The sequence below is a fragment of the Chitinibacter sp. ZOR0017 genome, assembly GCF_000799095.1.
Lineage (GTDB): Bacteria > Pseudomonadota > Gammaproteobacteria > Burkholderiales > Chitinibacteraceae > Chitinibacter > Chitinibacter tainanensis.
In genome coordinates, this window is the sequence record NZ_JTLG01000019.1 from 1 (window position 1) to 57,429 (window position 57,429).

General features: G+C 57.0%; 45 protein-coding genes and 1 tRNA gene. 21 read left to right on the forward strand and 25 right to left on the reverse strand.

Annotated elements, in window-relative coordinates:
* Nucleotides 1-2 precede the first annotated feature (2 nt).
* Nucleotides 3-75: transfer RNA gene (locus L991_RS06755), tRNA-Gly, on the reverse strand.
* Between the two features lie 233 nt (nt 76-308).
* On the opposite strand from L991_RS06755, the gene nadA reads away from it, so the two are divergent.
* On the forward strand, nt 309-1,223 hold the full coding sequence (gene nadA, locus L991_RS06760; RefSeq protein ID WP_028449890.1) for a quinolinate synthase NadA: 915 nt from the start codon (nt 309-311) through the stop codon (nt 1,221-1,223).
* A gap of 109 nt (nt 1,224-1,332) precedes the next feature.
* Here nadA and mpl read toward each other — a convergent pair whose 3' ends face one another.
* Nucleotides 1,333-2,709, reverse strand: coding sequence for a UDP-N-acetylmuramate:L-alanyl-gamma-D-glutamyl-meso-diaminopimelate ligase (gene mpl, locus L991_RS06765; protein WP_047393599.1), 1,377 nt, complete (start codon nt 2,707-2,709; stop codon nt 1,333-1,335).
* A 174-nt stretch (nt 2,710-2,883) separates the two neighbouring features.
* Here mpl and L991_RS16470 point away from each other — a divergent pair, with 174 nt between their 5' ends.
* Entirely contained in the window at nt 2,884-3,855 is a 972-nt protein-coding gene (locus L991_RS16470; protein WP_028449888.1) for a GGDEF domain-containing protein, read from the forward strand.
* A 60-nt stretch (nt 3,856-3,915) separates the two neighbouring features.
* On the opposite strand, the gene L991_RS06775 is transcribed toward L991_RS16470, so the two are convergent.
* The 5 genes from L991_RS06775 to L991_RS06795 are packed head-to-tail and all read right to left on the reverse strand — an operon-like array spanning nt 3,916 to nt 7,444.
* A complete protein-coding gene (locus L991_RS06775) occupies nt 3,916-5,271 on the reverse strand; it encodes an ATP-binding protein (protein WP_052190692.1) in 1,356 nt (451 codons plus the stop codon).
* Nucleotides 5,264-5,926, reverse strand: a complete 663-nt coding sequence (locus tag L991_RS06780) for a response regulator transcription factor (protein ID WP_028449887.1) — start codon at nt 5,924-5,926, stop codon at nt 5,264-5,266. Before L991_RS06780 ends, L991_RS06775 begins: the two co-directional genes overlap by 8 nt.
* Nucleotides 5,907-6,458, reverse strand: a complete 552-nt coding sequence (locus tag L991_RS06785; RefSeq protein WP_047393601.1) for a cytochrome b/b6 domain-containing protein — start codon at nt 6,456-6,458, stop codon at nt 5,907-5,909. Before L991_RS06785 ends, L991_RS06780 begins: the two co-directional genes overlap by 20 nt.
* On the reverse strand, nt 6,428-7,174 hold the full coding sequence (locus L991_RS06790) for a phosphatase PAP2 family protein (protein WP_052190693.1): 747 nt from the start codon (nt 7,172-7,174) through the stop codon (nt 6,428-6,430). Before L991_RS06790 ends, L991_RS06785 begins: the two co-directional genes overlap by 31 nt.
* Before the next feature lie 3 nt (nt 7,175-7,177).
* Nucleotides 7,178-7,444, reverse strand: a complete 267-nt coding sequence (locus L991_RS06795; protein ID WP_028449884.1) for a PepSY domain-containing protein — start codon at nt 7,442-7,444, stop codon at nt 7,178-7,180.
* Between the two features lie 223 nt (nt 7,445-7,667).
* Between L991_RS06795 and L991_RS06800 the strand changes: the two genes are divergently transcribed.
* Nucleotides 7,668-9,296: a phosphoethanolamine transferase gene (locus tag L991_RS06800; RefSeq protein WP_047393603.1), complete on the forward strand. Its 1,629-nt coding sequence runs from the start codon at nt 7,668-7,670 to the stop codon at nt 9,294-9,296.
* Between the two features lie 254 nt (nt 9,297-9,550).
* Here the strand turns inward: L991_RS06800 and L991_RS06805 are convergent, their stop codons facing one another.
* From L991_RS06805 to def, 9 genes are all read right to left on the reverse strand, one after another.
* Nucleotides 9,551-10,183 (reverse strand): LysE family translocator, encoded by a 633-nt coding sequence (locus L991_RS06805; RefSeq protein WP_047393604.1) that lies wholly within the window; start codon nt 10,181-10,183, stop codon nt 9,551-9,553.
* 139 nt (nt 10,184-10,322) lie between these two features.
* Nucleotides 10,323-11,792 carry a TrkH family potassium uptake protein gene (locus tag L991_RS06810; protein WP_197053833.1) on the reverse strand — a complete coding sequence of 490 codons (1,470 nt, stop codon included), beginning with the start codon at nt 11,790-11,792 and terminating at the stop codon, nt 10,323-10,325.
* Nucleotides 11,793-13,160 carry a Trk system potassium transporter TrkA gene (trkA, locus tag L991_RS06815; RefSeq protein WP_047393644.1) on the reverse strand — a complete coding sequence of 456 codons (1,368 nt, stop codon included), beginning with the start codon at nt 13,158-13,160 and terminating at the stop codon, nt 11,793-11,795. It abuts the gene before it with no gap.
* Between the two features lie 96 nt (nt 13,161-13,256).
* Nucleotides 13,257-14,555, reverse strand: coding sequence for a sigma-54 dependent transcriptional regulator (locus L991_RS06820; protein WP_047393605.1), 1,299 nt, complete (start codon nt 14,553-14,555; stop codon nt 13,257-13,259).
* A complete protein-coding gene (locus tag L991_RS06825) occupies nt 14,548-16,674 on the reverse strand; it encodes a HAMP domain-containing histidine kinase (RefSeq protein ID WP_047393607.1) in 2,127 nt (708 codons plus the stop codon). The genes L991_RS06820 and L991_RS06825 overlap by 8 nt, the downstream gene beginning before the upstream one ends.
* Nucleotides 16,671-17,297: a DUF4390 domain-containing protein gene (locus L991_RS16475; protein WP_052190695.1), complete on the reverse strand. Its 627-nt coding sequence runs from the start codon at nt 17,295-17,297 to the stop codon at nt 16,671-16,673. The genes L991_RS06825 and L991_RS16475 overlap by 4 nt, the downstream gene beginning before the upstream one ends.
* Nucleotides 17,257-18,558, reverse strand: a complete 1,302-nt coding sequence (gene rsmB, locus L991_RS06835; protein ID WP_047393608.1) for a 16S rRNA (cytosine(967)-C(5))-methyltransferase RsmB — start codon at nt 18,556-18,558, stop codon at nt 17,257-17,259. Before rsmB ends, L991_RS16475 begins: the two co-directional genes overlap by 41 nt.
* A 62-nt stretch (nt 18,559-18,620) precedes the next feature.
* Entirely contained in the window at nt 18,621-19,547 is a 927-nt protein-coding gene (gene fmt, locus L991_RS06840; RefSeq protein WP_047393610.1) for a methionyl-tRNA formyltransferase, read from the reverse strand.
* Nucleotides 19,548-19,614: 67 nt separating this feature from the next.
* Nucleotides 19,615-20,112 (reverse strand): peptide deformylase, encoded by a 498-nt coding sequence (def, locus tag L991_RS06845; RefSeq protein ID WP_047393611.1) that lies wholly within the window; start codon nt 20,110-20,112, stop codon nt 19,615-19,617.
* Nucleotides 20,113-20,270: 158 nt separating this feature from the next.
* On the opposite strand from def, the gene L991_RS06850 reads away from it, so the two are divergent.
* The 5 genes from L991_RS06850 (at nt 20,271) to L991_RS16480 (ending at nt 28,013) form a co-directional block, all read left to right on the forward strand.
* Entirely contained in the window at nt 20,271-21,341 is a 1,071-nt protein-coding gene (locus L991_RS06850; protein WP_047393613.1) for a LysM peptidoglycan-binding domain-containing protein, read from the forward strand.
* 2 nt (nt 21,342-21,343) lie between these two features.
* Nucleotides 21,344-22,459, forward strand: a complete 1,116-nt coding sequence (gene dprA / locus L991_RS06855) for a DNA-processing protein DprA (protein WP_052190696.1) — start codon at nt 21,344-21,346, stop codon at nt 22,457-22,459.
* Between the two features lie 10 nt (nt 22,460-22,469).
* Nucleotides 22,470-22,928 carry a DUF494 family protein gene (locus tag L991_RS06860; protein WP_047393616.1) on the forward strand — a complete coding sequence of 153 codons (459 nt, stop codon included), beginning with the start codon at nt 22,470-22,472 and terminating at the stop codon, nt 22,926-22,928.
* 89 nt (nt 22,929-23,017) lie between these two features.
* Nucleotides 23,018-25,309 (forward strand): type I DNA topoisomerase, encoded by a 2,292-nt coding sequence (gene topA, locus L991_RS06865; RefSeq protein ID WP_047393617.1) that lies wholly within the window; start codon nt 23,018-23,020, stop codon nt 25,307-25,309.
* 94 nt (nt 25,310-25,403) lie between these two features.
* Nucleotides 25,404-28,013, forward strand: a complete 2,610-nt coding sequence (locus L991_RS16480; RefSeq protein ID WP_156129015.1) for an EAL domain-containing protein — start codon at nt 25,404-25,406, stop codon at nt 28,011-28,013.
* Here L991_RS16480 and L991_RS16485 read toward each other — a convergent pair.
* From L991_RS16485 to L991_RS06900, 6 genes are all read right to left on the reverse strand, one after another.
* Nucleotides 28,010-28,759 (reverse strand): ABC transporter substrate-binding protein, encoded by a 750-nt coding sequence (locus L991_RS16485; protein WP_052190698.1) that lies wholly within the window; start codon nt 28,757-28,759, stop codon nt 28,010-28,012. The two genes, L991_RS16480 and L991_RS16485, sit on opposite strands and share 4 nt — an antisense overlap.
* 128 nt (nt 28,760-28,887) lie before the next feature.
* A complete protein-coding gene (locus L991_RS06880) occupies nt 28,888-29,628 on the reverse strand; it encodes an amino acid ABC transporter ATP-binding protein (protein ID WP_028449870.1) in 741 nt (246 codons plus the stop codon).
* A gap of 73 nt (nt 29,629-29,701) precedes the next feature.
* Entirely contained in the window at nt 29,702-30,487 is a 786-nt protein-coding gene (gene rsmA / locus L991_RS06885; protein WP_028449869.1) for a 16S rRNA (adenine(1518)-N(6)/adenine(1519)-N(6))-dimethyltransferase RsmA, read from the reverse strand.
* A gap of 19 nt (nt 30,488-30,506) precedes the next feature.
* Nucleotides 30,507-31,529 (reverse strand): 4-hydroxythreonine-4-phosphate dehydrogenase PdxA, encoded by a 1,023-nt coding sequence (pdxA, locus tag L991_RS06890; protein WP_047393619.1) that lies wholly within the window; start codon nt 31,527-31,529, stop codon nt 30,507-30,509.
* Nucleotides 31,529-32,842: a peptidylprolyl isomerase gene (locus L991_RS06895; protein ID WP_047393621.1), complete on the reverse strand. Its 1,314-nt coding sequence runs from the start codon at nt 32,840-32,842 to the stop codon at nt 31,529-31,531. Before L991_RS06895 ends, pdxA begins: the two co-directional genes overlap by 1 nt.
* 11 nt (nt 32,843-32,853) lie before the next feature.
* Entirely contained in the window at nt 32,854-35,034 is a 2,181-nt protein-coding gene (locus L991_RS06900) for an LPS-assembly protein LptD (protein WP_047393623.1), read from the reverse strand.
* Nucleotides 35,035-35,098: 64 nt separating this feature from the next.
* On the opposite strand from L991_RS06900, the gene L991_RS06905 reads away from it, so the two are divergent.
* From L991_RS06905 to L991_RS06935, 7 genes are all read left to right on the forward strand, one after another.
* Nucleotides 35,099-36,091 carry an aminoglycoside phosphotransferase family protein gene (locus L991_RS06905; RefSeq protein WP_047393625.1) on the forward strand — a complete coding sequence of 331 codons (993 nt, stop codon included), beginning with the start codon at nt 35,099-35,101 and terminating at the stop codon, nt 36,089-36,091.
* A 68-nt stretch (nt 36,092-36,159) separates the two neighbouring features.
* Nucleotides 36,160-36,852, forward strand: coding sequence for an N-acetylmuramate alpha-1-phosphate uridylyltransferase MurU (murU, locus tag L991_RS06910; RefSeq protein WP_047393626.1), 693 nt, complete (start codon nt 36,160-36,162; stop codon nt 36,850-36,852).
* 118 nt (nt 36,853-36,970) lie between these two features.
* Nucleotides 36,971-38,695: an alpha/beta hydrolase gene (locus L991_RS06915; protein ID WP_197053834.1), complete on the forward strand. Its 1,725-nt coding sequence runs from the start codon at nt 36,971-36,973 to the stop codon at nt 38,693-38,695.
* Between the two features lie 246 nt (nt 38,696-38,941).
* Nucleotides 38,942-40,942 carry a transketolase gene (gene tkt / locus L991_RS06920; RefSeq protein ID WP_047393628.1) on the forward strand — a complete coding sequence of 667 codons (2,001 nt, stop codon included), beginning with the start codon at nt 38,942-38,944 and terminating at the stop codon, nt 40,940-40,942.
* A 331-nt stretch (nt 40,943-41,273) separates the two neighbouring features.
* Nucleotides 41,274-42,986, forward strand: coding sequence for an amidohydrolase (locus L991_RS06925; RefSeq protein ID WP_197053835.1), 1,713 nt, complete (start codon nt 41,274-41,276; stop codon nt 42,984-42,986).
* A 303-nt stretch (nt 42,987-43,289) separates the two neighbouring features.
* The gene (locus tag L991_RS06930; protein ID WP_052190699.1) at nt 43,290-45,185 is read left to right on the forward strand and encodes an amidohydrolase; all 1,896 of its coding nucleotides are present in this window, start codon (nt 43,290-43,292) and stop codon (nt 45,183-45,185) included.
* A gap of 59 nt (nt 45,186-45,244) precedes the next feature.
* Nucleotides 45,245-46,792, forward strand: coding sequence for an autotransporter outer membrane beta-barrel domain-containing protein (locus tag L991_RS06935; RefSeq protein ID WP_081986568.1), 1,548 nt, complete (start codon nt 45,245-45,247; stop codon nt 46,790-46,792).
* A 78-nt stretch (nt 46,793-46,870) separates the two neighbouring features.
* Here L991_RS06935 and L991_RS06940 read toward each other — a convergent pair whose 3' ends face one another.
* Nucleotides 46,871-48,079 (reverse strand): cation:proton antiporter, encoded by a 1,209-nt coding sequence (locus L991_RS06940; protein WP_052190700.1) that lies wholly within the window; start codon nt 48,077-48,079, stop codon nt 46,871-46,873.
* A 215-nt stretch (nt 48,080-48,294) separates the two neighbouring features.
* On the opposite strand from L991_RS06940, the gene argS reads away from it, so the two are divergent.
* On the forward strand, nt 48,295-50,013 hold the full coding sequence (gene argS / locus L991_RS06945; RefSeq protein ID WP_047393630.1) for an arginine--tRNA ligase: 1,719 nt from the start codon (nt 48,295-48,297) through the stop codon (nt 50,011-50,013).
* A gap of 97 nt (nt 50,014-50,110) precedes the next feature.
* On the forward strand, nt 50,111-50,548 hold the full coding sequence (locus tag L991_RS06950) for a hypothetical protein (RefSeq protein ID WP_156129016.1): 438 nt from the start codon (nt 50,111-50,113) through the stop codon (nt 50,546-50,548).
* A gap of 817 nt (nt 50,549-51,365) precedes the next feature.
* On the opposite strand, the gene L991_RS06955 is transcribed toward L991_RS06950, so the two are convergent.
* On the reverse strand, nt 51,366-51,812 hold the full coding sequence (locus tag L991_RS06955) for a hypothetical protein (protein WP_047393633.1): 447 nt from the start codon (nt 51,810-51,812) through the stop codon (nt 51,366-51,368).
* A 177-nt stretch (nt 51,813-51,989) separates the two neighbouring features.
* On the opposite strand from L991_RS06955, the gene L991_RS06960 reads away from it, so the two are divergent.
* The 3 genes from L991_RS06960 to nth all read left to right on the forward strand — a co-directional run bounded on the left by L991_RS06960 (nt 51,990) and on the right by nth (nt 53,973).
* The gene (locus tag L991_RS06960; RefSeq protein ID WP_047393634.1) at nt 51,990-52,877 is read left to right on the forward strand and encodes an ATP-binding protein; all 888 of its coding nucleotides are present in this window, start codon (nt 51,990-51,992) and stop codon (nt 52,875-52,877) included.
* Nucleotides 52,878-52,993: 116 nt separating this feature from the next.
* Nucleotides 52,994-53,245 carry a TIGR03643 family protein gene (locus tag L991_RS06965; RefSeq protein ID WP_028449857.1) on the forward strand — a complete coding sequence of 84 codons (252 nt, stop codon included), beginning with the start codon at nt 52,994-52,996 and terminating at the stop codon, nt 53,243-53,245.
* A gap of 77 nt (nt 53,246-53,322) precedes the next feature.
* Nucleotides 53,323-53,973 carry an endonuclease III gene (nth, locus tag L991_RS06970; RefSeq protein ID WP_047393636.1) on the forward strand — a complete coding sequence of 217 codons (651 nt, stop codon included), beginning with the start codon at nt 53,323-53,325 and terminating at the stop codon, nt 53,971-53,973.
* 128 nt (nt 53,974-54,101) lie between these two features.
* Here nth and L991_RS06975 read toward each other — a convergent pair whose 3' ends face one another.
* Entirely contained in the window at nt 54,102-55,022 is a 921-nt protein-coding gene (locus L991_RS06975) for a flagellar brake protein (protein ID WP_047393637.1), read from the reverse strand.
* 134 nt (nt 55,023-55,156) lie between these two features.
* Between L991_RS06975 and L991_RS06980 the strand changes: the two genes are divergently transcribed.
* Nucleotides 55,157-57,172 (forward strand): UvrD-helicase domain-containing protein, encoded by a 2,016-nt coding sequence (locus L991_RS06980; protein WP_047393639.1) that lies wholly within the window; start codon nt 55,157-55,159, stop codon nt 57,170-57,172.
* The last annotated feature ends 257 nt before the right edge of the window (nt 57,173-57,429 follow it).

The window sequence follows — 57,429 nt, forward strand, 5'->3', positions numbered from 1 at the left end:
GGAGCGGGATAAGAGGCTCGAACTCTCGACCTATACCTTGGCAAGGTATCGCTCTACCAACTGAGCTAATCCCGCACATCCAACTCGCTGTCACATTGCTGCGAAGCGATTTGCAGAGGAGGCGAATTATGGGCATCTGGCTGGGGGCTGTCAACCCTTTTGTCGAAAATTTTTCGCCGAAGTGGGGCAAGTGGCGGAGGCAAAAGGCGAAATTTCAGCCCGCCGCGCGGGGCGGGCATGCTAAAATGGCGGCCAGTTTTTGCTGCGCGCTTGCCGCAGTCTATCCATTGCCTGATCGAGGATTTGTTATGCCACGCGTTGTCACGCTTGCCCATTACTACACGCAGCCAGAAATTCAGCAAATGGCTGACAAGGTGGGCGACAGCCTGGAACTTTCCCTGTTTGCACGCGATGCCGATGCCGACATCATTGTGTTTGCCGGGGTGCGCTTTATGGCCGAAACGGCCAAAATTCTGAATCCGAATGCCACGGTGATCCTGCCGGATGCCGGCTCGACCTGTTCGCTGGTGACCCAAACGGATGTCACTGCCCTGAAGCAATGGCGCGAGGCGCATCCGGATCATGTGCATGTGTCGTACATCAATAGCTCGGCCGAGCACAAAGCGCTGAGCGACTGGATCGTGACCAGCCGCAATGTGGACGACATCATTGCTCACCTGTATGCCGAGGGCAAACAAGTGATTTTCTCGCCTGATCGCAATATGGGCGCGTATCTGAACTTCCAGCATGGCTACGATATGCCGCTGTGGTCAGCCGTGTGTGAAGTGCACGATAAATTCAATCAGGCCGCGCTGGACGAAGCGTTTGCCGCGGTGAAAACCGCCAAATACCTGATCGCACACCCGGAAAGCCCGCTGCCCGTGCTGCAGCAAGCCGATTATGTGGGTTCCACTTCAGGCATGCTGAACTGGATCAAGTCGTTCGACAAAGAGCCCGATGCGGCGATTTTCGTCGCGACCGAAGATGGCATTTTGTATAACATGCGCCAGGCTCGCCCCGATCTGAATATCGAGCAAGCGCCGATCTACGCTGGCTGCCAGTGTAATTCCTGTCCGTACATGAAGATGAATACCATCGAAGCGGTGAAACGCGCGCAGGCCGGGCAGGGCACGGTGATTGATTACCTGAGCCCCGCTGATATGGATGCCGCCCGCGCCCCGATCGAGCGCATGCTGGAATTCTCTAAACGCTATTACGCCTAAGCATGGCGCCTGTGTTTTGGCCAATAAAAAAAAGCCCGCTGTTGCGGGCTTTTTTTTATTGGGTATATGCTGCTAGGCTAATAAATATATTGGCTACAGGGCAATACCCCTAGGCAAGTGCGGCGAGTAGTTTGCCGTGAATGCCGCCAAAGCCCCCATTACTCATCACCAGAATCTGATCGCCCGGCTGCGCCTCGGCCACGATGGCGGCGATCAGGGTATCTAGCTCAGTAAAGCTTTGCGCCTTGCTGCCCAGCGGTGCCAGCGCTTCGGCGGTATCCCAGCCTAAATTCGCGCCGTAGCAAAACACCCGATCGGCGTCGGCCAAACTGCCGGGCAGGGCTTCTTTCATCGTGCCCAGTTTCATCGTGTTCGAGCGCGGCTCCAGCACGGCCAGAATGCGCTGGCTGCCCACTTTCGCGCGCAGCCCGGCCACAGTGGTGGCAATGGCGGTGGGGTGGTGGGCGAAATCATCGTACACGGTGATTTTGTTGACCACGCCTTTGATTTCCATCCGGCGTTTTACATTTTCAAAGCGGCTCAGCGCCTCGATCGCTACTTGCGGCGTAACGCCCACATGGCGGGCGGCGGCAATCGCTGCCAGTCCGTTGTGAGCATTGTGTTCGCCCATCAGGCTCCACACCAGACGCCCTTGCGGCTCGCCATTAAAGATGACCTCAAAGCCATCAGGGTAGACGGTGCCCAGCGCCCAGCCCGCTTGGCCAGTCGGGCTGGCGAAGTGTTCCACCTCTGACCAGCAGCCACGTTCGAGCACTCGCTGCAGGCTTTCTTCCTTGCCATTCACAATCACACGGCCCTGGCCGGGGATGGTGCGCACCAGATGGTGAAACTGCGTTTCAATCGCCGGCAAATCGGCGAAGATGTCGGCGTGATCGAATTCCAGATTGTTCAAAATCGCCGTGCGCGGGCGGTAATGGACAAATTTGCTCCGTTTGTCGAAAAAGGCGGTGTCGTATTCGTCGGCTTCCAACACAAAAAACGGTGACGTGCTGGCCGCATCTTGCCGCGGTGTGCCCGGTGCACGCGCCGAAACGCCAAAGTTTTCGGGAATGCCGCCGACCAGAAAACCGGGCGCCAAACCAGCGTCTTCCAAAATCCACGCCAGCATCGAGGTGGTGGTGGTTTTGCCGTGCGTGCCGGCTACGGCCAGCACCCATTTATCGCGCAGTAGATGCTCGCCCAGCCATTGCGGGCCCGAGGTATAGGGCAGCCCGGCGTTTAAAATCGCCTCCATCAGCGGCATACCCCGCTTGACGACATTGCCGATGACAAATAGATCGGGCTTGAGCTCAATTTGCTCGGCGCCAAAACCTTCGATCAATTCGATGCCTAGGCTTTCCAGCTGGGTGGACATCGGTGGATAGACATTGGCGTCGCAACCGGTGACCTTATGGCCCGCTTCGCGCGCCAGCGCGGCAATCCCGCCCATAAAGGTGCCGCAGATACCCAAAATATGAATATGCATAATCGATCGATCCTGGTTGCCGAGTGCGAGCCCATCTTGGCGCAATCAGCAATATTGATTTTGAATAAAAAGGTGCATCATTGTAGCGAAGTTGCTTGGCTCAGTGGGAGCGCACGCCTTACAATCAAGCCGACTAGCTCTAACGTCCTAATGTATTAACCTAGGTTTTGATTGATGACCTCTGCAACACCGGTGAACCCGGTTGAGATTGCGCGTATCGCACTCAAACGGCTGTCCGAGCGGGGCCTGCCCCCCACGCCTGAAAATTACGCCCAGTTCTACAACGCCATTCTCACCATCAAGGCGCCGGAAAGCAAAACGGCCACCGAGATGCAGCTGGCTTGGCAGGTGTTGTATAAGCTCGATGATGCCGCGACCGATGTCGCCGACATCACCGATGGGCTGCTGCAGAATCTATCTGGCTCCAGCTCAGTGATGCAACAAAGCCTGGGTGATCTGCAATCGATGCGCGAAGCGCACGCCGAGCAGCGCGTAAGCCCCGAGCAGGCGCATGCCTCGCTGGAAGACTTGCTCAATGTGGTCATCAACACCACCAGCAATGTGCACTCTACCGTCACCAGTTCGCACACTGATCTGCAAAGCATCCGTGATTCGATCCGGCATATCGAAGAAGACCTCGCTTTCAACCGCAAAGTGTTGGAACAAGATGCGCTGACCGGCGCGCTGAATCGGCAGGGTCTCGATCATTTGCTGATGCGCGAAGTGAAACGCGCCCAGCGCAATGGCGCTCGCCTGACCGCGGTGCTGGTGGATCTGGACGAATTCAAGCAAATCAACGATCGCTTCACCCATTTGGTGGGCGATCAGGTTTTGATTCACATGGCCAATCTGACCAAGGCCGTGTTGCGCGAATCGGATATTCTGGTGCGCTATGGTGGCGAAGAATTTCTGATTTTGCTGCTGGATACCGATCTAAAAGGCGCCAGCTACGTGATCGACCGCCTGCGGCTGGTAACTGGCCGCACGCCGTATATGCATCACGCCCAGCGCATCGAAGTGCGCTTCTCGGCCGGGATTGCCCAGCTGCGCGATGATGAAAATGGCCGCGCGATGGTGTTGCGTGCCGATGAAGCGCTCTATCGCGCTAAAAACAGTGGCCGCAGCAAGACCGAGCTGGCGGATTAAGCGGCCGCAACGTGCGTTGAAAACTAAAAAAAGCCCCGCAGTTGCGGGTCTTTTTTTGCCTTAGACGCCTCCAGCGCTTAGGCGCGGGGCTGGCCAGATGAGTTCGATGCACAACCCCCCGCTGGCGCTGTGGCTCAGTTTAAGCTCGGCCCCATGCAGCTCGGCAATGCGCCGCACAATCGACAATCCCAGACCAGAGCCACTTTGCGCCTGTCCTGGCGGACGGAAAAAACGCTCGCCCAGTCGCGCCAATACGGTCTCATCCACGCCTTGGCCATGATCGCTGATGCTAAGGCCGTGCTGCGTTAGTGTGACCACCGACGGTGGCTGACCATAGCGCAGCGCGTTTTCAAAGACATTACGTAGTAAGAGCTGCAGCAGGCTGGCATCGACCGCTGGCGCGAAGGGGGCCAGCTCGTGTATTTGTAAATCGCTGGCTGGTGCATCGGGCGCCACTTCGTGCCAGGCCGCCCAAATCAGCGGTGCTAGCGGCTGAGGTTGGCAATCTTGCTGTTGCAGTCGGTCAAGCCGCGATAGCGCCAAAAGCTGATTAACCAGATGGGTCGCGCGATCCACCCCAAGCAAAGCTTTACCCAGCGCATTATGGCGGGTTTGCTCACGTGGGCTGCTGCTGGCCAGCTCCAGCTGGATACGCAGCGCGGCCAAGGGGGTGCGTAATTCGTGCGCAGCATCGGCGGTGAAGCGCTGCTCGCGTTCGATAGCGGTGCCGATGCTGGCGTATTGCTGATTGAGGTTATTCACCAAGGTGGCGATTTCCTGCGGGGCAGGGGTGGCCAATGGGCTTAGATCCATGGGCTCGCGCCGGGCAAGCTCCTGGCTGAGTGCAGCCAATGGCTGCAGCGCGCGCCGGCTGGCCCATTGCAACATGAGCAGCAGCCCCAGCGCGGCGACCAGCAGCGGCCAGCCAAGATGCTCCATCAGTTCTTCAAACAGCTCTTCTTGCCATTCGCTACGTTCGGCCAGTACCAGCTGCACCCCGGCGCGTTCTACCCGAATACTGACCCAGTGATGGCCATCATGACGCAAAGCATGTAAATGGCCACGCCGCCCGGTTTCGCTGAGCGTAAAAGGGTGCGGGTCATTGCTGCTAATCAGCTGACCATCGGTACTGTACAGGGCGTAACTCATCCGCTCCGCGGCCGCGAGCTCTTGCCGGGAGTTAAGCTGCCCGTTTTGATGTAACTCGATCAGCATTTCGCCCGTCGCGCGCAAACGGTCTTCCAGTAGCTCGGCAAAACCATGCCGCGCGACAAAGAAAAAAACCACTAACAACACCGCCCAGACGCCCAGTGTGGCCAGCCCGGTAAACCAGGTGAGCCGGTTGCTGAGCGATTGGCCAAGGTGTTGACGGATGGCCTGGCGAAGGCGGGCGATGCCCGTGCGTAATTTAGACATCGGCTAAGCGCCATCCCAGCCCCCGCACATTGCGGATGGCTTCGCTGCCCAGTTTTTTGCGCAGATGCGATAGATGTACATCCAGCGAATTACTCTCCAGCTCGCTTTGCCAGCCAAACAGTTTTTCTTCCAGGGCATTGCGCGACAGATAGTGCGGATAGTGGTGGAGCAGCAGATACAGTAGGCGGTATTCGGTTGCAGTCAGCTCCAGTGCTTGCTTGGCGAGCCATACCTGCTGGGTGGCCGGGTTTAGCTCCACATCGCGCCAGCTCAGCAGATGACTTGCCCGCTGCTGGCTGCGGCGCAGCAGAGCATTCAGGCGCGCCACCAGCTCACCCAGCACAAAGGGCTTGGCCAGATAATCATCGGCGCCGGTATTTAGGCCGGTGATGCGTTCATCCGGCTCGGCGCGGGCGGTGAGCACCAGAATTGGTGTGGTATCGCCCAAGGCGCGCAGCTGGCTTAATACCTGCAGCCCATCCAGCCGGGGCAGGCTTAAATCGAGCACGACGGCATCAAATTGATGCGGGCTGGATAGTACATGCCAGGCATCTTGGCCGTCCTGCAGCCATTCCACCGTGTAGCCGGCATCAATCAAGCCTTCTTTTATGCCATCGCCCAGGAGGGGGTCATCTTCAACCAGAAGTAGTTGCATCGTGTGAGTCGGTGTCTGCCGGTGGGCGCTTATAGCCATGAATCATGGATAGCACCAGATTGTCTTGGTGGCGGATGCTTTCGGCGATGGCGGCCAGCACGTGCAAGGCGACGCAGCCGATCAGCACATTGGCAATCCCTTCATGCAGCTCTTCCAGCCACTCTTCTCCCCAGTAGGCATCCAGCCCCATCATATAACCGGTGGTGCCCAAGCTGATCACCAGCGCCAGCAGCAATAACATCATCACCGCGCCGGCGGGATTATGCCCAGTGTAATGGGGCGGCTGGCCACGCAGCAAGGCACGCAGGTAAGGAAACAACCGTGACGGCCAGGGAAACCAGTCGCGAAAGCGCGCATAGGGCGTACCGATAAAGCCCCAAAGTAGGCGGGTGAGCACCACGCCAGTGGCGACATAACCGGCATAGCGATGCACTGTGGCGCCACTTTCATTGATAAAGTTACCCAGTACGCACAGTACCAAGGTCCAGTGCAGGATACGGACTAACGGGTCCCAGACTCGTAGGCGAGACATGATGATGCTCCTTTCGCTTGTGGCCACAGTAGCCAGGCACACAGCAGACTAACGATCAGCCAAGACAGCCACAGCGTAGCCAAGGTGTGGCTGAGAAAATGTGCGCCCCGCAGTTGCTGAATCCAGCCCAGCATGAGTCCGGGCAATAACAGGAGGGGGATGCGAATCAAGGCCTGGCGCCGCTCAAGCGGAAGCCACAGTGCAATAAAGCCCAGCAGCCAACTGCCGCTACTGGCATGCCCAGCCGGATAGCACTGCCCCGCGCCCACGCCTAGCGGCAGGCGATCAAACAGGCGCAAGTACGGCGTATGGCCGCCAAACTGCTGTAAATCCCAGGGGCAATGCAACACACTCAGGTGTTTGAACTGAGTCACCAGCACCGGAACCAGCAGGGCCGAGAGCCCCACCACCAGCCATTGCCGGGTGGCTAAATCTTGCCAGCCCGCCAGGCGCTGCTGGCGATACAGTTGCCAGGCCACGGCCACGCCCAGCACGACGGAGAGTTTTTTCATCCAATCGTGCCCCAGCTTGGCGGTGAGCCATTGATCCCGCCAGGGAAACTGCCCACTGGCCGGATCAAACATCCAGTTGGCCAGCCACAAATCCACATTGCTGTATTGCTGCAGAATAATCAGTCCGACTAGGCTGCTGATCAGCAAGACGGCATTGCCCAGCAACCACTGTTGCCGGTTAAGAGATGGGCTGGCGTGCGGCATGGCTTACTCGATTTCAGATTTCACGACATCCATGGTTTTGGTGTCGAAATAGATCTCGGCCTTTTTGCCATCTTTGGTTTTGCCATACATTTCATAGCAATTGCCATCGACTTTGAATTTCTTGATGGTGTAGCCCTGTTCGGCCAGCTTGGCTTTCACTTGGGCTTCCGGCATCCATTCTGCTTTCGGGTGCGCGGTACATTTGGCTGCGGCCATGGCTTGGCCAGCAAAAACTGCAGTCACGAGGGCAAGTGCGGTGTACTTCAGCATGATGTGCTCCTTGAGCAGGGTGAAAAGACCAGCGTATTTCACCACCGCTGTATGAAGCGAAACTTAAGCCAACCACCGTTCGTCGCTTGTGATAATGTGTCGCCGCCCTGTCGCGAAACCGTATTATCTTTTTATGGGGGCACAGTTTAGGCGCTTCATTTTCGCTTAAGTCTGCCTGCGCACACTGGCGCGCATCGCCCGATTGTTATTTTTGAGGAAGTCCATGTTGGCCCGAATTTTGGCTCGTCGCTTTGCCTTTACGCTGCCCCAGCTCACGGCCCTATTTGCGCTGTATCTGGTGGCGCTGTGCAATACCGCTTTTTGGAGCAAAGCCTGGCAAGCCATCGCCGGCACGCCGGGCAGTAAATTGCCCTTGTTTGCCGGTATGGCGGTATTGCTGATCGCCGGTTTTCAACTGATTCTGACTTTGCTGTGCTGGCCGCGCTGGGCCAAAGGCCTGCTGATGGTGCTGGCCCTGCTGGCTAGCATCACCGCCTATTTCACCGCCAGCTATGGGGTGATGATCGATAGCGCCATGCTGCGCAATGTGTTTCAAACCGATACCCGGGAAGCGCTGGAATTACTCAATCTCAAGCTAGTGCTGGATGTATTGCTGCTGGGCGTATTGCCCGCCTGGCTGATTAGCCGCGTGGAGCTACAGCCTGTGCGCTGGCCACGGCTATTGCTGGGTAAATTGGGGCAGCTGGTGCTGTGTCTGGTGTTGATGGTGGCGGTGATTGGCGTGTTTTATTCGGCGCTGGCCTCGTTTACCCGCAATCACAAGCCGATTCGCTATCTGATCAACCCCGCTAATGGCATTTACGCCACCATTCGCTATGTGGTGGGGGAGCGCATGAAAGCGCCGGTGGTGGCCGAGCCCTATGGCCGGGACGCGAAAAAAATCGCGCCAACCCAGCCGCATAAACCTACTCTGCTGGTGCTGGTGGTGGGCGAAACCGCCAGGGCGGAGAATTTCTCGCTCAATGGTTACGCCCGGCCCACCAATCCAGAATTGGCCAAATTGCCGATTATCAATTTTAGTCAGGTGAGCTCATGCGGCACTGAAACCGCTGTCTCGGTGCCCTGTATGTTCTCGGGTTTTCCACGCAGCGACTTTAGCGTGAACAAGGGCGAGGCGCGTGAAAATCTGATCGATATTTTGCGCACTGCGGGGCTGAAAGTGGTGTGGATCGACAATAACTCGGGCAGCAAAGGCGTGGCCAAGCGCCTCGGTGAAGTAACGATCCCCGATGGTGGCCCAGCGCCCGATTGCCGTGCAGATGAATGCTACGACACGGCGATGTTGCCGCAGTTGCAGCAAGCGCTACAGGGCGCGGCGCAAGATACGGTGGTGGTGCTGCATCAGAAAGGCAATCACGGCCCAGCCTACTGGTTGCGCTATCCGGCGGAATTTGAAGTCTTCAAGCCCGTATGCCGCACCACGCAATTGCAAGATTGCCCGCGCGAACAGATTTTGAATGCCTACGACAATGCCATTCGCTTTACCGATCATTTCCTCGCGCAATTGATCGGCCAGCTGCAGCAGCGCAGCGATTACGATAGTGCCATGCTGTATGTTTCGGACCATGGCGAATCCACCGGCGAAAATGGCCTGTATCTGCATGCTGCGCCATATATGATCGCCCCCAGCCAGCAAACGCATGTACCCATGGTGGCGTGGTTTTCGCCTAGCTATGCGGCCAGCCGGCAGCTGGATCTGCAGTGCCTGCAAGGCGAGCGCAGCAAAGCCTTTAGCCACGATAACTGGTTCCATACCGTCTTGGGGGCCACCGGCGTGAGCACGAGCGTGTATCAGCCGCCGCTGGATATGCTGGCGAGCTGCCGCAAGTAAATCGCGGCTAGTAAACCAAAAGGCCAGCAATGCTGGCCTCAGGCTGCAAACAGGCTGGTAGAACAATCTACTTCAAGTCTCGGCAAAGCCGAGGCTAGGAAATAAGGCTTTGAATCTACAGCCTTGATGTTCTATTCCCACCCCTCCCGTCCCCTCCTTGAGGGGAGCCTCGCTGCGCGAGTGGGCTTGCTGATCAATTTGCGGGGGTGCTGCCGGCCTATTTATGGGCTAATTAGTGCGCATCGCGCTCGGTCTTATTTGAGCAGGGCTTGGTAGCCGTTGGTGATCACCAGCCCGGCAAAATACAAATACAGTACTGCCGAGGCGAGGTGGCAGCCCTGTTTAAAGCGCGGCCCCAGCGTTTGGCCGCCATGATGAGCCACCAGCACGATGAAGGTGCTCCAGGCGAGGCCACCGAGGAAAAACCCGCTGAGAAAATCGGCCGTGCTGCTCAGGCTGCCATCGGTAGCGCGGGCAATCAGCGTGCCGCCCACCGCGGCAAACCACAAAATCGAGGTGGGTGAGGCCATGGCCAGCGTTAGCCCGCGGGTAAAGAGCTGGCGGCGCGCGGGTAGTGGTGGATGCTCGCCCTCAGCGGCGCTGGCATCGCGCCAGGCTTCGCGGGCCATTTTATAGGCCAGCCACAGCAGCAGCGAGCCGCCGCCCAGCCAGGTGAGCCATTGCACCAGCGGAAATTGCAGCAGAAAACTCATGCCAATCAGCGCGAGAATGGCATAGGCCAGATCGCCAAAGCAGGAGCCAAAGCCCATCCAGAAGCCAGCCTGACGGCCATATTTGAGGGTGGCGTCGATCATGGCCACATTCACAATGCCGATGTCGAGGCAGAGCGAAATCGACAGCAAAAAGCCGGTAATAAAGGTTTCCATGCCGTTTAGCTTACGGCGCAGGCGATGGCCTGACTATTGGGGATGCTCGCGATTCGCGGGTTGTATAGGTGTATTTAGGGGTATTGCCCGCTAGCCAATTTCACATAAAGCGTAGCGGGCAATACTGGCCAGGGTATGCTTAATTGCGCCAGAATGCGCGGGTAAACAGGATCAATACCGAGAAAATCTCTAGCCGGCCCAGCAGCATGGTAAAGCTGCACACCCAAGTCTGAAAATCGGTCAGCCCCTGGAAATTGCGCGCCGGGCCCACTTCGCCCAGGCCCGGGCCGGCATTATTAATGCAGGCAATAATCGCCGAGAAACTGCTGATGAAATCGAGCCCCGACACCAGCAACACCAGCGTCAGTACCACAATGCTGGCGAAATAGATAAACACAAAGCCCATCACGGAAAACAGGATATTTGGCGGAATCACCTGCCCATTCACCCGCAGCGGATGCACACCCTGTGGATGCAGCAACACCGACATCTGGCGGCCCACTTCGCGCACCTGAATAATGGTGCGGATCATCTTGATCCCGCCGCCGGTGGAGCCGGCGCAAGCGGTGATACAAGACAGAAACAGCATCACCAGCGGCACAAAAATCGGCCACGCGCCAAAGTCCACGCTGGCAAACCCGCAATCGGTGGCCAGCGAAACTAGATTAAACGCTACATGACGCAGAGCGGTGAGGTACTCCGGGTACACCTGCTGCCAGTACAGATAGCCGGCCAGCGTGAGCGTGCTGCCCAAAATCAGCAGTAGCATGGCTTTGAATTCGCTGTCTTTCAGGTACACCGATAATTTCCGCCCTGACAGCGCGAAATAGTGGGTGGCAAAATTGGTGGCCGCCAGCAGCATAAAGACAATCAAAATGCCTTCGATCAGTGGCGAATTGAAATAACCGACGCTGGCATCGTGGGTGGAAAACCCACCCAAGCACATGGCCGCAAAGGCGTGGCACACCGCATCCAGCCAGCTCATACCGCCAGCGTATTTCAGCAGCAGCGCGCAGATCAGCGTGAGGCCAGCGTAAATCAGCCACAGATTGCGGGCGGTTTCGTGAATGCGGGGTGTGAGTTTGGCGTCTTTGATCGGGCCCGGGGTTTCGGCCTTGAAAAGCTGCATACCCCCCACCCCTAATAGCGGGAGAATGGCGACAGCCAAGACGATGATCCCCATACCCCCTAGCCAATTGAGCAAGTGACGCCATAAATTAATCGAGGGAGGTAGATGATCAAGCCCGGTAAACACCGTGGCACCGGTGGTGGTGAGCCCCGACATGGTTTCAAAATAGGCGTCGGTAAAACTGGTAGCCGGATTAAACAGCAGCAGGGGCACGGCCGCGACTGCAGGCAACAAGCTCCAGATGCCTACTACCAGCACAAAGCCATCGCGCGGCCGCATTTCGCGTTTGTAGCGACGGGTCGCCAGCACGGTGAGCCCGCTCACCAACATTAAGCCGCCCAGCGCATCAATAAATGGCCACAGGCCAGCGTCGCCAGTGAAAAGGGCGACGACGATGGGCACCACAATCGAGATCGAAAACAGTGCCGACACCCGGGCCAGCACATTGACGGTGGGGAGAATACGTTGCGCCAGCGTCATTTAGAAAAACCCGATTTTGACCGCGAATAATTGCTCGATTTCGCGGATATGCCGTTTATTGTCGATAAACACGATCACGTGGTCTTCGTTTTCGATCACGGTATCGTGATGCGCCATCAGAACTTGTTCGCCGCGGATCAGCGCCGCCAGATTAGCGCCTTGCGGTAGTTTGATTTCTTCCACTTTGCGCCCCACCACCCGCGAATTATTGCGATCACCATGGGCAATCAGCTCGATGGCTTCGGCTTCGCCGCGGCGCAGGCTGTGAACCGCCACAATATCGCCTTGCCGTACGTGGGTGAGCAGCGCGCCAATGGTGGCTTGCGCGGGGGAAATCGCCACATCGATTTTGCCGCCTTGCAGCAAATCGACGTAACGCGAGCGATTGATGATGGCCACGACCTTGCGCGCGCCCATTTGCTTGGCCAGCAACGAGGACATGATGTTGTCTTCATCATCCGAGGTGAGCGCCATAAATAAATCACAGCGGTCGATCTGCTCGGTATCAAGCAGGTTTTCATCGGTGGCTTCGCCGCGCAGAATCAGGCAATTGGGCAGGTGTTCGGCCAGCCATTGCGCCCGTTCGCGCTGCACTTCGATGATCTTGACCTGATAGTCGTCAGCCAGCGCGCGCGCCAGCCGGTAGCCGACATTGCCGCCGCCGCAGAGGGTAATACGTTTGATGGTGCGCTCACTGGCGCGGAACTGGCGGATCACGCTGCGAACATGTTGCCGCGCCGCGAGGAAAAATACTTCGTCGCCGACGCTGAGGGTGGTGTTGCCATCGGGGGTGATGCGTTTATTGCCGCGGTAGATCGACACAATGCGGCAATCGATTTTATCTAGATACAGCGGCAGGGTGGAGAGGTCTTTGCCATCCATCGCAGCGCCCGCTTCAATGCGCACGGCCACCATTTGCGCTTTACCCGCGCCAAATTCCAGCACTTGCAAGGCCTCGGGCGTGGCCACCAACCCTTGCAGCAGGTCGGTCACGATTTGCGCCGGGGTAATGATATGGTCGATGGCAAAGCCATCTTCGGTGAATAACTCTGGGCGGGCGAGGAGATCCTGATCGCGAATGCGGCCAAGGCGGGTGGGCACATTAAACAGGCTATGCGCGATTTTGCAGGCCACCATATTGAGCTCATCCGATGGCGTTACCGCCAAAATCAGATCGGCATCGGCCGCGCCGGCTTGTGCCAGCGTTACCGGATTAGAGGCATGCCCGCACAGGGTACGCAAATCGAGCTTATCGGCCAGTGGCTGCAAATTGCTCGGCTGTTCATCCACGATGGTGACATTGTAATTTTCGCGCACCAGCTGTTCGGCCACCGATGAGCCAACCCGGCCAGCGCCCAGGATCAGGATATTGGGCAAGTGGTATTCCTTTGCCTGCTGAGCAGGCGATCAAACAACAACGCCGACAAGGGGAGGAGCTTGTCGGCGTTGGTGGGGCGAAGTGGCTTACGCTTCTTCCAGATTGCGCAGCTTGCGCGGCATCTGAATGCCCAATTGCTTGAGCTTGCGATACAGGTGCGTGCGCTCCAGACCAATGCGCTCGGCCACACGGCTCATATTGCCGTTGGAGAGCTCGATCTGGCGTTCCAGATAAAAGCGCTCAAACTGATCCCGCGCTTCGCGCAGCGGCAAATCCAGATCGATTTGCGGCAGCGGCATCGCTTGCTGCACTTCGGCGGTGGCGACTTGCGATTCAGGCGAGAGCTGGGCCAGAAGGCGGCTCACCGGCAGGATATCAATATCGCCATCCCGACCAGTAAGGGCCAGGCTTTTGACCACATTGGCCAGCTGGTCGATATTGCCAGGCCATTCTTGCTGGCTGAGCAGCTGCAGAGCCGATTTGGAAAAACGCCGCACGCCCAGTTTATTGGTGGCTACGGTCTGGGCCAGCAGGCTTTCCGCCAACGCCGGGATATCCTCGGCATGATTGCGCAGCGCCGGTACCGGCACAATGATCTGCGTCAGCTGACGCAGCAATTCGGGCTCGATTTGGCCGGTGAGCTGATCCAGGGGGCGGGTAGAGGCCGTTACCAGGCGAACTTTTTGTTTTTCCAGTTTTGGAATCAAATTCAGCAAGCCGGCTTGGGCTTTGCGATCCAGCCAGGCGATATCCCGCACGAAAATCGTGCCGTTGGCGGCCCGATTGAGCATGTCTTGCGGTGGCAAAGCCAGCTCTTCATTCGAAGTGGGTGACACAAAACCGCCATTGGCTTTGGTCAGGTGGCGCGCGCAGGCTTCAAAGCCGGCGCCAGGTTCGCCGGTCAGGATGATGGGCAGGGTCTGACTTGCTACCTGATCAAGTGCCTCACGCAGCGCCTGAATGGCACTGCTATTCCCGAGGCTCTGCAGGCCCTGCGTCGGCTTTACCGTGGCAGCGGGTTGAGCAAAAGCCCGTTTGACTGCCGCCAGCAGTTTTTGCAAGCCGATGGGCTTTTCCAGAAAATCCAGTGCGCCAATGCGGGTGGCCTCAACGGCCGTATCCACGGTGGCGTGGCCCGACATCATGATCACCGGCATGGTCAGCTGACCATTGCGCGCCCATTCTTTGAGCAGGGTGACGCCATCGGTGTCGGGCATCCAGATATCAAGCAAGACCAGTTTTGGTTCGGCTTGATTACGGTATTTGCGTGCAGCCTCAGCATTTTCGGCCAGTGCAACGCTATACCCCTCATCAAGCAAGATTTCTGACAACAGTTCGCGAATGCCAACTTCGTCGTCAACAATCAAAATTTCCTGATTAACCACTTGTTGTTTCCTCCCAGAGCGGCAACTCTATCCGAACGAAGGCGCCAGTGGCATTGCCCACTTGTACCCGCCCGTGATGTTCTTCGATAATTTTTTTCACGATCGCCAGACCTAATCCGGTGCCTTTGGCCTTGGATGTTACATAAGGCTCAAAAACCCTAGGCAGTAAGTCTGGAGCAAAACCTTTGCCGCTATCTTCGATGTAAAGACGCGCCCATTTTTCGTCTTTTTCGAGAATAAGGCAAATCTGTTTTTCTTCGGCCTCGGCAATCGCGTCTTGCGCATTTTGCAGCAGGTTGTGAATGACCTGGCGCAGATGAGTCGCATCGCCATTCACCATCAGGGCATCGTGTACCCTAAATTCACGTAATACTGGCGCCGCTTCGTACAGCACTAACACCTCTTGCACCAGCGCCAGCAGATCCAGCGGCTTTTTCTTGCCCGATGGCTTGCGCGCATAATCGCGGAAGGCATCCACCATCTGCTTGAGGGCCGCCACCTGCTTGATGATGGTCTGGGTGTTGCGGGTGAGAAATTCCGCGCCAGTCTGGTCGAGTTTATCTACCAGTTTGATTTCCATCCGCTCGGCCGAGAGTTGAATCGGCGTGAGCGGGTTTTTAATTTCATGGGCCAGGCGGCGGGCTACTTCGCCCCAGGCCGCGTCGCGCTGGGCTGACAAGAGCTCGGTGATGTCATCAAAGACCAGTACATAGCCATGCAGATCTTCTGCGTCATCAATCAGCTGGCTCAGCCGCGTGCCGCGTACCAGCAGTACCCGTTTTTCTTCGGCCAGCTCAATCTGACGCTGCCAGACTTCTTCATCCGACAAAAAGCCGTGAATGGTGTGGGCCGAAAACGCGGTGAGGGCCGGATAGCTTTCATTCCAGCGTGATAAGGGCTGGCCATGAATGCGCTCTGGGTCTAAGCCCAGAATGCGCAAGGCGCTCTGGTTGGCCGATTGCAGCTGCCATTCTTCATCAAACGACAGCACGCCGGCTGATAGCGAGCCTAAAATTGCCTCGACATAGGCCTTGGCCTCGGCCTGCTCGGCCTGGTTTTCTTCCAGCTTGTCGCGCGCATCGGCCAATTGGCGGGTCATGCGGTTAAAGGAGTGGGTGAGGATGCCCAGCTCATCGCGGCTGATGACAGGATGCTGCTGGGTGAAATCCCCTTGCGCCACCGCGCGCGTTCCCGCGGCTAGCACGCCCAGTGGCGCGGCGAGTTTGTCCGACAGGTAAATCGCCAGCGCTAACGCGCCCAGTAGGGCAATGGTGAGCGCAATGGTCAGCGTTAGGCTGTAAATGAGTTTAAGCCCTTGCCGCGACTGTGCGAGCTGTTTGTAATCACTGCGTACTTGCTCGACCAGCTCGGCATCTTGTGCCAGCTGGGTCGGCACGGGCTGCATCAGTTGCAGCAGCCGCACGCGATTGCTGATGTCGCTGTCGGGCATCGGCACGATCACCCGCATCATCAGCGCGCCGTTATCGCCTTTTTCAATCCCTTTGTAGCTGCCGATCACGGCTTTGCGCACCAGATCACGCGAGGGCAGCTGGGGGATTAGCGGCGCCATTTCGTTGCCGATATTGGCGTAGAGCTGGTTGTTGTCATCAAATAGCGTGATTTCCTGCACGCCGGTTTGCTCGCGCAGCTTGGATAGGCGGGGCAGTAGGCTGCTTACGCTATTGTCGTGGACATCCCAGGCAATAACCGAGGCTTTGCGCTCTAGCTCGGCCAGCTGAAATTCGATGGCGTTGTGGCCTAGATTCAGGCCGCGATCCAGGGCGTTATCCACCCGGACATCAAACCACGCCTCGATCGAACGATTTAAGAACTGCACGGACAAGGTATACACCAGTGCGCCGGGTAAGACCGCCACTAGCGAGAACATAAATACCATGCGCAAGGTCAGGCGGGAGCCAAATACCTTGCGTTTTACCCGACCCAGCAAGCGTGTCATGCGCGTGCCGACAAACAGCGCCATGCCCAGTAGCAGGGCCACATTCAGCCCCAGCACTAAGCCGTAATAATTAGAAAAATGAGAGGTGTTGCCCGAGGCGGTGGCGAGCAAGAACAGCAGGACGGTGGCCAGAGCCCCAATAATTAACAACCAGCGTTTCACTGCACAGGCTCCGTTTCGGCCGGTCGACGCAGCTGGATTTCACTCCAGCCTGATTCCAGTTGCCAGTTGGTGTTGCCGATGGTGCTGAGCTGAAAGGCTTTGGGCAGTTGTGAGCCATCCAGCCGCAGTCGCAGCTTGCCGGCAAAATCTTCGCTTTGCAGATCCGCGCCATCCATCACTACCCAGTTTTTCAGCGTGCCCAAGGCCGTGAGGGCTTCATCGAGGCTATTAAAATGCCGCACTACGCCGGCGGCCGCGATGCGATATTGCTTGGTCAGTGGCTGAAAACTCAGCCGATGGGTGGCCGTGGCATTGGGGCCAAACCCTTCGGCCACTTGCCGGTACCAGGCATATAAGCGCGGTTTGGTGAGTTTGAATTCGTAAACAAAGGGGAGGGTGAGGCCATTGCGTAAAGCCTCGTCCAGCTCGGGATTCAGGCTCACGGTAAAACGGGCAAACAACTCAATGCGGGGCGGAAGGATATCGGCTTCGGTTTTGATGGTTTTAATGCCGGCGGCATGGGTGCCAAGCGCACCCATGAGCCCGGCCAGCAGCAGGAACAGGCGAAGCCAGGCCGCCAGATTAAGCTGCAGCCTTGCGAAATAACGCGTAAAAGAAACCATCATGATCTGCATTGGGTAATAACTGCCCACCCTGTCCGTCGCGAATCAGATCGGCAGGAATGGCCGGGTGCTGCAAAGGTTCGGCGATGGCATCGGGATGGCGCGCGGCAAATGCTGCCACGGCGGCCTGATTTTCCGCCGGAAACACAGAGCACGTAGCGTACAGTAGTTTGCCGCCTGACGCTACGAGTGACCAAAGCTGATCTAACATTTTTTCTTGTTGACATTGCAATTCAGCAAAGTCGTCGGGGCGGCGCAGCCATTTGATATCCGGGTGGCGGCGAGTCACCCCCGTAGCCGAACAAGGTACGTCGGCCAGAATGCGATCAAACAATTGGCCATCCCACCAGCTCGCGGGTTCGGCGGCATCAGCGCAGGCCGTGCGGGCCGATAATTGCAGCCGTTCGAGGTTATTGCTTACGCACTCCAGGCGTTTAGCATCGGCGTCCAGTGCCAGTAAATCCAGCTCGGCCAATTCCAGCAAATGGCCCGTTTTACCGCCCGGAGCCGCGCAAGCATCGAGTACGCGCTGACCATCGCGCACATCGAGCAGATAAGCGGCAGCCTGAGCGCCCCAATCCTGCACCGATACCCAGCCCGCGGCGAAATCAGGCAGCGCATCCACCGCTTGCGGTTTATCCAGCTGTATGGCTTGCGGGCCCAATATGCGGCCGGTGATGCCGACTTCGTTGAGGCGCGCCAGATAGGCTTCGGCGCTCGTGTGGCGACAATTCACTCGCAAAGTCATCGGTGGATGGCTGTTATTGGCCTGCAAGATTTGTTGCCACTGCTTGGGATAAGCCTGCTTCATGGCGGTGAGCCACCATTTAGGATGGCTAAAGCGGCCGCGTTCGTTCTTTTGCGCGGCGCTAATCAGCTCGGCTTGCTGGCGCAGGAAATTACGCAGCACCGCGTTAACCAGCCCTTTGGCTTTGCCGCTGCCGATTTTGCTGGCCACTTCAACCGCGTGATCGACGACCGCATGCGCGCCGGCGCGGGTGAATTGCAGCTGATACAGGCTGATTAGCAGCAATATCCGCACTTCCTGCTCTTTCACTGGCTTAGTGGCCAGCTGCTGCAATACCGCTTCCAGCAGGCCCAGATGCCGCAAGGTGCCGTAGCTAATATCCTGCACGGCGCCGCGTTGTTGCGGGGTGAGGTTGGGGTTTTGTCGCCAGGTGGTGCCAAGGGCTTCGGTCAGATTTTGTCCGCCGAGCACAGCAAACAGCGTTTCACAAGCCAGGGTTTGGGTCAGTAACATCCGCTTCTTCTAGGGTATATGGCGCTAGGCCTTATTAAATAATAACTACAGGGGTATACCCCTTAGGTGCCAAAGCGTTGCCCTGCTGTGAGCGGGCTGCCAGCGAGAAAAGCCTGGGTGGGAAGACGCTTGCCGCCAGCCTTTTGTAATTCGCTGATGCGCAAGGCGCCGCTACCGCAGGCGACAAGCAGCGCGTCTTTTTCTACCGCCAAGATTTCGCCTGCGACGCCATCACCCGCGCAGACGCTGGCTTGCCAGATTTTTACCGCTTGGCCATCGAGCGTGGTTTGTGCGCTGGGGAAGGGGTTAAACGCGCGGATCATGCGGCACAGCGCGTCGGCGCTTTGTTGCCAGTCGATTTGCGCCTCTTCTTTTTTTAGCTTTTCGGCGTAAGTGACGCCGGCTGCGGGCTGTACCTGCCGCTGGGCCTGTAAGGCGGGTAGATCGGCCAATGCCGCCACAATCGCCTCGGCACCTTGGGCGGCCAATTTGTCATGCAGAGTTTGGGCGTTGTCTTGCGCGCTGATCGGCGTGGTGTGGATGCTGAGCATATCGCCCGTATCCAGGCCGGCATCCATTTGCATAATGGTGATGCCAGTTGCGTCGTCGCCCGCCAAAATGGCCCGCTGAATCGGCGCCGCACCACGCCAGCGTGGTAGCAGTGAGGCATGAATATTCAGGCAGCCAAAGCGTGGTAAATCAAGTACGGCTTGCGGGAGTATAATCCCGTAAGCCGCAACGACCATCACGTCGGCGTTAATACCCTGCAGGGGTTCCTGTTGTTCGCTGGTGCGTAGTTTTTCCGGCTGATACACCGGCAGGCCATGTGCCAAAGCAACGGTTTTCACCGGCGAGGCGGTCAGCTTCATGCCGCGGCCGCTGGGGCGATCGGGCTGGGTGAGCACCAAGGCAATCTCATGGCCGGCTGCAATCAGGGCGCTAAGGGCGCTGGCGGCAAAATCCGGGGTGCCGGCAAAAATAATCTTCATGCTTCAATCTCGGGTGGGCAAAAGCAAAAACGCCAGCCGCTGCTGGCGTTTACCGTGGGCCATGCGTTTACATGGCTTTGCGTTTTTTCAGTTTTTGCACAATGCGGTTCAGTTTCAGGCGCGAGAGTTTTTCGACAAACACTTTGCCATTGAGGTGATCGATCTCATGCTGGATACAGATTGCCAGCAGGCCATCAGCCGCCAGCTCAAAGGCTTGGCCGCTGCGATCAAACGCGCGGATTTTAATGGTCTCGGCCCGCTCCACTTCTTCGTAAATGCCAGGCACCGACAGACAGCCTTCTTCGTAAGTTGTGACCCCGTTCATTTCGATAATCTCGGGGTTAATCAACACTAATAAGTCGTCTTTGCTCTCGGACGTGTCGATCACGATCAGCCGATAGTGGTAGTTGACCTGCGTGGCGGCCAAGCCAATACCCGGCGCGGCATACATGGTCTCGGCCATGTCATCGATTTGCCGTTGTAAAGCCGCATCAAATTCGGTAACGGGCTGCGCCACAGTGTGCAAACGCTCGTCGGGGTAGTGCAAAATATTAAGAATTGCCATCTTTGCTTGCTAGACCAAAAGTTTATGCTGCAGAATCGGTTAAATAATTGCTTTAGCTTAATTCATCATATAGATATTTGAATAGTGGCAGCATTGCCCTGCAAAGGTTCAAATATCAAAAAATCCTTGCTGTTGCTGGCGAGAACTGGGCTCACACTATGCGTAAATCGATTATATCCTTTCTACTGGCCGCCGGCGTGATGGCCGGTGCCGTCCATGCCGACGAGTTGAAGCTGGCAGACAATGCGCCAGATCGCTACGTGGTGGTCAAAGGCGATACGCTGTGGGATATCTCGGGCAAATTCCTCAAACAGCCTTGGCGCTGGCCAGAAATCTGGCAACTGAACAAAACTGAGATCAAAAATCCGCACTGGATCTACCCCGGTGATGTGATTGTACTGGATCGCAGTAGTGGCAAACCACGCCTGAAACTGCTGAAAAACAGCAAAGCCGACGGACGTGGCGGCAATGGCAAACTCAGCCCGCGCGTGCGCGTGTCGCCACTGGATCGCGATGCGACCCCAAGTATCTCGCTGCAATCGATCGAGCCTTTCCTCTACAAGCCGCTAGTGATGGATCTGCCCACCTTCAAGGCTGCCCCGCGGGTGGCTGCAGGCTCGGATAATCGGGTGATGTATGTGCCGGGTGATCAAATCTATGCTGTTGGGCTAAACGAAGCTCAGGCCGGCGATACCTATCAGGTGTTCCGCCAAGGTAAAGACATCAAAAATCCGGATAACGACAAAGAAACCCTTGGTATGGAAGTGCAGTACCTGGGTGATGTTCGTATCCAGCGTGAAGGCGATGTGGTGACATTGAAAGTCGTGTCGGCGGTGCGGGAAATTCAGGTGGGCGACCGCCTGATGAAGGCGCCGGAGCGCACTTTTATCAACTACGCACCGCATCTTCCGCCGCAAGCCTTGCAAGGCAAAGTGGCCGCAACCTTTGGTCGAGTGAGTGAAGTGGGCTCGCTGATGACCGTGGTGGTGAATAAGGGCGCTCTCGATGGCGTGGACATTGGTACGGTGATGTTTAGCTATAAGCCACCACGGCAAGTAGTGAAGGAAGATAAAAGCGAGCCTGATCGTCTGACGCCTCCGATCAAAAATGCCAATCTCTTTATCTATCGCGTTTTCCCGCAGCTCTCTTATGCGCTGGTGCTGGATAGTACGATGCCAGTGAACCAGGGAGATGTGGTGGCTGCTGAAGCGGCAACGCCAGCGGAATAAACTTGACGCTGGATCAAGATCTGCAGCAATGGGTGCGCCTGAGCTTAGTGAATGGGCTGGGCCCCCGTGGCTGGGTCGGATTACTGCGGGCTCTGGGTGAGCCCGCTTTTATTTTATCCGCCGCGGAGAAAGCACTGGCCGAGTTGGTATCGCCCTCAATTGCGACAGCGATCTGCCAAATGGCCGAGTGCAATCTGGATGCCGAATTTGCGCAGCTAGCCAACTGGTTGGCGCAGCCTCATTGCCAACTACTTACCCTGGCCGATGCGGCCTATCCCAAACGCCTGCTCGATCTGCCTGACCCACCGCCGCTGCTGTATGCGCAGGGCGATTTGGGTTTACTCACACGCCCGGCGGTGAGTGTAGTGGGGAGTCGCAATGCCACGGCACAGGGGATTGCCAATGCCGAGCAGTTTGCGGCGTTTCTAGCGCAGCAAAGCGTGTGTGTGATTAGCGGAATGGCCAGCGGGATTGATGCTGCAGCCCATCGCGGTGGACTGAGTGGGGCGGGTAGCAGCATCGCAGTGGTGGGTACCGGGCTTGATCGTGTGTATCCGGCCGCGAATCGGGCGCTGGCACATCAATTGGCCGCGCAAGGGCTATTACTCTCCGAGCTGGCCTTAGGTTCGCCGCCCAAGGCTGAGCACTTTCCTCGGCGCAATCGACTGATTGCGGCATTAGGGGCGGGGTGTCTCGTGGTGGAGGCAGCGCTGGAAAGTGGCTCGCTGATTACCGCGCGACAGGCGGCGGATTTGGGCCGCGAAGTGTTTGCCATTCCGGGCTCGATTCATTCGCCGGTGGCCAAAGGATGCCATCGTTTGATCAAGCAAGGCGCAAAATTAGTCGAGGCCGGGGCAGATATTCTGGAAGAGCTGTCCGGTAATTTGGCGCTGGATTTTTCGCCGCAAAAAACGCCGAATGCGAGCCCAGAAACTCCAGACGAAGAGTCGCCATTATTGGGCTTAATGGGGTGGGATGCGGTTGAATTTGATTGGCTGGTGTTGCAAAGCGGCTTGACGAGCGAGGCGCTGTGCGCGATTCTGTTGGGTTTGGAACTGGAAGGGAAAGTGGCCAGTCTGCCGGGGAACCGGTATCAGCGACTGGGCATTGCAAAATAAGACGCCAATCATGCTTGAAGTACTTGCCTATTTATTTGAACAATTTTACAACGCAGATGGCCTGCCAGATGTCTCTCAGGTGGCCAAAAAGCTGTCGTTGGCCGGTTTTGAGGGCGAGGATATTCATGATGCGCTGACTTGGCTGGGGGAGCTCAAACAGCTGGATATCACCCCTTATTTGGCGCTCGACGAGCAGGGCATTGCCTATCGGCCGCTGCAGCAAAATGAAGTACAGCGTCTGTCAGACGAAGCGGCACAATTTTTCTTTTCGCTGGATGCCACCCGCCTGCTGAGCACCGGTGAACGCGAGCTGGTGCTCGATCGCCTCTGGCGTGAGCCCGATGGCGAGGTGGGCGCTGAGCGCCTGAAGCTGATCGTGTTGATGGTCATTTGGCAAAAGCGAGATGCATTGTCTAATCTCCTGATCGAAGACCTGTTGTTCGGCCGCGACGGCGCGGCCTACCATTGAAAAGCATCCGCAAAGCTTGATATATATATTGGCGGTGACCGTAGCTTGGTTATCGCCATCCTTCGAACTTGTAACCGTAACGGGGAATCATGCCCGCTAATCTCCTGATCGTTGAGTCGCCTTCTAAGGCGAAAACCCTGCAAAAATACCTCGGCAAAGACTTCCAGATTCTGGCCTCGTATGGCCACGTGCGTGGTCTGGTGCGCAAGAGTGGTTCGGTCGATCCGGATAACAGCTTCAAGATGAAGTATCAGGTCATCGACAAAAACAAAAAACATGTCGATGCCATTTGTGAGGCCGTTGAGCGTGCCGATCATGTCTTTCTAGCTTCCGATCCGGACCGCGAAGGCGAGGCGATTTCCTGGCATATTCTGGAAATCCTGAAGGCGAAAAAGCTGCTGAATCCGGAAAAAACCTTCAAGCGCGTGGTTTTCCATGAAATCACCGAAACGGCCGTGAAGCAGGCGGTGGCCCACCCGCGTGATCTGGATTTCAACCTGGTGAATGCCCAGCAGGCGCGCAGTGCTCTCGATTATCTGGTGGGCTTTAATCTCTCGCCATTGCTGTGGCGCAAAGTGCGTACTGGTTTGTCCGCCGGGCGCGTACAAAGCCCGGCTTTGCGGCTGATCTGTGAACGTGAGCTGGAAATCCGTGCCTTCACCGCGCAGGAATACTGGACGATCCATCTGGATACCAAAAAAGGCCGCAGCAAAGTCGCGGCCAAGCTCACGACCTGGCAAGGTAATAAGCTCGATCAGTTCGATATCCCGGACGAAGACACCCAGGCCAAAGTGTTAGCCAGCCTCTCAGGTCAGCCTGCACAAGTGCACGCGGTGGAAAAGAAAAAGAAATCGCGCTCACCCACTGCGCCATTCACGACGTCCACCTTGCAGCAGGAATCGGTACGAAAACTGGGCTTTACCACTGATCGCACCATGCGCACGGCTCAATCGCTGTACGAGGGGGTGAACTTAGGTGGTGAAACTGTCGGTTTGATCACCTATATGCGTACTGACTCGGTGGCGCTGTCGAATGATGCGCTCACTGAAATCCGCGAATTTATCGCCAATCACTTTGATAAAGACTACCTGCCAAATGCGCCGGTGGTGTACAAAAACAAAGCCAAAAACGCGCAAGAAGCCCACGAAGCGATTCGCCCTACCTCGATTTTGCGCACGCCCGAATCGGTTAAAACCTTTTTGTCGCCAGAGCAATTTAAGCTCTACCAGATGATCTGGAAGCGGACATTGTCCTGTCAGATGACCGCGGCCAAGTTTGATACTGTGGCCGTGGATATCGCCGTGGGCGGACCGGAAAATCTATTCCGCGCCACCGGGCAAACCTTGGTGTTTCCGGGCTTTATGGCGGTTTATCAAGAAGACGCCGATGATGTTGAAGACGATGAAGACGAAGCGCGCCTGCCGGTTCTGACCGAAGGCGATGTACTGCCCGTCGAGCAGATCTATGGCGAGCAGCATTTCACCCAGCCACCGCCGCGTTTTACCGAGGCCAGCTTGGTGAAATCGCTGGAAGAGTTCGGCATCGGCCGGCCTTCAACCTATGCCTCGATCATCTACACGCTGAAAGACCGTGAATACGTCATTCTGGATAAAAAGCGCTTCACCCCCACCGACACCGGCGAAGTGGTGAATAAATTCCTGACCGAGCATTTCACGCAGTACGTGGATTACAATTTCACCGCCAAGCTGGAAGACAAGCTCGATGAGATTTCCACCGGCTCGCGTGAGTGGGTGCCGGTGCTGGAAGAATTCTGGAAGAAATTCCACAAGCAGGTCGAAGACAAGCAAGCGCTGTCGCGGGCGGAAGTCACCCACGAGGCGCTGGACGAAGATTGCCCGAAATGTGGCAATAAGCTCTCGATCCGGCTGGGTAAGCGTGGCCGCTTTATCAGCTGTACCGCTTATCCGGAATGTGACTACACCCGCAATCTAGGCGATGATCCGAATGCCGCGCCGGTCGAGCCGGAAGTGGTACCTGATCGCACCTGCCCGAAATGTGAATCGGCGCTGCACATCAAAGTGGGGCGCTATGGCAAGTTTATCGGTTGCTCCAATTATCCGAAGTGTAAGCACATCGAGCCATTGGAAAAGCCGAAAGACACCGGCGTAGAATGCCCTGAATGCCACAAAGGTAGCCTGATCGAGCGCAAGAGTCGCTATGGCAAGATGTTCTATTCCTGCAATACCTATCCGGATTGCAAATACGCTACATGGAACCCGCCGATTGCCGAAGCTTGCCCGCAGTGCCAGTGGCCGGTGATGACCATCAAGGTCACCAAGCGCCGCGGAACGGAAAAAGTTTGTCCGCAGAAAGAATGTGGCTACAGTGAGGTGATTGAACCGCCAGCGCCAAAAGCCTGACGGCCCCACGCCAGCAAGTAAGACGGGGATTGGCGACAATCCCCGTTCGTTTTTGGCTGCCAGCCATGGCTTGGTAGCGAGCAGAGGTGGAATTTTGCGCTCTGATTCGGTTGGTTTTTCTCCGCTAGGCCCGGCTGAGCAGCAGGCGCTGGGCACCTATCACACCTATTTCAACGCTTTTGATAGCGTTGTGAATATCCTCGCGCACCCGGAAGAGCCCGAATATCTGCAAGATATGTTGCAGGTATTGGGGCAAGCCTCTGCCAGCGGGATGACGGGCCTCTATCTCAATGAAGGTCAGCGTAAAGCCCGCTTGGTGGCCGCGTGGCGGCGGCCCGATTGCCGGCTGCTCCAATATACCCCCGAGCCGTTTCTGCATCTAGACTATGACCAGTATGCCTTGCTGGCAGATACCCTGGCTGTGGGCATGGTACTGAATAAATCGCTGCTGGAGTTACCGCTGGCCGAGCAAATGCTGCTGGCCCAGGTGGGCGTGCGGCAGCTGTTGTGTATACCGCTGCTGCAGCGCGGCGAAATGTTCGGGTTTTTGGCGTTTCTGAATGACGATGAGCGCCATCAGCGCGATTCGGTCGAGCTGCGCCTGCTGTCGATGTTGGCCAACCATGTAGCGCAAGCGCTGGTGCGGGCGCGGCTGGAAAGCGAAGCGTTGGCCAACCAGCAGCGGCTACGGGCGCTGGTGGGCGCCACGCAGGATATGGTGTTCGAGCTGGATGTGCAGGGGGTGGTGCGGCAGGTCTGGTCCGGCCATCCGGCCTTGCCCGCAGCCGAGCAGCTACTCAATCGCCCGATGGCGGCGGTCTTGCCTTATGAGCTGGCCAACGAGCTCATCCGGGCCTTGCCAGCGATCATGGCCGGACAGGCCAGCCGGCAATTTAATTGCTATCTGCCGCAACAGGAAGTGAGCCTGCTGGTGCGCATTCAGCCGGTGGGCGAAACCCATGAACGCCAAGCCGTGGTACTGCTGCAAGACGTCACCGTGCTGATGCAAGATGCCGCGCGCAAGCGCACGATGCTCGATACGCTGAATCTGCTGGAAGAAGCCATTGTCGATTTATTGCCGAGCGGCATTCTGGTCGAGGCGACTGCGGCTTGGGCCAATCTGCGGGCCATTGAAAGCCGCGAAGTGGCAGCCGAGCTGGGCCGCCCGCTCACCACCTGGGTGCATCCGGAAGATGCCACGGCGCTGCAGGCGCTGATGAGTCAGCAGTTAAAATCGCTTGAGCCCGCCAGCTTGCGTTTCCGGCTGCTGCGCTCGGATGGCGATTTTATCTGGGTGGAGCTCCGATTGATCGCGCATCGCGGGCCAGAAGGGCGCATTACCGCCTTGCGCGGAGTCTTGCGCGATGTCACCGTGGCGCATATCAATGAGCAAAACATCACCCAGATGGCACTCTACGATGGCCTGACTCGGCTGCCAAACCGGATTTTGCTGGATGATGAAATTCACCGGGCGATTGATGAAGCAGCGCGCTTGCAGCATAAAGTGGCGCTGGGCTTTATCGACCTGGATCACTTCAAGCAAATCAACGATGCCTTTGGCCACAAGACCGGCGATGAGCTGCTGATTACCCTGGCCCATCGCCTGCAGGGCGCCTTGCCCGAGGGCGGGTTGCTGGCGCGCTGGGGTGGCGATGAGTTTGTGGCCTTGATTCCAGAATTACACGATCAGCGCCAGCTGGCCGTGATTGCCGAAAACCTGCGCCTCGCTGCGCGGCAAGGGATTTTGATCAACGGCGTAGAAACCCAGCCCACAATTTCGCTGGGCTTCGCGATATACCCGGATAACGCCGAAAGTGGTGAAGAGCTACTCTCCGCGGCCGATCACACCATGTATCACGCCAAACACGCCGGTCGCAATAGCGTGTGTTTCTACAGCGATATCGTGCATTTGAAAGCGCTGGGGCGGGAGCATGTGGCGATTCAATCGCGGCTCTCAAGCGCTATTCAGCACAGTGGCCTGCAGGTGTTTTACCAGCCAATTGTGAATACCCGTAGCGGCGAAGTGATGGCGGTAGAGGCGCTCGCGCGCTGGCAAGATGACAAGAGCGGCTGGATTAGCCCCGAGCTCTTCATCCCGATGGCAGAAAAAGTTGGGCTAATTCAGGAGCTCTCCGAGCAGATTATGTTGCAAGCCTTTGCCAAGCTGCGCGACTGGCGCGAGGCCGGGCTAAGCCAGCGGCTGATGGTGAATATCTCGCGCAGCCAGTTGTATCTGCCGACCTTTGTGCCGCAAATGGTGGAGCGACTGGCGCAATTCAAGCTGCGGCCAAGCGATATTATTATCGAGATTACTGAAGGCATTGCGCTAACCGATTACGCGCGTCAAATGCGCCATCTGCGCCAGCTGGCCAATGCGGGCTTTGTGTTGGCGATTGATGACTTTGGCACTGGTTATTCTTCGCTCTCGCAGCTGCATGAAATGCCTGCCAATATGCTGAAAGTGGATGTGTCGTTCTCCCAGCGCCTGCATACCGAAGAAGGGCGCCGGGTGATGCAGGCGATTGCGCAAATGGCGCAGGGCTTGCAGCTTGATCTCGTGATCGAAGGGGTGGAGAACATCGAGACCGTGCGCTTTCTGCAGGGCATGGGCGTGCACTATATGCAGGGCTTTTACTTTAGCCAGCCGGTGCCGCCAGGGGTGGCAGAGCTCTGGATGCGACTGGGCATGCAGGCCCGCACCTAACGCGGGCTGGCGAAGCGATAGGGCGCGAGTTTTTGCTGCCACGCAGGGTCGGCATTGAGCTCGCGTACCGCCATGAGCACAAATTGCGCCAGCGCCGGTTGCCGCTCCGACACCAGTAGCTGGCGCGGATAATGATTGCGCGGCTGGCGCGCCACGCTTAAGCCCTCGATGAGGCCCGGATTGGTGTGCTGGTAATCTCCCCAGCTGCTTTGCGGTACAAAGATCACATCCACCCGCCCTGAGGCCAGTTTGCGCAGATTGCTTTCCTGATTAGGGGCGTCGTCGCGTTGCACCTGACCGCTGTTGAGGGCGTCGCTCAGCTCCACATAATGGTGCCCCAGAATCCCGCCTAAAGTGAGCCCAGCGAGGCTGGCCGGGCCGCTGTATTGCAGCGGTTTGCGGCTGACGACCAGATCGGCATCCAGAAACAGCATCTCGCTCCAGAGCCCGCCTTGGGTCGTAGGAAACCATTGTGGGTTGATCCACGGTACCACCCCTTGCCAATTGGGCTGGGCGAGCAATAAATCCAGCCGTTTGCGCGGGGTGAGTTGCACTATAAATTGATACCGCCCCTGACTACGGCGGGTGAGCTCGTCGGCCAAGTCGCGACTTAGGCCCTGTTTGGCGGTGAGGAAGGGCGGGTAATCGTAATGGGTATAAATGGGCACTACACTGGCGGCCCAGCTGCTGGCTGCGCCAAGGCAACTGATGCCCAGCCAGCATAATAAAAGTCGGAACACAGACATCGAATAGCGCCGCCACAGCGATGGGTAGAGCTATTAGCTTAGCTAGTCAGCGCTACTTTGTGAATCTAGTGGGGTATATAAAAAAAGCCATTCATCCGAATGGCTTTCTGGCATATACCCGGTAGGGGTTATTGGTGTAGCGGCGCAAGGATCTGGCGCAGGAACTGCTTGGCGCGATCGGTGCTCGGGTTGGTGAAGAAAGCTTCTGGCGTGGTGTCTTCCAGAATCTCACCTTGGTCGAGGAAGATGATGCGGTCGGCCACTTCGCGGGCAAAGCCCATTTCGTGGGTCACCACCATCATGGTCATGCCTGATTCGGCCAGCGATTTCATGACCGACAGCACTTCGCCAATCATTTCCGGATCTAGCGCACTGGTCGGCTCGTCAAACAGCATTACCCGTGGGCTCATCGCCAGGCCGCGCGCAATCGCTACCCGTTGTTGCTGGCCACCGGAAAGATTGCTGGGGTAGGCGTCTTTTTTATGCGCCAAACCCACCCGTTCCAGCAGCTCCAGCGCCGTTTTTTCGGCTTCGGCTTTACTTTGCTTTTTGACCTGGATCGGGGCAATGGTGATGTTTTCCAGCACCGATAGATGCGGGTAAAGATTAAAGTGCTGAAACACAAAGCCGACTTCTTCGCGCAGCTTGTTGATATTGGTTTTCGGGCTATTGGCCTGAATGCCATCAACCCAGATCTGGCCGTCATTGATCGGCTCGAGCTGATTGATGGTGCGGATCAGCGTTGATTTACCCGAGCCCGAAGGCCCGCAGACGACGACCACTTCGCCCTGTTTCACTTCCAGATTCAGATTTTTCAGCACATGGTGGTCGCGGCCATACCATTTGTTTACTTGCTCGAAGCGGATCATTGTTGTCGGTGCATTCATCAATCAAGCCTTTGATTGTCCGGTCTTTGTTGGGGCCAGCCTAGCGGGGAAAACCCTAGCTGGCGAGGGTGTTCGACAGCGCCACATATTGCGCGACGCTGATGTTTTCGGGCCGCCAGCTCGGCTCAATCCCTACCGCAGCCAGTTGTTCATCGCTGGCTATGCCTTTGAGATTATTGCGGATGGTTTTGCGGCGCTGGGCAAAGGCGGTGATCACCAGTTTTTGCAGGTGCTCTTCGTTCACGGCCGGATGCGGCAGCGTATCGTAGGGCACCATCCGCACCACCGCCGAATCCACCTTTGGCGGCGGATCGAAGCTTTCAGGCGGTACATCAATGATGTGATCCATCAAATAGCGATACTGCAGCATGATCGAGAGGCGGCCGTAATCGGTGGTGCCCGGTTCGGCCACCATGCGGTCAACCACTTCTTTTTGCAGCATAAAGTGCATATCGTGGATTACCGCGCCAAAGCTGGCCAGATGAAATAGCAGCGGGGTCGAGATATTGTAGGGCAGGTTGCCCACGAGCTTGATTCGGCCGCCGGGGGCAATCTGGCGCGCCAGCGCACCAAAATCGAATTGCAGCGCATCGATATTGTGAATTACCAGCCGCTCAGCGCTATAGCGGGCGGAAAGGTGGGTCACGATGTCGCGATCGATCTCGACCACATGCAGGGTCGGTACGCGATCAAGCAGCGGGGCGGTGAGCGCCGCCAAGCCGGGGCCAATTTCCACGATGGCATCGTCTTTATGCGGGTCCACGGCATTGATAATGCCGGCAATCACGCCCTGATCTTGCAAAAAATTCTGCCCGAAGCGTTTGCGCGGGATATGGGCCATACAAATTCCTTTGAAAACTTTAGACTGCGCGCGCTGCCGCCAGCTGGCTGGCAAGCTGATAGGCTGCGAGTAAACTGCCGGTTTCGGCGCGCCCGGTGCCCGCCAGATCGAGCGCCGTGCCGTGATCCACCGAGGTGCGGATCAAGGGCAAGCCCAGGGTGATATTGATGCCGGCGCCAAAAGTGGCAAATTTGAGCACCGGCAAACCCTGATCATGGTACATCGCCAGCACGGCGTCGCCCTGCGCCAGGATGGGCGGATTAAACAGGGTGTCGGCCGGTAGCGGCCCAATCAGCTGCATGCCTTGAGCGCGCAATTCATTCAGCACCGGGATGATGACGTCGATTTCTTCGCGCCCCATATGCCCGGATTCGCCCGCATGCGGGTTGAGCCCCGCCACCAGAATGCGCGGCTGGGCGAGTCCAAAATGCTGCTGCAGATCATGGTGCAAAATCTGTAGCGTGCGGCGCAAAGAATCTGGCGTCAGGGCCGCCGACACGGCTTTCAGTGGTAAATGTGTGGTGGCCAGAGCGACCCGCAGCATCTGCTGCTGGCCATATTCGCCCGCCAGCATCATGACAACTTGGGGGGTATGGGTCTGCTCGGCAAGGTATTCGGTGTGCCCGGAGAAATACCCGCCATCAGTGCCTTCGTTAATCACCCCCTTGTGAATCGGGGCCGTGACCATGCCGGCAAATTCACCGCGCTGGCAACCGGCAATGGCTTGGTCGAGCAGGCTGAGTACATAGTGGGCGTTGGCCGGGTTGAGCGAGCCAGCAAGGGCGGGGGCGGCCAGTGGCACATCGGCAATGGCCACCGGCGGGTGTTCTGCTGAAAGCTGGTTTGCCTGATAAGCTGGCCAGCTTGCCACCAAGGCCGGGTCTACCCCGACGCAGGCCGCGCGCTCGATCAGTAATTGCCGGCTACCCAGAATCACGCAGGGTTGCGGCAAGGCGCCGGCGGCGACTTTTACGCAGATTTCCGGGCCGATGCCCGCCGGCTCGCCACTGGTGATGACCAGTGGCACAACTGCTGCCTGCATTATTCGTCCTTCAGGCGGATTTCGATCCGCGCGCGGTCACGCAATTGGCGCAGCCAGTCTTCGTATTGCTCTTCGGCTTTGCGCTGGCGTAGCTCATTGCGGATTTTGAAGCGGGCTTGTTCCAGCGTGACGTCCTGATCACGGCGCTCTAGCACCTGAATCAGGTGAAAACCAAAAGGCGATTGCACCGGCTGGCTGATTTCATTGAGCGCCAGCGCATCCATGGCCTGCTCAAATTGCGGCACTGTTTCACCCGGATTGAGCCAGCCCAGATCCCCGCCTTTGGCGGCGCTTGGGTCTTCGGAGAAGGCTTTCGCGACTTGCGCAAAATCCTGACCTGCCATGATGCGGGCGCGCATTTGCTGCAGTTTTTGCTGTGCATCGGTGGTGGATACCAGCTCGTTGCTGCGGATCAGGATGTGGCGAGCGTGAGTTTGCTTCACGATGACCTTCTGGTCTTGATCACGCTTATCCAGCAGTTTGAAGATGTGGAAGGCCACGGGAGTCCGTACGATATCGGTGTATTCACCCGGTTTCATTTTATCCAGCAGGGCGGTAAAGGCTGGCGGTAGTGAACCGGCAGCACGCCAACCCAGATTGCCCCCTTTGGTGGCGCTCGCATCATTGGAGTAACTCGCGGCGACCGTGGCAAACGCTTTGCCGTCCGCCAATTCTTGGCGGGCATTCTGGATCCGTGCGCGTTTGGCTTGCACTTGTTCCGGCGTGGCGTTTTCAGGGATATTGACTTGGATTTGCGCCAGCTCGTATTCCTGTTTGGCGCGGCTGCCGGCGATTTTCAGGTAATCATCGATTTCCGACTCGGTGACCACCACCCGGTTATCCACTTCGCGCTCTTTCAGACGGCCTAGCGTGATTTCCTGGCGAATGTCTTCGCGCAGCTGGCGCCAGGTGATGCCGGAGGCTTCGACTTTTTTGCGAAACTCGGGCAGCGAGAGCTGGTTTTGCTCGGCTAAGCGGTTCAAGGCGATTTCCAGCTGACGATCATCGATGCGCAAACCACTTTGCTCGGCATATTGCAGCTGGACTTGGTCGATGATCATCCGGTCGAGGACTTGCTGTTGCAGCACCTCATCTGGTGGTAATTTCACTTTTTGCCGTTCCAGATTTTGCTTGATGGTATCGACTTTACGCGCCAGCTCGACCTGGGTAATGGCGCTACGATTGACCACGGCTACCACGCGATCGACCGTCACCACGCTGGCACTGGCGCCCGCGCTGAGCAAGGCGGCAATCAGCGGCGCGCTGTAGCGGATGCGGTTAAGCAAAGAGCTGAGTTTAGGGCTGCTTGTCATAGAAAACCTGTTTAACGCAATTTGGGCGATGCGTATGTATCCGCATAGCCAGGAATCGATTGGCGCAAAGCTGAGATCGGGTTCATCCCGATGCCGGCCAAGCCACCCAGTTCGAGCAGAAGGAAATAATTGGTTTTGTATTCGCTATTGGTGGTGATAAAGCGTTGCGCCGCGATCCGCAGCGCCCAGCATCCGGCATTATATTCAACCCCGGCCAGCGCCTCTAGCGCCTGATTGTCTTTCAGTGAGTAGTTATAGCGGGCAACGCCGTACCAGCCCCCGCCCAGCGGCCATTGCGCACTGGTGTCCAGTTGCTCGGTATTCGTTAGGCGGTTCACGCTGTAGCGCAGGTTCAAGGTTTTGAATTCACCCGGGTGCCAGTTCAGATTGACATCGGAGCGCACGGTTTTGTCTTCCCGCGTATTGTGCTGCAGGCTGTAATCCACGCGCAGATCGTAGGGTAAATTGCCGCCAAGCAAGAACAGCATGTCCGAGGTTTTAACCTGATCATCGGTCAGATTGCCCGAGAGGCCCACCTTCGGCGAATGCAGGTACAGGCGCTGACCAATCCCGGCAGAAAAGCGTTCAACCCCGCTCTCGTCATCAAAAATGCGGCTATTGAGCGCAAGGGTGATTTCGTTGGCATCGTTAATGCGGTCGTTGCCCGAATATTTGTTCTCGGCAAATAGGCCCGACCAAGAAAGATCCGTGGCGCCAGAGTCATAGTTAGGCAGCTTGGACTGATCTTTGTACGGCACATACAAATAATACAGCTGGGGTTCTAAAGTTTGGATGATATTGCTGCCAAACAGGCTGCCCTCACGCTCGAAGAACAAACCACCGTGCAGGCTGGCGATAGGGAGCACGCGGCTCTCGCTACCTAGATCGCGGCCGTTGGCGGTTTCGGTACTGTAATACGTCGCATGCACCCCAAGTTTCGGGGTGAGGAAACTGTATTGATTCGCCAGCGGCAGGCTCACAGTCGGATAAATCCAGCTGCGTTGGCCTTGATCTTTGGTGTCGTGGGCGAAGCGGGTGAATTCGGCGCTGACATTGCTTTGCGTGCCATACCCCAAGCTTGGGTTATAGCTGGCGTACCACTGCGGCAGACGACGATAGGGCTCTTCAACGGGTGAGGTGGTACTTTGCAGCGTTTGGTATTGTTGCGCCCGCAGATAGGTCGACCAGTTGCTACCCGAATAGCTCAGCACGGCTTCTTGGGGCAGATTGACTTGCGATGCCACACTCAAGCGATCACCAAAATCACTGAAATACTTATCATCCGACACGCGCTGGTAATTTAAATCCAGCTGCAACCGCTCAGCCAGCTGCTGGCTGTGTTGAAACAGCATGCTATAGCGGCGATCGTTGGCGAGACTGTCATCAATGCCTTCCAGCTTGAGCATCCCGCGGTATTCTGGCTGCAAATAGCGAAACTCTCCGCCCAGCATCATGCCGCGCTTGGAGAAATAACTCGGGAAAATCGTGGCGTCGTAGTTGGGCGCGATATTCCAGTAAAACGGCGTGGTCAGCTCAAAGCCGTTGCGATTACTGTAATTAAAATTCGGCATTAAAAAGCCGGTTTTGCGCCCGCCATCCAGTGGGAAATCGATCCACGGATAGTAGAAAATCGGCACCCCCTGAAATTCCAGCCAGCCATTCCAGGCCTGACCGTAGTTTTGCGTGTAATCGAGCTGCATTTCGCGGGCATGCACATACCAGGCGTTTTGTTCCACCGAGCAGGTGGTGAGATTGCCTTTGTGCACGCGGTATTTATCTTTGCCCTCGAAATCCACCTTTTCGGCCTGCCCGCGGGCTTGGCCGTAGTTCAATTCGTAAGTGGCCTCATTGAGCGCGCCTTCACGCGTGCCCAAGGTGATGTCCAGCTGCTTGCCGCAGATGGTGTCGCCATCTTTTTTCAGTTTGACCTGATCCCCCGCCAGCAATTTGTCTGCCGCAAACTGGTAGCGCGCCCAGTCGGATTCCACCTCGACCGCATCGCGGTTCATCACCACATTGCCGCGGGCTTCGGTGTATTCGCCTTCCTGAACCATGGCCTGATCGGCTTCGATAAAGACCGGCGGTTCGGCGGGAGTGGGCGGGGCGCTCTCGGCGAAGGCCCAGCAGGGCAAAATGGCCAGTGAGAGTTTCAGAATCGACAGGTGAAAGGGCGGTGAATGGCGCAACGGCATGTGGCCTTGTTCAGCTAACTGGTAGAATGCGACGATTCTAGCAGATTCGATTGGATTTCCTCGCATGAACCGACAAGAACAAATTACCAGCTGGCTCAGTCAGGTCATGGGGCAAGCGCCCTGTGAGCTGACCTTGGCCGCCAGTGATGCCAGTGTGCGCCAATACTGGCGGGCCAGCTGGCCCGAGCGCACGGCGATCGTGATGGATTTTGATCCGGCGGCATTTAGCGCCGAGCCCTTTGTACAGCGGCAGGCGCAGCTGGCCGGTGCCGGCGTGGCAGTGCCGCAGCTGCACGCCCATGCGCCTGAGCTGGGCTTGGTGCTGCTGGAAGACCTAGGCGATGTCACGCTAGCGCAAGTCTTGAATGAAGAGAATGCTAAGGGGTGGTATCTGCGTGCAATCCAGGATTTGATTCAATTGCAGGCACATACCCTTGATGAAGGCTTGCCGGTGTTTGATGCGGCGTTTATTCAGCGCGAGCTGGATATCTGCAAAGAGTGGTATATCGGCCAGCAATTTGGCCATACCCTCACCGCCACCGAAGAGAAAATCTGGGCGCATAGCTGCCAGCTGTTGCAGCGCGAAATCCTGCTGCAGCCCACGGTGTTTATGCATCGCGATTACCACTGCCGCAACTTAATGGTGCAGGGTGAGGCGCTGCGGGTGATCGATTTTCAGGATGCGGTGAAAGGCCCGGTGGCCTACGATCTGGTGTCGCTGCTGCGCGACGCTTATGTCACCTGGAACGAAGCCTTTGTACTCGATCTGGCGATCCGCTATTGGGAACAAGCCCGCGAAGCGCATCTGCCGGTGCAGGAAGATTTTGCCGATTTCTACCGCGCCTTTGAAATGGCCGGCTTGCAGCGGCATATCAAGATTTTGGGGCTGTTTGCGCGCCTGAATCTGCGCGATGGCAAGCCGCAATATCTGGCCGATCAGCCGCGCGTGTTCGAATATGTGCGCCAGGTATGTCTGCGCTATCGCGAACTGACGCCGCTGGGGCGCCTGCTGCTGAATCTGCATGGCACGCCAGTGGAGTCCGGTTTTACCTTTTAATGTGGGTATGGGGCGGTAGCTCGCAATATCATTGCGCTGCGGCCTGATACTGCAATGGGTATGTTTGAATGAAAGCAATGATCTTGGCCGCAGGCCGTGGCGAACGGATGCGCCCGCTCACCGATACCACCCCCAAGCCGTTACTGGATGTGGCTGGGCAGCCCTTGATTGGCTGGCACCTGCAGGCGCTACGGGCGGCGGGCTTTGCGCAAGTGGTCATCAATCATGCCTGGCTAGGGGCGCAGATTGAGGCACGGTTACAAGATGGCGCGGCCTATGGCCTGCAGCTGACGTATTCAGCGGAAACTCAGGCGCTGGAAACCGCCGGCGGCATTGCCACGGCCTTGCCGCAATTAAGCCCGGATGGCGCAACGCCATTTCTGGTGGTGAACGGCGATGTGTTTACCGATATTAATTTTGCCCAGCCGGCGCTGCAAAGCCTGGCGCCGGGGCGCTTGGCGCATCTGATTTTGGTGCCGAATCCCGAGCATCACCCCGTCGGTGATTTTGCTCTTGCGGCAGGGATGGCCGTAGCTGATGGCAGCCCGCGCTACACCTTTAGCGGGGTGGGGTTGTATCACCCCGCCTTGTTTGCGCAAACGCCAGCCGGCCAACCGGCCAAGCTTGGCCCCTTGCTGCGCGAGGCCATGGCGCAAGGTCTAGTGAGTGCTAGCTTGCATCAGGGGCAATGGCTGGATGTAGGCACGGTTGAGCGGCTGCAATGCGCGCGGACGGTGGCATTGCAGCGCCTCGGCGACTGATTGGCGATGGGGAGCGATTGAGATCGGGCTGATGCGGATGGTCAGCCGGTAAAAAGGCCATTGAAAATTGCTGCGCTGCAGCGTAGATTGAAAGATATCGCCGCGCGGAGCCGCCATCATGCCTGAGAAAGTCGTCACGCAATTCGCTGCCGAACAACAGCAGCGCAATCAGACCCTGCAGCATCAGATGCGGCAGCTATTTGATCCCTTCGGTTTGTGGGCCACCACGCAGCAAGCCCATCAGGCTTGGCTGGCCCATCCGCAGCAGCTCTTGGAGGTATGCGGCACTTACAATCGGGATTTAATCCGCCTGTTGGGCTTTGCTACTCGCCGCTACTGGGGCGAGCCCGATACCGATGTGATTCCGCCCCATCCCGAAGACCCACGTTTTGCCGATCCGGTCTGGTGCGATTCACCGTACTGGGACAGCATCAAAGAGCTGTATCTACTCAATACCCGCTGGCTGCAAAATTGCCTGTACGCTACGCCGGGTTTGAATGAGCAGCAACGCAGTATCAGCGCCTTCTGGTTACGCCAATGGCTCAATGCCTTGGCGCCGACAAATTTCCTGCTCACTAATCCCAATGCGCTGGCCACTGCGCTGGAAACCCGCGGCGAGAGCCTGGCGAAAGGCTGGCAGAATTTCCTGGCCGATATGGCGCGCGGCGATATTTCCATGACGGATCTGAGCGCCTTTAAGGTGGGCGAAAACCTTGCTACTACTCCGGGTGCCGTGGTGTATCGCGGTAAACTCCTTGAAGTACTTCACTTTGAAGCCAATACCCCCACCGTGCATAAGGTGCCGCTGGTGCTGGTGTCGCCGTGGATCAATAAATACTACGTGCTGGATTTGAATCCGCAAAAGAGCATGATCCAGTATCTGGTTGACCAAGGCTTTTCGGTGTTTGTCACCAGCTGGAAAAACCCCGATGCCAGCATGAGCGAAGTGGGGCTGGATGATTACCTCACCGACGGCGTGGCGCAGATTATTGATGTGGCCTGCGAGATTTCCGGTAGTGATAAAGTCAATCTCTTGGGGTATTGCATTGGTGGTACCTTGGTCACCACTTATCTGGCCTGGGCCAATCGGGCGCAGCCGGGCAAAGTGCCAGTGCAAAGCGCCACCTTGCTTACCACACTGACCGATTTTGCCCGCCCGGGGGATATCGAAGTCTTTATCGATGAAGATGGCCTCGATTACATCGACCGGATTATGGAAAACAAAGGCTATCTGGATGGCAAAGACATGGCGGCGAGTTTTCGCCTGCTGCGTAGCAATAGCCTGATCTGGAATTACTGGGCCAGCAATTATCTGCTCGGTGAAACGCCGATGGCTTTTGATGTGCTGTATTGGAATATGGATACCACGCGCATGCCCAAGTGCATGCACCACACTTATCTGCGCGAGCTGTACTGGCACAATAAACTGGTCCAGCCCGACGCCCTCACCCTCGCGGGCCAGCCCATCGATCTGGGGCAGATCACTCAGCCGATTTATATGGTGAGCGCCGAAGAAGACCATATTGCGCCGTGGAAGCAAACCTACACGCTGGTCGAGCGCGTGGCCGGGCCGGTGCAATTTACCTTATCGACCTCAGGCCACATCATCGGCATCATCAACCCGCCGGGGCCCAAGTGTAAACGCAGCTATTGGCAGGGCACGCCAACTAAAGGCGCCGGCGCTGAGGACTGGCTAGCTGCTCAGACGCAGGTGGCCGGTAGCTGGTGGCCCAATTGGGTGGAATGGTTGCGCCCGCAGTCGGGCAATCAGGTGAAGCCTAAACTGTCGAGCCGCAAACACGCCAAGCTCTGCGCCGCACCCGGCACTTACGTGCTCGAATAAACGGCGCGACATTCACCCCCGCACCCGCCGCCCATTTGCGGCGGGTTTGTTTTTCCGCAACATTACTGGCATGGCTGCGTGCTCTAATGGGCGCGTGGATTTTTTTAGGCTGGCCACTATGCCAATTTGGTGTGGGCAGCGATAATGCAGAGACTTTTTTGACCTTGGGTTGTGGCCTGGATTGGGCGGCTAAACATGGCTGATCACGGGCGGCAATTCGTTTTTCATTGATTAAGGAAAACCGTGATGGCAGCTACGCGTACTGATTTAGCAAATGCAATTCGCGCACTGGCGATGGACGCTGTGCAAAAAGCCAATTCAGGTCACCCAGGCGCACCGATGGGGATGGCTGAAATTGGTCTGGCATTGTGGGGTGGCCATATGCGCTTTAACCCGCAAAACCCAGCTTGGGCGAACCGCGACCGCTTTGTACAATCGAACGGCCACGGCTCAATGCTGCAATACGCATTGCTGCACCTCACTGGTTACGATGTATCGATGGAAGACATCAAAAACTTCCGGCAATTCCATTCTAAAACCCCGGGTCACCCCGAAGTTCACTACACCCCAGGTGTAGAAACAACGACTGGCCCGCTCGGCCAAGGTATCACCAATGCCGTGGGTTTCGCTTTGGCAGAAAAACTGCTGGCGGCGCAATTTAACAAACCGGGCCTCGATATCGTTGACCACCACACTTATGTGTTCCTGGGCGACGGTTGCTTGATGGAAGGTATTTCGCACGAAGCGTGCGCGCTGGCCGGCACTTGGGGCTTGGGCAAGCTGATTGCGTTCTGGGACGACAACGGTATTTCGATTGATGGCCACGTAGAAGGCTGGTTCACCGACGATACGCCAAAACGTTTCGAATCTTACGGCTGGCATGTGATTGCTGGTGTTGATGGCCACGATGTAGATGCACTGAACGCCGCTATCGTTGCCGCCAAAGCGGAAAGCAACAAACCAACCCTGATCTGCTGCAAAACCATCATCGGTAAAGGCTCGCCCAACAAAGCCGCTAGCCACGATTGCCACGGTGCGCCATTGGGTGACGCGGAAATCGCACTGACTCGCGAAGCGATTGGCTGGCCACACGCCCCATTCGAAATCCCGGCTGATGTGTACGCTGGTTGGGACAAAAAAGCCGCTGGTGCTGCTGCTGAAGCTGAATGGAACGCGCTGTTTGCGAAATACGCCGCGCAATACCCAGCCGAAGCCGCTGAATTCACTCGCCGTATGAAAGGCGACTTGCCTGCGAACTGGCAAGATCTGGTGAAATCTGCCATTGCTGAGATCAACGCGAAAGCCGAAACCATCGCCACGCGTAAAGCCAGCCAAAACGCGATTCAAGCCTTCGCGCCAAACTTGCCAGAAATGCTCGGCGGTTCGGCTGACTTGACCGGCTCTAACCTGACCAACTGGAAAGGCTCGAGCAGCCTGAAAGTAGAAAACGGCCAAATCAGCGGCAACCACATCAGCTACGGTGTGCGCGAATTCGGTATGAGCCACATCATGAATGGCTTGGTACTGCACGGCGGTTTCCGTCCATTCGGCGGCACCTTCCTGATGTTCTGCGAATACGCACTGAACGCAGTACGTATGGCCGCGCTGATGAAAACCAACAATATCTTCGTTTACACGCACGATTCAATCGGCTTGGGCGAAGATGGCCCAACTCACCAGCCGGTAGAGCAACTGCAAACCCTGCGTTGTATCCCTAACATGAACACTTGGCGTCCAGCCGACACCGTTGAGTCAGTGGTGGCTTGGGCCGATGCGATTGAACAGCGCACTACGCCATCTTCATTGATCTTCAGCCGTCAAAACCTGGCTTTCCAAACGCGCACTGAAGAGCAAATCGCGAACATCAAACGCGGTGGCTATGTACTGCGCGATGCGGCGAATGCCAAAGTGGTGTTGCTGGCCACCGGTTCTGAGCTGGATCTGGCGGTGAAAGCGTTCGACGCACTGGCGGCTGAAGGTATCGCAGCCCGCGTGGTTTCAATGCCAAGCACTAACGTGTTCGACAAACAAGACGCAGCGTACAAAGCTTCAGTCTTGCCAGCTGGCGTGCCACGCCTGGCGGTTGAAGCGGCCACCAGCGACTTCTGGCGCAAATACGTAGGTCTGGAAGGTGACGTAATCGGTATCGATACCTTCGGCGAATCAGCACCTGCGCCATTGCTGTTCAAGCACTTCGGCTTCACGGTAGAAAACGTGGTGGCACGTGCGAAAGCACTGGTGAAATAAGCGTCACCACGCCAAACACAACGGGCCCTGCGGGGCCCGTTTTTTTATGTCCGTTCAATGGGGGTTGGTATGGGTTGGTGTTGGGTATATGTCTGAACGCTATTTAAATCAAAGCCTGTGTGGCAATACCTGTATTGATGCTTGCTGTGGTCTCAATGCCGTACGCGCCTCGCCAGCCCGTCAGCGCAGCTGGCTTGTTGGTGAATACACACAATGCTGAAGTGGGCATTGTTTGTCATTTTTTAGTGTGCAACAGTGTGCTATTAATTACTGTCGGCAAACTTCCAGATTGTTGTCGCATAAATAAAAAACAACTGCGGAGAGGCTTGCTGTGCGTACTCAATTTCATTCGATTACCCTTGCACTGACTTTGGCTTTTGGTGGCGGGCTTGCCGCTGCCGCCCCCGCCAAAGTGGCTGACGCCATTTACTACGGCGGCGATATTGTCACCATCAATGATCAGCAGCCCACCGCCGAAGCCCTGGCCGTCAAAGGCGGGGCGATTCTGGCGGTGGGTAGCCGCGCCGAGCTGGGCAAGCTCAAGGGCAAACAGACCAAAATGATCAATCTGCATGGCCAGACTTTATTGCCCGCTTTCTTGGATGCGCATAGCCACTATATCAATTCACTCACCGTGGCCAGCCAGCTGAATCTCTACGCGCCACCCGCCGGCCCCGCGAAAGATGTGCCCAGCATCGTGGCCGAGCTGAAAAAATTCGCCGCTGAGAAAAAAATCAAAAAAGGCGAGCTGATTCAGGCCTATGGCTATGACGATACCGCAATGCCCGAGGGGCGCTTGCTCAATCGCGACGATCTGGACGAGGCGCTGCCCAATAACCCGGTGATCGTGCACCATGTATCGATGCACGGTGGGGTGCTCAATAGCCTGGCGCTGAAAAAATTCAAAATCAATGCCGACACCAAGACCCCGGAAGGCGGGATTATCGTGCGCAAGGAAGGCACCAACGAGCCCTACGGCCTGATTATGGAAACGGCGTTTATTTCGGTCTTTGGCCAGTTGTCCAAACCGACAACCGATAAAGAAATCGCCGCGGCCACCCGCGCGGGCCAAATGCTGTTTGCCCAAACCGGCATCTCCACCGCCCACGAAGGCGCCTCGCATGAAGGCGATATTGTGGTGATGCAAAAGGCCGCCAAATTGGGCGCGAATATCATTGATGTGATCGCGTTTCCATTTATGACCGATATGGAAAAAGTGCTCAAAACCAACCCGCCGGCTACCTTCGGCAAATACCACAATCGCTTCAAGCTCGGCGGTATCAAGGTGACGATTGATGGCTCACCGCAAGGCCGTACCGCCTTCTTTACCACGCCCTATCTCAATGGCGGCCCTGGCGGTGAGCAAGATTGGAAGGGCGAGCCAACTATTCCGGCGGAGTTGACCAATAAAGTAGTGAAACGCGTATATGACCTGGGCTTGCCACTGAATCTGCACGCCAATGGCGATGCCGCGATCGACCAATTTATCGCCGCGCATGAATTCGCCGCGGCGGGTAGTCTGGATAAAGATCGCCGTACCACGGTGATTCACTCGCAGTTTGTGCGTAAAGATCAGCTGGATAAATACGCGCAATACAAGATCATTCCGTCGATGTTCACCTTGCATACTTTCTACTTTGGCGAAGCGCACAAAGCCAATCGCGGCATGGAGCAAGCCAGCTACATTAGCCCGATGCGCGATGCCATTGATCGCGGCATTACCGTGACCAACCACACCGACTTTGTCGTAGCGCCATTGGATCAAATGTTTATGCTGTGGTCGGCCGTAAACCGCGTTTCGCGTGGCGGCGAGGTGTTTGGTGCTGAGCAGCGCGTCACTCCGCTGGAAGGCTTGAAAGCCATGACCATCAATGTGGCTTATCAGTACCGCGAGGAAGACAACAAAGGTTCACTGGAGACAGGCAAGCTGGCTGACTGGGTGATCCTTGATCAAAACCCGCTAAAAGTTGAGCCAATGGCGATCAAAGACATCAAAGTCGTTGAAACCATTAAAGAAGGCAAAACCATTTATCGTCGCGCCTGAGTGATCAGGATGATCTGTCTGCCAGTAGCCTGCTGGAGTCGGCGCACCGCCTCAAGCTGCAAACCCATAGCCTGCCACCCCGTGGCGGCGAGCGGATATTGATAGTGACCGAGGCCGCGTTAGCGGCGCTGGTGAATCAGCAATTAAGCCTGCAACAAGCCCAGCAATTGGGCATAGCCAAACTGAAACTCAAGCCTTACCCGATTAAGTTGCAATCCAATTAATGGGTATTGTTCTAAAGTTACTTATATACAAAACCTGCATCAATATACCCGTGCTGGGTATTTAAAAGGAGCGTGCACGATGAAACACACACTACTGAGTTTATCGATTGGCGTAATGTTGGGTAGCCCGGTATTTGCGCAAACCACCTCATTACAAGAGGCCGCCGGGACCTTGGCCCAGCAAAGCGCGACCACCACGGTTTATCTGGCTAAAGAATTCATCACCATGAACCCAACCCAGCCGCGCGCCGAAGCGATTGCGGTGCGCGATGGCAAATTGCTGGCGGTGGGCACGCAGGCCGAAGTGGTGCGCATTGCCGGCGAGAGCGCACGCGTGGATAAAACCTTTGCCGGCCAAGTGGTGATGCCCGGTTTTGTCGAGCAGCATGTGCACCCGGTACTGGCCGCGCTCACCATGAATACCAATGTGATCTCGATTGAAGATTGGGATGCGATTGGTGGCTTTTCGCCCGCCGTGCGCGACCCGAAGGGTTATCAAGATAGGCTAAAAAAATCGCTGGCCGAATACAAAGCCAAAAAGCATGGCCCGAAAGAAGCTTATGTCAGCTGGGGCTATCACCATTACATGCATGGCGAAATGTCACGCGCCTTGCTCAATCAGCTCGCCCCGGATTTTCCGGTGATTATCTGGCATCGCTCTTGCCATGAGATTTTCATGAATGATGCGGCGCTGAAACTCACTGGCATCACCCAGGCCGATGTGGCCCGACTGCCGGAAAGTGCCCAGGCGATGGTCAATTGGGACAAAGGCCATTTATTTGAACAGGGCATGCTGGCAATGCTGCCGAAGATCGCCCCATTTATGGCTTCGCCAGCGCAGTTTAAAAAAGGGCTGGAATACAGCGAGCAGTATTACCACCGCTTTGGTATTACCACTGCTGCCGAGCCGGGCGGTTTTGCTTCAAAACCCGTGCAAGATGCGATTAATGCGGTGTATAGCGATGATGCCACGCCGTTTAATCACTATTTTATGGTCGATGGTAAAAGCATCGTTGCGCAGTACCCCAATGACCCGAGCAAAGTCATTGCCGAAAGTGAAAAGCTTTTAAGCTGGGGCAAAGGGCGCACGGCCTATATGCCCAAACAGGTGAAGCTATTTTCGGATGGCGCGATTTTCAGCCAGCTGATGCAGATGACTACCCCTTATACCGACGGGCATCACGGGGCCTGGATTATGGACCCACCGGTGATGGATAGCGCCTTCCAAACCTATTGGGATGCCGGCTACCAGCTGCATGTTCACAATAATGGCGACGCGGGCTTTGATGTGGTGCTCAAATCGCTGGAAGACGCGATGGCGCGCAATCCGCGCCAAGATCACCGCACGGTGCTGGTGCATTTTGGCTTTGCGCGCCCCGAGCAAGTCAAACGCTGGATTGAATTGGGCGGCATTGTCAGCTCGAACCCGTATTACGTTACGGCACTATCAGGTCGCTACGGCAAACTGGGCATGACCGAGCAATGGGCGCAAAACATCGCCCCGCATGGCGAAGTACTGAAAAACGGCGGCTCGCTCTCGTTCCACTCGGATATGCCGATGGCGCCAGCCAAGCCATTGCAACTGGTGTGGGCGGCGGTCAATCGTATGACTTACGAAGGGCAAGTGGCTGGCCCACAGCACAAAGTACCGCTGGATGAAGCACTAAAAGCCATCACGATCAACGCTGCGTATTCGATTCAGCAAGAAGGCAAAGTTGGCTCGCTGGAAGTGGGCAAAGACGCCAATCTAACCGTCTTGGCACAAAGCCCGTATGCAGTTGAGCCGGCCAAGCTAAAAGATATTCAGGTGCTGGGCACCATGCTGGAAGGCCGCTGGCAGCCCGTCGCGGCCGCGAAAGGCAAAGTAAAACCGGCCACCTTGCCGGCGATGAAGCCGCAAGCCGCCACGCGCGATTTGCAGGCACAAACCACCGCCACCCTGACCGCGTTACTGTCACACAAGCACGATCACTAAACCTGACTTCACGCCAAGCTAGCTGCTTGGCGTGAGTATTCAATTTGCTTGAGAATGTTATGAATCCAGTTTCTTTCGCATGTCGCCATTTACCGCTGGCCGTAGCAATGGCGTTTCCGCTGCTGGCGTATGGCGCCGATTGCGCCGATCGGTTTGAAACGACCCAATTTGATTATCTGGGGCGCAGCGCCGACAGTAGTAGATCTTATTGGCTCACCCAGAGTAATCGAGCTGATTCTTTTCGGGTGAGCGCGCCGGGCGTGGCCTCGATTGATAGCTGGCAAACCAGCGGGGCATCGACGCATATCACCGAATCAACGGTGGTTAAAAACGACGTCAATGGCACGCATAAACTCGACCGAATGAAGTCAGATGGCTCGTATGATTGCTTTTTGCAATCTCGCAACCAAACCAATCCTTTGCTGCCGCCAACGTGGCGCCCACCGGCCAAGCCTGAGCGTCCAGAGGTCGTGCGCCCCCAAATACCCGAGCGCCCCGTAGCGGTGCGGCCGCAAATTCCTGATCGGCCGGTGGCGATACGCCCGACTGTGCCTGAATTGCCGGTGGTGGTAAGGCCCGAAATCCCAGATTTGCCGATTGTGGCACGGCCACAGCTGCCCGATCTGCCGGTGGTGACGCGGCCGGGAGCGATCCAGATCGCCATGAATGGCTATAGCTATGAACTAAGCCGTAGCCAGCTGCTGCAGTATTGCCCCAGTGCGGTGATCGACGAGCAAGGGCAGGTTGATGATGCCTCGTTGCAAGCGTGCTCGGGGCTGGTGGCGGCATTAAAAGCCGCGCCACTCACCCCGGGGCGTGATTTGCTCGCCCCCAGCGAGTGGAATGCCTGGGCTGATCTGCAATATCTGCATTCGGATAATCGCCGCGGCTTTAGCCCCTTAGAAGGCGAGGGCAGCACGCTCAGCTTGGGGGCTGATCGCCTACTCAACCCCGAGCTGTCGCTGGGTTTTATGCTGACACTGAGCAAGCAAAATGCCGAGGCCTTTCGCGGCGCGCTCAGTAGCGATGCCGATAGCGTGTTGGCGGGGCCGTATCTCGCCTATGCCTTAAACTCGCATTGGTCACTATTTGCCAATGTGCTGGCTGGGCGTGTTCGCCATGATTACCAACTGTTAAGCCTGCAGGGCGATAGCTCGGCAACTAAATACAGCGCCAGCCTCAATCTGCAAGGCGAATACGCGCTCGACGAGCGCAATGTAATTCGCCCCAAATTCGGGGTCAGTTATAACAAGGAAGCGGCGAAAAGCTACCAACTCAGCGGCGTGTTGCTGGGTAAATCCTTGCAGGTGGTGGTGGATGATCAGCGCCATGAATCCGGGCAAATGCAGGCCAGTGCGGAATACAATACCCGCTGGCAAACCCAGCAAGGGCAAGTGTTTGTGCCGTATCTTGAGGCCGGTGTGCTCTATAACTACCTGCAGCCTAATCAGTCGCTCAACCCCGATTGGCAAGGCTTGGTACGGGCTGGCGTGCGCACGGTGGCGGGGCAAAGCTGGCAGCTTGACGTGAGCGCCAGCTACCAGAGTCTGGGCGTGAGCCAGCTGGAGGTGTGGGATTGCAAATTGTTTGTCTCACACGCGTTCTGATTGCCACGCAAGCCTAGCCATACAGCAAAACACCCCGGCGCGCCGGGGTGTTTTTTTATGATGCACCTGCTGATTCGCTCAGCTGGCCTCCGCCGGTTTGCTCTCTGGCAAGAGCCGGGTCAGGATGGAAAACAGCGGTGGGTTGAGCAAGATCGACAGCAGCGCGCCAGCGATAATCAACGCGTTGGCATCGGTGCTCAGCAGCCCCAGCGCCATGCCCATGCTGGCCAAAATAAACGAGAATTCTCCAATCTGCGCCAGGCTCGCGGCAATGGTGCTGGCCACGGCATTGTTATAGCCGTATAGCCGCACAATGCCCCAGGCCGCCAGCGATTTACCCACCACAATCACCAACACGGTGCCCAGCAGCGCCAGCGGTTGCTCCAGAATAATCGCCGGGTTAAACAGCATGCCTACCGAGACAAAAAACAGTACCGCAAACGCATCGCGCAGCGGCAGCGACTCTTCGGCCGCTCGATGGCTAAATTCCGATTCGGCCAACACCATGCCGGCGAAGAACGCCCCCAGCGCAAACGACACGCCAAATAAATGCGCTGCGCCGTAGGCAACGCCCAGCGCAATCGCCAGTACGCCTAGGCGAAATAGCTCGCGGCTACCGGTCCAGACGGTTTTTTCCAGCACCCACGGGATCACTCGGCGACCCACCACCAGCATAAAGGTCACAAAGGCGGCGACTTTCAGTAGCGTCATCAAGATTAGCTGCCCCAGCGCCACATCGCCGTGCCCACTGCTGGTGCCACCCAAGAGGCCTGCCAGCGCCGGCAGCAAGACCAAGATCAGCACCATGGCCAGGTCTTCTACAATCAGCCAGCCAATTGCAATCCGCCCTTGCGGGGTTTGCTCCAGCTCGTATTTTTGCAGTGCTTTTAATAGCACCACCGTGCTCGCTACCGACAGTGCCAGCCCGAATACCAGGCCTTCGCCCCATGGCCAGCCCATTGCCCACGCTAGGCCCATGCCCAAGGCGGTGGCGCAGGCAATCTGTAGCACTGCGCCGGGGATGGCGATTTTCTTCACGCTCAGCAGGTCTTTCAGCGAAAAATGCAGGCCCACGCCAAACATCAGCAAAATCACGCCCACTTCGGCCAATTCATTGGCCAGCGCCTGATTGGCCAGCGGCCCGGGGGTAAAAGGGCCGACGATAATCCCGGCACACAAATAGCCGATCAGCGGCGGCATGCGGCAGCGCTGGGCTAACATGCCAAACACATAAGCCAGGCCCAGGCCCAAGACTAAAGTCGTTAACAGCGGTGTATCGTGGTGCATCGCATCTCCATCGCTTTGATTCTGCTCGATTATGACAGACGCACAGCTTGAAGCTGAACGGCAAATTCACATTCATGGTTGAAGTTGTAATTTTCCCCTGCGGTTTTTGAGCTGGCGGCACAAGCAGGTACAATGGCGGTTTTGGCTCGCTGGCTGGCATTTGGTTCGCCACAGCGCCCCCTGCGCGGGCCCCACTTACGAATTTAGGCCGCTTCATGACGATTTCCCAACTCCTGAACCAGCGCGTACAAGCTGCGCTGGCCGCTGCTGGCGCCCCCGATGCGCCGGCCGTAATCCAGCCTTCCGGTAAACCAGAATTTGGCGATTTCCAGGCCAACGGGGTGATGGGCGCCGCCAAAGCGCTGAAAACCAATCCCCGCGAGCTGGCGGCCAAAGTGGTGGCCGCGCTGGATCTGGCCGGCATCGCCGACAAAGTCGAAATCGCTGGCCCCGGCTTTATCAATATTCACCTCGCGCCTGAATTTCTGGCCCAGCGCCTGAGCGCCGCGCAAAGCGACGACGCCCTCGGCATCGCCAAGCCCGCGTCACAAAAAGTGATGGTGGAATATTCATCGCCCAATCTGGCCAAAGAAATGCATGTGGGCCATCTGCGCTCCACCATCATTGGCGACGCCATCGCGCGCGTGCTGGGCTTTGTGGGCCATGATGTGCAGCGCTGCAACCACGTTGGCGACTGGGGCACGCAATTTGGCATGCTGGTGGCTTACCTCGTCGAAACCCGTCAATCGGGCGATGCCGAGCTGGAGCTAGCCGATCTGGAAAACTTCTACCGCAAATCCAAAGTGCGCTTTGACGAAGACGCCGTGTTTGCCGATACCGCGCGTCAATACGTGGTGAAACTGCAAGGCGGCGACGCCGAAGTGCTGGCGCTGTGGAAACAGTTTGTCGAAGTCTCCATGCAGCACTGCCAAGCTGTGTACGACAAGCTGGGCGTAGGGCTGGATCTGGCCGCGGTGCGCGGCGAATCAGCCTACAACGACGATCTGCCTGTGGTAGTCAGCGATCTGCGCAATGCCGGCCTGCTGGTGGAAGATCAGGGCGCGCAAGTGGTGTTCCTGCCGGAATTCAAAAACCCGGAAGGCGAGCCGCAAGCCATGATCATCCAGAAAAAAGATGGCGGCTTTTTGTATGCCACCACTGACCTCGCCGCCGTGCGCTATCGCCACCGCAGCCTTGATCTGAAACGCGTGGTGTATGTGGTGGATGCGCGCCAAAGCCTGCACTTCCAGCAACTCTTTACCCTGAGCCGCAAAGCCGGTTTTGCCCCCGCCGATATGGCGCTCGAACACGTCGCGTTCGGTACGATGATGGGCGAAGACGGCAAGCCATTCAAAACCCGCTCGGGCGATACGGTCAAACTGGTCGAGCTGCTGGATGAAGCCATCGAGCGGGCGTATACGCTGGTAAGCCAGAAAAACCCTGATCTAGCGGAAGATACCCGCCGCAGTATCGCCAAAGCCGTTGGTATTGGCGCGGTGAAATACGCCGATCTATCCAAAAACCGCACCAGCGATTACATCTTCAACTGGGATACGATGCTGGCCTTCGAAGGCAACACTGCCCCGTATCTGCAATACGCCTACACCCGCGTGCAGTCGGTGTTCCGCAAAGTGGGCGCGGTGAATACCAACGCCGCCATCGTCATCACTGAGCCCGCCGAAAAACAGCTGGCGCTGCAATTGGCGCAGTTCGACGAAGTGATCGAATCCGTGGCCAGCACCTGCCAGCCGCATCAGCTGTGTGCTTATCTATTCAATCTGGCCCAGCAGTTCTCGCGCTTCTACGAAGCCTGCCCAATCCTCTCGGCCGAAGGCGCCGCCAAAGACAGCCGACTGGCGCTGGCGGCCTTAACCGCCAAGACCTTGAAAACTGGGTTGAGTTTGCTGGGGATTGCGGTGTTGGAAGAGATGTAATCAGTTTGAAAAAAGCGACCGGAAGGTCGCTTTTTTATTGATAGCAGTTGAACAGCGCCAGTATTTGACCAAGTTACTCGGCTATTTCGTGATGACAATGACTTTTGTTAATGAAAAAATCTCTGTAGATGACTTTGCAAAATACGGCCTCGCTGAGGTCAATAAAGATTTCCTCTTTGGGCCTGATGCCGTTCGTTATTGGACAATAGATCGAGGGAAAAATGTCTATTTCCGCTGGATGAAGGGGAATTGGCAAGAACCAATGGAACAGCAAGTTTCCTTCTTTTGGAAAGGCGCTTTATTTCATATCGACTTCAAGGTAGCTGGTGGAGGTGAGAAAACAGCGGATGGATGGAAAGGTTGGACGCATTGGTCTTGGAAAGGTGTGCGACGGTTCAAGAATCCCAATGACCAAATGATTCTGGAAGCCCATCGTGAGGAAATCATTGCTGACCTTAAGGATGCACTAACAGCCTACAAAGATGCTGGCATCCTTTCGAGACGGACTGAATCAATTGCTACGTTCGATTTCTGAGGAGGAAACGATGACGACACTTTCTGCACAAGCCGCTATCGATCTGCTGCTCAGCGACCACGCGAAATACTCAACTCCGGAAGCTTAGTACGACTTGGCTGCTCTGGTCTCCACCGAGTCTTCTGAGCAAGTGACAGCCCGTAGGGCGTAATCGCCACAGGCATTACGCCGAATGCAGCAAGCTTGAAACCGCCAATCCTGCGGTTTTTATTTGGCTGCACTTTTTAATCCCCCGGCATTGGCGGCTATTCGCCGCGGCACTTCCTTTTCTTGCTTCGCCAAGAAAAGGAAGCAAAAGAAGGCGACCCCGGTATCAAGTCCCGCTGCGCGAGATGCCCTCGCTGCGGAACTCGCGCTACGCGCTCAAACAGTCCTCGCCGAAACCCCTTGCCGCTTGTTCCTCGCTCGGCTTGATACAGGGGAATCCGCGCAGTGCACCGATTGTAGATACTCTTGGTTGTATTGGGCTACAACCGTTGATTTTGTTTGGCTTTGAGGTAATACCCCTTTTACCTCAAAGCCAATTAGGACGAAAAGCCCGTTGAGCCGCGCCGTTCGGGAGGCGGTTGGCAAGGTTTTAAGCCGCAACTTGTCTGTGACCGAAGGAAATCCCCGTGGGAAGCTGCGCGACGCTAGCGCGCAGCGAGTTTTGCGGCGCCTTGCCAATGGCCGGACGGACGGGGTTTCGCGGCGATCGGGCGCGTTAGGGTTGCAAGGGGCAAGGCAAGACTGCCCCTTGCTCGTCTGGCGGGCGAAACCGCCGGTTTACCGCCTGCGGCAGCAGGCTAAGCTTCGAAGAAAATGGCTCTGGTAATGATTAACGCGACTGCCCGCTAATCGTCTCCGCTGCCAGCTCGCCAAAGCGCGATGGCGTGTCGGTGAGGATTGGGCGGGCTTTGTGGAGGGAATGGTAGCCATTGAGCCAATGCCGGGCGGTAAGGACGGCGCCGGCGAGGGTGAGTAGGGCTAGCATCGGTGAATCGCCGCGCAGCCAGCTACTGATCGCCGCGGTGATCAGCAGGCACAAGATCATGGTATCGATCTGCCAGCTGCGGCGCGTGGTGCGCAGGCTCAGCTGGATGGGCGTGATTTGTAGCGATTGCCAGTCATTCAGCAAATGGCGGGCGGCGATGGTGAGCAAGATCAGGCTCAGGCAAGCCGGATAAAACTCGCCCAGCCAGCCGTAATAGCTCAGCGCCCCGAGGCTCAGTACGGTAAACGTGGCATCCAGGGCCAAAATCCGAGGGTTCGCGCGACGTGGCATGGTGGTCTTTCCGTTCTCGTTGCTTGATACCATTAAGGGTAAAACCTGACGCGGTTTTTGCCTAGTGCTAGCCGCTGGCCGTGGTGGCGATGTTGCGCCCGGCATTGACCCCGGCCGGGCTGCGCGCGAAGATGCGCTGATGGTAAAACGCTAGGGCAAAGCGCGTAGGGGGCAAGCATGGATCAGGATTTCAGCGCACAACTGGCGCGGTTATTAAGTTTGGGCGAGGCGGCGCTGCAGCAGTGGCAGCAAGGCCAAGCTAGCCGCGCAACACCCGATTGGCAGGCGGCCGCGTGGCGCTGGCGGGCGACGGGGGCGGGCGGATATTTGCAGCCGGTACGTCAGCCGCATGAGGTGGCGCTGGCCGATTTACAGAATGTCGAGGCGCAAAAGCAGCGCCTGCTGACCAATACCCGCCAGTTTGTGGCCGGCTTGCCCGCCAATAATGTGCTGCTTACCGGCGCACGCGGCACCGGTAAATCATCTTTGGTGAAGGCCGTGTGGCAGGCCTGCCGCGCTGATGGTCTGAAACTGATCGAGGTGGAGAAAACCCATTTATATGATCTGCCCGAAATTGTAGAGCTGGTGGCCACGCGGCCCGAGCGCTTTCTGATTTTTTGCGATGATTTGTCGTTTGAAGAGGGCGATCACGGCTATCAGGGGCTGAAAGCGGTGCTGGATGGCTCGATTGCTGGTCCGTCGGCCAATGTGCTGATTTACGCCACGTCCAACCGCCGGCATCTGGTGCCTGAGTATTTCAGCGAAAACGCGGCCACCCGCTATGAAGGCGGCGAGATTCATTTTGCCGAGGCGGTGGAAGAAAAAATCGCCTTGTCCGAGCGCTTTGGCATCTGGCTGTCGTTCAGTAGTTTTAGTCAGGATGAATATCTGCGCGCGGTGGCGCACTGGCTGGCGGTACTGGGACCCGCGCCGTGGGATGCCGAGGTGCAGCGCGAAGCTTTGCTGTGGGCACACACGCGCGGTGCCCGCAGTGGGCGGATTGCCTGGCAGTTTGTGCGCGATTATTTGGGGCGACGCGGGCTGGCGCAGCAGGCGGCGGGCTAAGCGGGCAGCAGCGGAAGTTGCGGTGTGGTTTGGCGGGCGCGACTCTGGTCGGGCGGGCTTGTTTCTTGCCCGTTTGGCCACATCTGCCGTGCATGGATAACCGCTGGAGCCGCCGCATGGCCTGGAATGCAGAAGATTTATCGCGCATTATCGAAATGGCATGGGAAGATCGCACCCCGTTTGAAGCGATCGAGCAGCAATTCGGGCTCAATCAAACTCAGCTGGTGCGGCTGATGCGGCGTGAATTGCACGCCAGCAGTTTTCGCCTGTGGCGTGCGCGCACCGCGGGCCGCGTGACCAAACACGCCGCCTTGCGCCACCCCGACATCACGCGCGCCTACGCGCCGGGCCAATACAAACCACGCTGAGCGTGGTTGCCTGCCGGCGGGCTTGATGCGATATTGGCCGCTTTGCCCGCGCGGCGCAGATAATCTGGCTGCCCACTATGAATAAGCAGACTCGCTATACCTTTTATGCTCGGCTGGCCGAGCTGGACCCCAACCCCACCACCGAGCTGAATTACAGCACGCCGTTTGAACTATTGACCGCGGTGCTGCTGTCGGCGCAGGCCACCGATGTGGGCGTGAATAAAGCCACCGCGCGCTTGTTTCCGGTGGCCAACACGCCAGCGGCGATTTTGGCGCTGGGCCAAGACGGGCTTGAGGCCTATATCGCCACCATTGGCCTGTATCGCAGCAAGGCCAAGCATCTACTCGAAACCTGTCGCATCCTGATTGAGCAGCATGGCGGGGAAGTGCCGCGCGATCGGATCAGCCTCGAGGCGCTGCCCGGCGTGGGGCGCAAAACGGCGAACGTGGTGCTGAACACCGCGTTTGGCGTGCCCACGATTGCGGTGGATACACATATTTTCCGCCTCGGCAATCGCACCGGCCTCGCGCCAGGTAAGGATGTGCGGGCGGTGGAAGATAAATTACTGAAAGTCACTCCGGCTGAATTTATGCTCAACGCCCATCACTGGCTGATCTTGCATGGCCGCTATGTATGTAAGGCGCGCAAGCCCGAATGCTGGCGCTGCGTGGTGAATGATGTTTGCGACTATCGCAGCAAGCAGCTTACGCCCCCGCCGGGGCGCTAGGGGTATGGCTCGCTACGGCATGTTAGATAATCGCTAGCGAGCGATACATTGGTGGGTATGGGGCCGAGCCGAACACGCATGGCTTTGGCGGGCGGGGCTGAGCCAACCGCGTGGCAATACCAGCCGTTTTATTGCTCTAGCAGTGCGTGAAAAATAAAATGCTCCACCACCAGCCGCTCGGCCACGCCCAGCGGCGCAAATTCCACCCCGTATTGCATGGTGACGGCGGGCGGGTCGATGTGGCAATTGCGCACGGTGGCGCTGATGCTCAGTGTGTGGTCCTCGCCGGCGGCGTGCAGGCGCAGGCCGATCTGGATGGCTTCGCCCGCTTCGAGCTGTAATTGCGCGCCTTCCAGCATGGCGCCGGTGGCGGATAGATTGATCACCCGCGCGGCAACGCCCGCCTGCTGCGCGCGGTTTACACTCACGATCAGATTACTATTTACCCGCAAGCTATTGCGCAGCTGATGGATATCCAGCTTATCCGGCCAGCTTAGATGCAGATAAGGGAAGGGGCTGAAGCAGACTTTCTCGACCGTGCCCTTAAAGCTCACCACGTCTTTGCCGGCGATGGTTTTGAGCTGCAGCGTTTCCCCTTCGCGAAACGGCAAAATCGCCCCATCGTTGCTCAGTGTGCTAATCAGCACGCCGGCTTTATCCTGCCAGCCGATCAGTTTTACCGCGGCTTTGGGCTTGAGCGGATCGCCCAGCGATTGCACATGCAAAGTGCTACCGGGGGTGATTTTGAGTTGTGGCAGATGGCGCGCTTTGGCGGCTTTTTTGGGGGTAGGGGGTATTGGGCTGGCAGGCTCATCCTGATTGGTGCTGGGGGCTATACTGCTGCGCTTGATGCTGGCTTGCGCCGTGCCCTGCCACAGCGGATTACGAAACAGCCCCTGTGTGCGCAAGGCGTCTAGCTGCGCCGCATTACGGATAATCTGCCCCTCGCGCAGTAGCAGTTGCCCCTGCGCATCATAAATGGTGTACGCCAAGGGCTGGCCCACGTGTAGATCTTGGGCGCGGACGGGTTGCAGATCGGGCTTACTCATTCTGGGTGGCCTGCGGAGCGGATAAACCATTGTTCGCTAATTCTTACAAATGGCCAAGCATCAGCCGACCTGCGTTGCAGTTTATCGACGTGATACCATTTTGCCCTTTCTGGCAGGATTTCTAGGCCTACTTCATGCTGCATTTACTGAATGCGCCGCAGCGCGCGGCGGTGCAATACCTGTCTGGCCCATGCCTGGTGCTGGCCGGGGCAGGCTCGGGCAAAACCCGGGTGATTACGCAAAAAATCGCCTACCTGATCGACACCGCCGGTATGGATGCGCGCAATATCGCCGCGATTACCTTTACCAATAAAGCGGCGCGCGAAATGCAGGAGCGGGTGGCCACCTTATTGCCGCCCGAGCGCTTACGCGGGCTGACGGTTTCCACTTTTCACAGCCTGGGGATGAAAATCCTGCGTGAAGAAGCGCCGCATCTGGGCTATAAAACCCAGTTTTCGATTCTGGATTCGGCCGACGCCAATAAAATCATCGCCGATCAGCTGGTCACCACCGATAAAGCGCTTATCCGCCAAGTGGCGGGACAGATCTCGATGCTGAAAAATGACCGCATCTCGCCTGACAAGGCCATGGCCACCGCCAGCTCCGAGGGCGAGCTGCAACTGGCGCGGATTTATCGCGCCTACCAAGACACGCTGTTTGCTTATCAGGCCGTGGATTTTGATGATCTGATTCGTCTGCCGGTTGATCTCTTTGAAGATAACGACGAAGTGCTGAAAAAATGGCGGCACAAGCTGCGCTATTTATTGATCGACGAATACCAAGACACCAATACCACCCAATATCAGCTGGTGAAGCTCTTAACCGACATCACCGGCTACTTCACCGCCGTGGGCGATGATGATCAGAGTATTTATGCCTGGCGTGGCGCCAATGTGGAAAACCTCAAGCAGCTGAAGATTGATTTTCCCAAGCTGGAAGTGATCAAGCTGGAGCAGAACTATCGCTCGGTGGCGCGCATTTTGCGTTGCGCCAACGCGGTCATCGGTAACAATCCCAAGCTATTCGAGAAAAAACTCTGGTCGGAGCTGGGCGAGGGCGACCTGATTAAGGTGGTGGAAACCAAGAGCGACGAAGACGAAGCCAAATGCGTGGCCGATCGGCTGCGCCAGCATATGCTGCTCAATCGCACCAGTTTTAAAGATTACGCGGTGCTGTATCGCGGCAATTTCCAGTCGCGCATTATCGAAGCGCAATTGCGCGCCGAGAAAATTCCTTATGTGATGGCAGCGGGTGAGAGCTTCTTTGATCGCGCCGAAATTAAAGATGTATTGGCCTATCTGCGCTTGGTGGCCAACGAAGACGATGATCCGGCGTTTATCCGCGCGGTAACCACGCCTAAGCGTGGGATTGGCAATGTGACCTTAGAAAAGCTGGGGGCATATGCCGCCAGCCGGCAGATTTCCTTGTTTGCAGCGGCATACGAGGAGGGGTTTGTGCATCAGATCCAGCCGGCGCAATGCGAAGCGCTGCAGACCTTCTGCAATTTCATCAATCGTCTGCAAACCCGCGCTCCACGCGAGCCGGCCGGGCCATTGCTGCAAGAGCTGCTGGCGGCGATCGACTACGAAACCTGGTTATACGATAGTGAAGAGCCGAAGCCCGCCGAAAATAAATGGAAAAGCGTGCAGGAGCTGGCCAGCTGGATTAGCCGTAAGGGCGAGCAAGATGGCAAAAACCTCATCGAGATCGTGCAGACCATTGCGATTATCACGATGCTGGAAGGGCGCGATGAAGAAGAAGTCGATGCGGTGCGTCTGTCGACTTTGCACGCCAGCAAAGGGCTGGAATATCCGCATGTTTTCTTAATCGGCTGCGAAGAGGAAATCCTGCCGCATCAAAACTCCATCGAAACCGGCATGGTTGAGGAAGAGCGGCGGCTGATGTACGTGGGCATCACCCGCGCCCAGCGCAGCTTGACCATTACCTATTGCAGCAAGCGCCGGCGTGCCGGCGAATGGCAAATCACCCGCCCAAGTCGCTTTCTGGATGAGCTCTCGATGGCCGATGTGCATTTCAGTGGCCGGCTCTCTGAGAAATACGCGCCCAGTGCCGACATCAAAAAAGAGCACGCCAGCCGCGCTGCGCAGTTGATGAGCAGTCTCAACGCCCTGATGACCCCCAAAAACTAGATAAACAAGGGGCAATCTAGCCAAACCACAGCCCGCGTTAGCGGGCTGTGGTGTTTCTGGGCTGGGTTTTGGCGATGTTTGCGCTGGTGCTGCGATGTTCCTGGGCGTGGGGCCTGATTGTTTCTCTTGGCTTGGCGCGATTTTCTTTGTGGTTCGTGTCTTTGCAAATCAAACGCTTATCGACTTGTTGGTGCTTTTTCGTTGGATTGGTGTTGACGTGTTTTCGATGGGTGGGTATAGTTCGGCCTCTCTGCTGA

Coding starts and splice junctions, on each gene's coding strand:
- fmt (WP_047393610.1), bottom strand. CDS start 19,547: ATGAAGATTATTTTTGCCGGCACCCCGGATTTTGCCGCCAGCGCCCTT.
- rsmB (WP_047393608.1), bottom strand. CDS start 18,558: ATGTTACTGACCCAAACCCTGGCTTGTGAAACGCTGTTTGCTGTGCTC.
- L991_RS06780 (WP_028449887.1), bottom strand. CDS start 5,926: ATGCAACTACTTCTGGTTGAAGATGACCCCCTCCTGGGCGATGGCATA.
- L991_RS06900 (WP_047393623.1), bottom strand. CDS start 35,034: ATGCCGTTGCGCCATTCACCGCCCTTTCACCTGTCGATTCTGAAACTC.
- def (WP_047393611.1), bottom strand. CDS start 20,112: ATGGCAATTCTTAATATTTTGCACTACCCCGACGAGCGTTTGCACACT.
- L991_RS06965 (WP_028449857.1), top strand. CDS start 52,994: ATGGCCTGGAATGCAGAAGATTTATCGCGCATTATCGAAATGGCATGG.
- L991_RS06960 (WP_047393634.1), top strand. CDS start 51,990: ATGGATCAGGATTTCAGCGCACAACTGGCGCGGTTATTAAGTTTGGGC.
- L991_RS06810 (WP_197053833.1), bottom strand. CDS start 11,792: ATGACGCTGGCGCAACGTATTCTCCCCACCGTCAATGTGCTGGCCCGG.
- L991_RS06800 (WP_047393603.1), top strand. CDS start 7,668: ATGTTGGCCCGAATTTTGGCTCGTCGCTTTGCCTTTACGCTGCCCCAG.
- L991_RS06905 (WP_047393625.1), top strand. CDS start 35,099: ATGAACCGACAAGAACAAATTACCAGCTGGCTCAGTCAGGTCATGGGG.
- L991_RS06935 (WP_081986568.1), top strand. CDS start 45,245: ATGAATCCAGTTTCTTTCGCATGTCGCCATTTACCGCTGGCCGTAGCA.
- L991_RS06795 (WP_028449884.1), bottom strand. CDS start 7,444: ATGCTGAAGTACACCGCACTTGCCCTCGTGACTGCAGTTTTTGCTGGC.
- L991_RS06940 (WP_052190700.1), bottom strand. CDS start 48,079: ATGCACCACGATACACCGCTGTTAACGACTTTAGTCTTGGGCCTGGGC.
- L991_RS06895 (WP_047393621.1), bottom strand. CDS start 32,842: ATGACAAGCAGCCCTAAACTCAGCTCTTTGCTTAACCGCATCCGCTAC.
- L991_RS06955 (WP_047393633.1), bottom strand. CDS start 51,812: ATGCCACGTCGCGCGAACCCTCGGATTTTGGCCCTGGATGCCACGTTT.
- L991_RS06775 (WP_052190692.1), bottom strand. CDS start 5,271: ATGTCTAAATTACGCACGGGCATCGCCCGCCTTCGCCAGGCCATCCGT.
- L991_RS06785 (WP_047393601.1), bottom strand. CDS start 6,458: ATGTCTCGCCTACGAGTCTGGGACCCGTTAGTCCGTATCCTGCACTGG.
- mpl (WP_047393599.1), bottom strand. CDS start 2,709: ATGCATATTCATATTTTGGGTATCTGCGGCACCTTTATGGGCGGGATT.
- L991_RS06915 (WP_197053834.1), top strand. CDS start 36,971: ATGCCTGAGAAAGTCGTCACGCAATTCGCTGCCGAACAACAGCAGCGC.
- L991_RS06980 (WP_047393639.1), top strand. CDS start 55,157: ATGCTGCATTTACTGAATGCGCCGCAGCGCGCGGCGGTGCAATACCTG.
- L991_RS06790 (WP_052190693.1), bottom strand. CDS start 7,174: ATGCCGCACGCCAGCCCATCTCTTAACCGGCAACAGTGGTTGCTGGGC.
- L991_RS06850 (WP_047393613.1), top strand. CDS start 20,271: ATGCGTAAATCGATTATATCCTTTCTACTGGCCGCCGGCGTGATGGCC.
- L991_RS16475 (WP_052190695.1), bottom strand. CDS start 17,297: ATGGTTTCTTTTACGCGTTATTTCGCAAGGCTGCAGCTTAATCTGGCG.
- topA (WP_047393617.1), top strand. CDS start 23,018: ATGCCCGCTAATCTCCTGATCGTTGAGTCGCCTTCTAAGGCGAAAACC.
- L991_RS06805 (WP_047393604.1), bottom strand. CDS start 10,183: ATGGAAACCTTTATTACCGGCTTTTTGCTGTCGATTTCGCTCTGCCTC.
- L991_RS06930 (WP_052190699.1), top strand. CDS start 43,290: ATGAAACACACACTACTGAGTTTATCGATTGGCGTAATGTTGGGTAGC.
- L991_RS06860 (WP_047393616.1), top strand. CDS start 22,470: ATGCTTGAAGTACTTGCCTATTTATTTGAACAATTTTACAACGCAGAT.
- L991_RS06975 (WP_047393637.1), bottom strand. CDS start 55,022: ATGAGTAAGCCCGATCTGCAACCCGTCCGCGCCCAAGATCTACACGTG.
- tkt (WP_047393628.1), top strand. CDS start 38,942: ATGGCAGCTACGCGTACTGATTTAGCAAATGCAATTCGCGCACTGGCG.
- nadA (WP_028449890.1), top strand. CDS start 309: ATGCCACGCGTTGTCACGCTTGCCCATTACTACACGCAGCCAGAAATT.
- L991_RS06880 (WP_028449870.1), bottom strand. CDS start 29,628: ATGATCCGCTTCGAGCAAGTAAACAAATGGTATGGCCGCGACCACCAT.
- L991_RS16485 (WP_052190698.1), bottom strand. CDS start 28,759: ATGTCTGTGTTCCGACTTTTATTATGCTGGCTGGGCATCAGTTGCCTT.
- L991_RS16470 (WP_028449888.1), top strand. CDS start 2,884: ATGACCTCTGCAACACCGGTGAACCCGGTTGAGATTGCGCGTATCGCA.
- argS (WP_047393630.1), top strand. CDS start 48,295: ATGACGATTTCCCAACTCCTGAACCAGCGCGTACAAGCTGCGCTGGCC.
- rsmA (WP_028449869.1), bottom strand. CDS start 30,487: ATGGCCCATATCCCGCGCAAACGCTTCGGGCAGAATTTTTTGCAAGAT.
- pdxA (WP_047393619.1), bottom strand. CDS start 31,529: ATGCAGGCAGCAGTTGTGCCACTGGTCATCACCAGTGGCGAGCCGGCG.
- murU (WP_047393626.1), top strand. CDS start 36,160: ATGAAAGCAATGATCTTGGCCGCAGGCCGTGGCGAACGGATGCGCCCG.
- nth (WP_047393636.1), top strand. CDS start 53,323: ATGAATAAGCAGACTCGCTATACCTTTTATGCTCGGCTGGCCGAGCTG.
- L991_RS06950 (WP_156129016.1), top strand. CDS start 50,111: ATGACTTTTGTTAATGAAAAAATCTCTGTAGATGACTTTGCAAAATAC.